The sequence below is a fragment of the Kocuria sp. CPCC 205261 genome, from assembly GCF_040981025.1.
GTDB lineage: Bacteria > Actinomycetota > Actinomycetes > Actinomycetales > Micrococcaceae > Kocuria > Kocuria marina.
This window is the reverse complement of record NZ_JAVKPU010000003.1, coordinates 115,344-171,772: the sequence shown is the minus strand read 5'-3', so window position 1 is coordinate 171,772 and position 56,429 is coordinate 115,344. Positions and strand designations below refer to the sequence as shown.

Sequence of the window (56,429 nt, the reverse complement as noted above, 5' to 3'; positions counted from 1 at the left end):
AGGTAGGCACACACCATGGCACACAAGAAGGGTGCGAGCTCCACTCGCAACGGCCGTGACTCCAACGCCCAGTACTTGGGTGTGAAGCGCTTCGGCGGCCAGTCCGTTAACGCCGGCGAGATCATCGTCCGCCAGCGCGGCACGCACTTCCACCCGGGCGTGAACGTGGGCCGCGGCAAGGACGACACCTTGTTCGCCCTGGCCGCTGGCGCCGTCGAATTCGGCACCCGCCGCGGTCGCCGCGTGGTCAACATTCAGACCGCCGAGTAATTCTCATTCGGACCCCTGGGTCCACCCGCCGCCACGACCCCGTGGCGGCGACCACTAGAGGGTGGGCGCTTCACGCGCTCACCCTCTAGTCTTTTCAGAAAACCCCGGTCGACCCGCTCGCAGCAGGTGACCCCTACCACCGAGGAGCCGCGTGGCTAGTTTTGTAGATCGAGTGATCGTGCACGCCACGGGCGGTAACGGCGGCCACGGCTGCGTGTCCGTCAAGCGCGAGAAGTTCAAGCCCCTGGGCGGCCCGGACGGCGGCAACGGCGGCGACGGTGGTTCGGTGATCCTGCGTGTGGACGGTCAGTCCACCACGCTGTTGGGTTTCCACCACGCACCCCACCAGAAGGCCCCCAACGGTGAGCCCGGCAAGGGGGACATGCGCCACGGTTTCAAGGGCCAGGACCTCGTGCTGTCCGTCCCGGACGGCACCGTGGTCAAGGACCGGCAGGGCAACGTGCTCGCGGACCTGCTCGGTGAGGGCAGTGAGTTCGTGCTGGCCGGTGGCGGCCAGGGCGGACTGGGCAATGCCGCACTGTCCTCGCCTAAGCGCAAGGCCCCGGGCTTCGCTCTGCTCGGTGTGCCCGGTGAGGAACACCAGGTCGAGCTCGAACTGAAGTCCATCGCGGACATCGCCCTGGTGGGCTTCCCCTCCGCGGGCAAGTCGAGCCTGATCGCGGCCATGAGTGCCGCGCGCCCCAAGATCGCGGACTACCCGTTCACCACCCTGGTGCCCAACCTGGGTGTGGTCCAGGCGGGTGACACCCGCTTCACCGTGGCGGACGTGCCGGGGTTGATCCCGGGTGCTTCGGAGGGCAAGGGGTTGGGACTCGAGTTCCTGCGGCACGTGGAGCGCTGCGCCGCACTCGTGCACGTGATCGACTGCGCCACGCTCGAACCCGGACGGGATCCGCTGAGCGACCTGGACGCCCTCGAACAGGAACTGTCCCACTACGCCGAGGCCATCCGCGACGACGACCCCACCACGATCCCGCTGACCGAGCGTCCCCGACTCGTGGCCCTGAACAAGGTGGACGTGCCCGAGGCGCGGGAACTGGCCGAGTTCATCCGCCCCGAACTCGAGGAACGCGGCTACCCGGTCTTCGAGATCTCCACGGCCTCGCACGCCGGACTGCGGGAACTGGGCTTCGCGATGGCCGAGCTCGTCTCCCGTGCCCGCGAGCAGGAGGAACAGCGGGAGGAGCAGCGCCGCGCGGAGACCGTGCTGCGCCCGGAACCCGTGCGACGTCGTCGAGGGAAGGACCGCAAGGAGTTCGAGATCACCCGCGAGGACCGGGCGGGGGAGCCGCTGTACCACGTGCGCGGCGTGAAGCCCGAACGGTGGGTGCAGCAGACCGATTTCAACAACGACGAGGCCGTGGGATACCTCGCGGACCGCTTCGCGAAACTCGGGATCGAGGACGAACTGTTCCGCATCGGCGCCCGCCCGGGCAACGCGGTGCTGATCGGCCCCGAGGACAACGGTGTGGTCTTCGACTGGGAGCCCACCATGGTGGGCGGCGCCGAACTGCTCGGCGGCCCGCGCGGTTCCGACCTGCGCCTCGAGGACACGTCCCGGCCCACGCGCCGCGAGAAGCGGGAACAGTTTTACGACCGCATGGACGCCAAGGCCGAGGCCCGCGCGGAGCTCGAGGAGCAGCGCCGCGCCGGGATCTGGACCGAGTCCGTGGACGACGCGCGAGATCGACGCCGTACTTCCGAGCCGAAGGAGACGCACGACAGTGAGTGACACGCCCCACGCGGAGAAGACCCCCACCGAGACGATCGACGTCCCGGCCATGGAGCAGCAAGCGGCCAAGTCCGCGATCCAGCTGAGCACCGAGAGCCGGGGGAAGAACCGCCGCTCTCCCATCACCCGCCGTGCGGACCTGCCCATGGCCCGGCGCGTGGTGGTCAAGGTGGGGTCCTCGTCCCTGACCTCGATCGAGAACTCGATCGACGAGAACGCGCTGCGCAGCATCGTGGACGCGCTCGGCCGGGTCAAGGCGCAGGGCGTGGAGGTCGTGTTCGTCTCCTCGGGTGCGATCACCGCGGGGCTGCAGCCGCTCGGACTGTCCCGCCGGCCCAAGGACCTCGCCACCAAACAGGCCGCGGCCTCCGTGGGACAGGGTCTGTTGATCTCGCGCTACACCGACTACTTCACGCGCTACGACGTCACGGTGGGTCAGGTGCTGCTCACGGCCGAGGACCTCATGCGCCACTCGCAGTACAAGAACGCGCATCGCCAGATCGAACGGTTGCTGGACCTGGGGATCCTGCCGATCGTCAACGAGAACGACGCCGTGGCCACCCACGAGATCAAGTTCGGCGACAACGACCGCATCGCTGCGCTCGTGGCGCACCTGATCAAGGCGGACGCGCTGTTGCTGCTCTCGGACGTGGACGCGCTCTACACCCGGCCACCCAAGGACGGCGGGGAGCGCATCCCCACCGTCGAGGATCCCATCACGGATCTCGAAGGCGTGGAGATCGGCACGATCGGCCGCGCGGGCGTGGGCTCGGGCGGGATGGTGACCAAGGTGCAGGCGGCGCGCATCGCGGCGTCGTCTGGCATCCCGGCGCTCGTGACCTCCGCCGCGAACATCGAGAGTGCGCTGGCCGGCGACGACGTGGGCACGTGGTTCGCCACGACCGGCGGGCGGCGCAACGTGCGGTTGCTGTGGCTCGCGCACCTCGCGGACATCAAGGGCACCCTGACCCTGGACGACGGCGCGGTGGAGGCCATTCGCGGTCGTCGCTCGCTGCTCGCGGCCGGTGTCACCGAGGTGTCCGGGAAGTTCACCGCGGGCGATCCCGTGGCCATGGTGGATTCCCAGGGAAAGGAAGTGGCCCACGGGCTGATCAACTACGCCTCGGACGAGGTCCCCGGGATGCTCGGTAAACGCACTCACGAACTGGGGGAGGAGTTCGGTGAGGACTACGCCCGCGAGCTCGTGCACGTGGACAATCTCGTGACCATGCGGCCCCGTTCGGCGAGGACCAAACTGAAACGAACCGTCTGACCGCACGTCCAACCCCCAAACTGAACCGTGGGCGCCGCGCGCCCGCACCACGATCCGCAGGAGGAACAGTGGCCGAGAACACGTCCGTACTGACCGCGCAGGAGACCTTCGGGGACGATCCCGTGGCCGGGGTCGGCCTGATGGCCGACGACGCCCGGGTGGCCGCCCGCACGCTCGCCCGCGCCCCGCGCGCGTGGAAGGACCGCGCGCTGAACATCATGGCCGATCGGATCGAGGCCCGCGCCGACACCGTTCTCGAGGCCAATTCGCGGGACCTGGAACGCGGGCGCGAGTCAGGGATCTCCACCGCGCTGCTGGACCGGCTCAAGCTGGACCGTACCCGCATCACGGGTCTTGCGGACGCGCTGCGGGAACTCGCGGCCCTGCCCGATCCCGTGGGCTCCGTGGTGCGCGGGCAGACGCTCGCGAACGGGCTGCGCATGCGCCAGGTGCGCGTGCCCATGGGAGTGGTGGGCGTGATCTACGAGGCCCGCCCGAACGTGACCGTGGACATCGCCGGGATCGCCGTGAAGTCCGGTAACGCGGTGCTGCTGCGCGGTGGTTCGGCGGCCTTCGACTCCAACCGGGCGCTCGTGGGCATCCTTCGGGACGCCCTCGCGGACGCCAAGCTGCCCGTGGACTGCGTGCAGACCGTGGACGACTACGGTCGCGACGGCGCCAACGCCCTCATGGGTGCGCGCGGGAAGGTGGACGTGCTCATTCCGCGCGGCGGCCGTGGACTCATCCAGTCCGTGGTGACCAGCGCGACCGTCCCGGTCATCGAGACGGGCGAGGGCAACGTGCACGTGTTCATCGACGAGTCCGCGCCCGCGCAGATGGCCGCCAAGCTCACCGTGAACTCCAAGACGCACCGCACCTCCACGTGCAACTCCGCCGAGACCCTGCTGCTGCACAGCGGGGCGCCGGAGACATCCCGCGAGGTGCTCGCCGCACTCGACAAGGCCGGTGTGACCCTGCACGTGGACGACCGCGCCGCAGCGCTGCTGCCCCCGGGATCGGACCACCTGCAGGCCACGGACGAGGACTGGGCCACCGAGTACCTGGACATGGACATGGCCGTGAAGGTCGTGGACGGCATCGACGAGGCGATCGAGCACATCCGCACGTACTCCACGGGCCACACCGAGGCGATCGTGACCAACGACCTGGCTAACGCGGAACGTTTCACCGCGGAGATCGACTCCGCGGCGGTCATGGTCAACGCGTCCACCCGCTTCACGGACGGCGGCCAGTTGGGGCTGGGTGCGGAGATCGGGATCTCCACGCAGAAGATGCACGCGCGCGGTCCCATGGGGCTGGAGGAGCTGACCACCACCAAGTGGGTCGTCCAAGGTGACGGCCACGTGCGTCCGTGAGACGTACCATGGAACGGACGTCACCCGGGACGTTCGTCGCATTCACCGACCGGCGCCGCCGGCCACAGAAGGGAACCGCATGAGCTCGCTGTACCTGTTGTCCAACGTCACCGTCCTGGCGGCCGAGGAGGGGCACTCCATCAACGAGGAGCTGCACGCCATGGCGCCGGTCTTCGGCATCGTCGCGTTCATCCTGTTCCTGATCATGCTCTTCATCTCCATGTCCTTCGCGCCCCGCGGCAAGGCCCCGGCCGTCGGTGAGTACGAGGACCCCGCGCAGCTGCCCGCGGAAGAGCAGGCCATGCTCGACCGGGTGCACGCCACCCCGCGCCACTGACCGACAGATCGGCACGAGTGAATCCCCTCAGCGCGTCAGTGACCGCGGCCGAGACGGAACTGGACATCCCCCCGCGCAGGCCGGGTGTGATCCGGCTGGGAGTCATGGGCGGGACCTTCGACCCCATCCACCACGGGCACCTCGTGGCGGCGTCGGAGGTCGCCGCGGTCTTCGACCTGGACGAGGTCGTCTTCGTCCCCACGGGTGAACCGTGGCAGAAGGCCGGGCAGGACGTCTCCGACGCCGAGCACCGCTACCTCATGACCGTGGTGGCCACGGCGTCCAATCCGCGGTTCACGGTGTCCCGCGTGGACATCGACCGTTCCGGACCCACGTACACGATCGACACCCTGCGGGACCTGCGCACCCTGCGTCCCCACGCCGAGCTGTTCTTCATCACCGGCGCGGATGCCATGGCGGAGATCCTCACGTGGAAGGGCACCGATGAGCTGTGGTCCTTGGCCACGTTCGTGGGTGTGACCCGCCCGGGCCACGTGCTCTCCGCGCCCGTGGGCTCGGAGAGCGTGTCGCTGCTCAACGTCCCCGCCATGACCATCTCCTCCACGGACTGCCGCGCCCGCGTGGCGGCGGGCAAACCCGTGTGGTATCTGGTCCCGGACGGGGTCGTGCAGTACATCAACAAGTACGGCCTCTACCGCGGTTCCACCGATCCCGATGTGGACCCGGAGACCGCATCCGGCACCCCTGTGGCACAGGATGCCGGCACCCCCTCATCCGCCCCCACGGATTCGCCCGGGGTCCCCGCCCCGGGTCACAGGAGCACCGCGTGAGCACACCCCCCGAGAAGAACCGAGCCGCGAACCCCCAGGAATGCCCGTGGGCCGTCCACCCGGCCACGGGACAGCAGGAGTGGGTGGCCCCGCCGGCTCCCGTGATCGAGTTGGACACCCCCCAGCACACGGGTACCGTCAAGCCCTTGGGGCCCCGGCGACTCGCGCGGCTGCAGCGTGAGATGGTCGAGCACGCCCGGCAGATCCAGGAATCGGAGCGCACGGGCGGGGGAGAGGTCGACGACGCCCTGCTCGCCACCCAGCGTCGTCTCGCGGATCTCGCGATGCGCGCCGCGGCGGCTAATGAACAGGACCGGCAGGCCGCCGAGCGGGCCACCGCTGAAGAGCCCACCGCTTTGGGGAACGGACCCGCAGCAAGTGGCCCCGCCGGGGAGGCACTGGCTCGTCCGGCATCCGAGGGCTCCGTGCCAGGGGACACCGTGTCGTCGGGTCACGCTCCCGCCGCACCCGGGATCGGCCAGGCGCCGGTCACCCCGCCGCAACCCGTGCACGACGAGCCGGAGCCGGAGTACTTCACCATCACCTTCCCGCCGGCCCTGATGACCCAGGCGACGGGGGTGAGCCTGGGGAAGAGTCTCGCGGACCCCGCGTCTCTCCCGGCCTCACCCGTGCGCTACGGACCGGTCACCGAGACTTCCCGGATCCCCGTGATCCAGGCCCCGCACCGGGACCGCACACCCGAGGGGACGCACGAGGCCGCGGCGGGAGCGGCGTCGTCGACCCCCGAAACGCGGTCCGAGACCGTGGCTCCTCCCGCCGAGCCGGTGCGCGCGGTGGACGCCGAGGGACTGACCCTGCTGGAACCCGGGGCGTATTCCCGCGGGGCGTCCACGACCCGAGTGGTGCTCGCGCTACTCGTGGCCGTGATCGTGGCGCTCGTGGTGGCCTTCGTGATCTTCGTTCTGTGAAACCGACCCATGTGAAAGGACAGCACACTTCAGTGACTGCAACCACCGAATCCATCGACCTCGTGCGCAGCGCCGCGCGCGCCGCGGACCAGAAGAAGGCCGAGAACGTCGTCGCGTTCGACGTCAGCGAGAGCCTCGCCATCACGGACGTCTTCATGGTGACCTCCGCGTCCAACGAACGTCTGGTCTCCGCCGTGGTGGACGCCGTGGAGGAAGCGCTCATCGAGCAGCACGACCGTCGGCCCCTGCGCCGCGAGGGCAAGGGGGAGGGCCGCTGGGTGCTCCTGGACTACGGGGACGCCGTGATCCACGTGCTCCACGACGAGGACCGTGCCTTCTACGCCCTCGAACGGCTGTGGGGCGACTGCCCGGCGATCGACGTCCAGTTGCCATCGGCCGGCTCCGCGAACATCGACGACGACGCCGCTCCCCGCGCGGTCTGACCTCGCGCCGCCGGGCAATTTGCGCGAGTTCGCGCGAGCTGTCTAGGATGGTCGAGTCGTTCCGGGGAACTGGAAACGTGGCGGTCCCACGAAGTTGTTAGGGAGTCAATCCCGGGTAAACGTGGCAGGCCGAAGCGTGGTAAGGTTTCGGAGTCGTACGGGGCTATGGCGCAGCTGGTAGCGCACCTGCATGGCATGCAGGGGGTCAGGGGTTCGAGTCCCCTTAGCTCCACCGAATGGCCCGTCGGATGGGCGGAGAAACCCGGATCCTCGAAAGAGGATCCGGGTTTTTCGCTGTCCGGGTGGGTTTGTCGTGCCGGGTGTGATTGTCGGTCGAGGGTCCAGGAGGGGCCTCCGCGTCCGTGGCGTGCGCGCCCCACACGCCGGGTACACATATGTGCCGAAAAGACATGGATCCGGGTCCCGGGCGTGCGTATCGCACCACAGATGCACTCCGTGGCCTTTCTCACGCTCGACACGGGGGAAATTGTGTCCGGGCGGTCGTCACATCATGGGCAAGAAGATATGCCCCTCTCTACTCTGGGGGTGGCCCATCGTCGGGTCCCCGGAATGCGACCCGAGAACACCGTGTCAACGGATTTCCCCGCCCTTCCCACCTTCCACGGTTCCCTCCCGATGATCGATCCCGAGGACGTCGCTCTACTGCTGGTGGACCACCAGGGCGGCCTGTTCCAGGTCGTCGGGGTCTGAGCGTCCCGGACCTGCGCCGTAATGCGACCGTCCTGGCCAAGGTGGCCGGTAGGACGGGGATGCCCGTGGTCGCCACCGCCTCCGTGCGCGACTGACCGAACCACGCCCACGCCGTCAGATCGCGGACCAGGTCGCCGGGTTGGCAACCGGTGACGACGCCGACGTGGACCTCATTGACCTGACCGAGGTCGCCCTGCCGTTCCTCGACGAGCCGGACATGCCGGCCAGGGGCAATGACGTGGAGGACACCACCAAGGAGTGGGCCCGCGGGGTCGTGGAGCCGCACCGCTCCGAGATCAAAGCGGGTTTCGCGGCCCTGCACGCCGCACTTCGCTCCGGGCGCGACTGAACGAACGCGCCTCGTGGCGCATCGGCCTGTTTCACGGGCCGCGGCGTGATGGGAGCGAGGGTGGGTGGGGTCCACCGTGGACCCCACCCACCCTCCCCATCTATTTGTGGGTGTTCACCCGGAGCAGGTGGAACACCGTGTCCTGGGTGGCCAGGTTGAAGTTGTCGTCCGCCGCGAGCACGAGGGATGCGTCACCGTCCGCGAAATCCGGACCGAAACTCACGGCCTCCACGTTTCGGGGGACATCCCCGATACGGCCAGGTCGATGACCAGTTCCTTCTTCATCGGGATTTCCGTACCCGTGAGGGCCGCCGAACGGGACACATCGGTGGCGCCCTTGGTGCTGGCCCGGTAGACCTGGATCTGGTTCTCACCCTCGACGTACTGACGCTCGATCACCAGATAATCGGTCTTGCTCAATTGCAGCATCTCGGAAGCGCCGCGGTCGCCGCCACTCGAACTCCGCGGGACGGACACCGGCTCGGTCTTGTAGACGTACTGGGCCAGGTTGTGACCGGTCCGCCGGTCGAGCTGGGCCAGGCGCCGCGGCCGCGGCCGGTCCCGCGGTGAATAGGCCGAACCCCACGGTGATCGCGGCCGCAGGGACGAGTCATCGGTGCATGGCGGTACTCCTCGGTCTGACCCGCGCGGGTCGGCGGCGGGTGTGCCGCAGACCCTACGAGCGTCCGGAAACCGCGAGGTGACCGACCGGTGAACGTCTCTGCGTGACGTCGGGCCCCGGTATGTCCGGGATGGCCGGGCGCCGCGTGGCACGGCCGTCAACAGCGAACGTCGATCGAACCCGTCCGGGCTGGCCAGAAACCGGGCAGGGACAGGCCTGAGATGGACCCGAGGATGTCAAGGGGCGTCGCGGTCCCCGGCGGGCATCCCGAAGACGAGCGTGTCCGTCCACTCGCCCTTGTTCCACCAGTCCTGACGCATGTGGGCTTCGGGGCGCATCCCCACGGCGGTCGCGAGCCGGGCGGAGGCGGTGTTGCGGGCATCCAACTGCGTGACCACGCGGCGCAGGCCGTAGTGCTCGAACGCCCCCGCAGCACCTCGGCCACGGCTTCCCCGGCGAATCCCCGTCCCGCATGAGCAGGGTCCAGTGCCCAGCCGACGTCCGCGATCCGGGGGTGCGTGTCGGTGCGCCACAGCAGAACGTCCCCGATCGGGATGCGCTCCCGCTCGATCACGAGGGCGAGGGTGTGGGTGCCACCGTCCAGATCGGATGTCGGTTCGTGTGTGACGGCCTCCCGGGCGGCGCGGGCTGCGTCCCACGGGTCGTCCAGCAAATAGCGGGCCACGTCCGGCTGGGCGTAGACCCGATGCAACCACGAGGCGTCGCCGGGGGTATGAGCGCGTAGCCGGAGCCGTTCGGTGACGAGGGGCAGGGACAGCCCAGAACCGTCGGGCATGTCCTTAAACCAACTTAGTTCGCATGCCGGGTGAACAGTGTTCGTTTACGCTGACCCCGTGAATTACTGGGACCATCGCAAACCCGTGCACCGCACCCGCGCCGTGGATACGGACGAGATCGGCCGAACCGCCGCCGCTCTCCTGGACGAGCTCGGTGCGCCCGATCCCCTCAGTGCTGCGTACACACTCGCCAACTTCACGCTCGGCAGCGCTCTGACACAGCCGATGGCCCCTTCCGAGCGCGCCGCCCCGGTCGATGCGGAGATCGCGCCGCGCTATGCCCGCCTGCACACCGAGCACCCCGTGGACACCGACGCCGTCTTCCGGTCGGGACTCACGGCCCTGACCCGAACCGCGCTGACACGGGACGACACCGACGGCGCCGGACATGGTGGCGCGCGGCAGGGGCCCCGATGACCCGGTTCATGGAGCGGTTCCAGATACCCCTCTACCTCGCGGCGCTCGCGGTGGGCGCGCTCGCCGGCTGGTGGGCCCCGGGCCTCGGCGGCCTCGCCGCCCCCGCGGTGACCCCGGTGCTCGCGGCCCTGCTGTACGTGACGTTCCTGGGTATCCCGCTGCGCCGCGTGGGCGAAGGTCTGCGCGACCTGCGCTTCATGGCGTGCCTGGTGATCGTCAACTTCGCGGTCGTCCCGGTCATCGTGTTCGCGCTCGTCCGCGCATTCTCCATCGAGGGCCCGATGCTGATCGGGGTGCTACTGGTCCTGCTCACCCCGTGCATCGACTACGTGATCGTGTTCTCGGGCCTCGCGGGCGCCGCGAACGACCGGTTGCTCGCGGCGTCCCCCGTGCTGCTCGTCCTGCAGATGCTGACCCTGCCCCTGTATTTGTGGTCGTTCCTGGCGCCCGACGTCGCCATGGCCGTGCATTGGGGGACATTCGCCCAGGCCCTCGCGGTGGTGATCGTCATCCCTCTGGTGGCTGCGGCAGTGACCCAGTGGGCCGCAGCGCGGTCCCCGGTGGCCCGGCGGTGGGGCCGGCTCGCCGGTGGTGCCATGGTCCCGCTCATGATGCTCACCCTCGCGACCGTGGTCGCGTCCCAGATCGCCCTCGTGGGTTCACGCGCGCAAGCGCTGCTGCCGCTCGTACCCGTCTACGTGAGCTTCGCAGCGCTCATGACGGCGCTCGGCTGGGCGGCCGGTCGCCTTGCCGGCCTGCGCGTCCGCGAGCGCCGCGCGGTGCTCTTCAGCGGGGTCACGCGCAACTCCCTGGTGGTGCTGCCGCTCGCCCTCGCGGCGCCGGACGGCACGGTCCTCGCGCCGCTCGCCGTACTCACGCAGACCCTCGTGGAGCTGCTCGTCATGCTCGCACTCGTCGGCCTCGTGCCCCGTCTGGTGCGCTGAAGCGGACGACGACGCCGCGGCGCCGGGGCGTCGCGCGGACCCGGCCGAGCGACGTCGTCTCACGCCACAGGGGTGTCGCGGGGTGGAAGACCGAGAACTCCCAGCCCGCGGGGGTACGATTCCGGCCATGCCTACCAGTCCCACGAGGACGGGCGCGAGACATGCCTCGTGGCGTGTCGTTCTGGTGCTGGTCCTGCTGCTGGTGCTGGTGGCGGCCGTGGTCCTCATCAGTGTGAACCCGTTCAAGTCCGCGGAGCCGCCCACGACCGACTGCACCCAGTACGGGCTGCGCGCGGACGACTCCCGAGCCTTCCCCCACACGGTGACCCTGGCCACGCAGCCGACCACCCAGGACCAGACCCAAGCCGGGGCGCTCGGCCACCTGGAGCAGACCTACACGTACCGCGGGACCACGAGTTCCTACCACGTGATCGACGGCGGGGTGGACGTCTCCAAGCCCGTGGGGCTCGTGATCGACCTGCACGGGGACGGCGGGGCGGAGTACTTCGAACCGGGTGGGCGCACCACGTGCCTGTCCGCGATCGCGGCCTCCCACAACGACCTGTTGGCCGTGCCCCTCACACCCGACTGCCAGGGCGAGTGCACGTGGTGGCAGGGGATGAGTGCCAACATGCGCTGGTTGCGCGCTTTGACCGAGAACCGGCTGCTCGCGGACCTCCCGGTGCAACGGGACCGGGTGTCGTGGTTCGGGTACTCGGGTGGCGCGGAGATGCTCAGCTACGGGGTGCTCAGCGGTGCCCGGGACCTCGTGACCGGCGGTGCGGCCATGGTGGGCGGTGGTGGCGCGCCGGACGGGCTGTCGAAGGTCCCGACCCGCCAGGAGAAGGCCGAGGTGCGCATGTGGTGGTTCACGGGTCTGCTGGACAACGGCTCAGATCCCGCGTCCGATTTCGACGCCGTCACGGCGGCCACGGAGGGTCAGCGCTTCTACGAGAAGCGCGGCTTCACACGCACCCGCCTGGAACTGATGCCGCACCGCGACCACTTCAACATGCCGGACGCCGAGATCCTGGACGAACTGCTCGCGGCGGACGAACCCACGCATTCCACGTGATCTACGGAACACGATTCACGGGCACACGGGGGGAAGTCCGTGGGGTGGGTCACGTTGAGTAATTCTTTAGCATGACATCCCCACCTGGGTGATGCCGGGACCGACACCGTACATTGCATCCAAGTTCATGCTTGTCGTATTCTGGCGACGTAATCTGGGCCAGCAGGGGGATATTTTCGCTGGACACCATTGCGCATCTTCCGGATGTCACGCTGCCGTATCGGTCGGGGGACCCATCGGCATGATCCATACGTTTGCAGCACCGCGCCTCGACCGAGGACGACGTCCGCATCTCCCTGCATCACTGGTCCTTAGCAAGGGGGAGAGTACTAGCAGTGGACAGCCAAGATCTTAGGAACGGAGTCCGAGCGCTCGCGCCGGACAGGGCCGTGTACCCGGTGGAGGAACCACCGGCACCGCGCACCCTCGTCGACATCGTCCTCGAGACGGTCGCGCAGTACCCGGACGCCATCGCCTTGGAAGACGAGAACGAGAGCGTTCCCTACGGGGAACTCGAGGACCGGATCGAGACCCACGTCCAGCGGTTGTGGGACATGGGCATCGGACGCGGGGACCGTGTGGGCGTGCGTGTGCCCTCCGGCGGCGTGGACCTGTACGTTGCCATCCTGGCCACCCTGTTCGCCGGCGCGGCCTACGTGCCCGTGGACTGGGACGACCCCGATGAACGCGCGCGCACCGTGTGGGAGGAAGCCGGCGTGGCCGCCGTGTTCGGTCAGGGGCTCGAACTGACCCGCAACCCGGCCGTGACCACGGGTGAGCAGACCGCCACCCCGCGTACCCGCGACGACGCCTGGATCATCTTCACCTCCGGGTCCACCGGTAAGCCCAAGGGCGTGGCGATCTCCCACCGCTCCGCCGCGGCACTCGTGGACGCCGAGGCCCTCATGTACCTGCAACGCCGCCCGCTCGGCCCCGGTGACCGCGTGATGGCGGGACTGTCCGTGGCTTTCGACGCGTCCTGCGAGGAGATGTGGCTCGCGTGGCGCCACGGTGCCACCCTGGTGCCCGCACCGCGCAAGATCGTGCGCTCCGGCCCGGACCTGGGCCAGTGGATCGTGGACAAGGAGATCACCGCGGTCTCCACCGTGCCCACGCTCGCATCCCTGTGGCCCAATGCCGCACTGGACCGGGTGCGCCTGCTGATCTTCGGCGGCGAGGCCTGCCCCCTGGAACTGACCAAGCACCTGGTGCGCCCGGGCCGTGAGGTGTGGAACACCTACGGACCCACCGAGGCCACCGTCATCGCCACGGGCGCCCTGCTCAACGGGGAGGCCCCAGTGCGCATCGGTCTGGCCGTGCCCGGGTGGGAACTCGCCGTCGTGGACGCCGACGGCCAGCCCGTGGGCTGGGGTGAGACCGGCGAGCTGATCATCGGCGGCGTGGGTCTGGGCCGCTACCTGGACCCCGCAAAGGACGCCGAGAAGTACGCGCCGCTGGAATCCCTGGGCTGGGACCGCGCGTACCGCTCGGGTGACGTCGTGCGCGCGGACCCCGAGGGCATCGTCTTCGCTGGCCGTGCCGACGACCAGGTCAAGGTCTCGGGGCGGCGCATCGAACTCGGTGAGATCGACACGCAGATGAGCGCCGTGCCCGGCGTGAAGCTCGGCGCGTGCGCCGTGCACTCCACCCCGGGCGGTGGCAGCGTGATCGCGGGTTACCTGGTCCCCGAGTTCGAGGGCTCCGTGGATCTCTCCGAGGCGCGGCGTTGGCTCGTGGAACGACTCCCGGGGCAGATGGTCCCCGCGCTGTGCATCATGGACGAACTGCCCATGAAAACCTCCGGCAAGGTGGACCGCAAGGCCCTTCCCTGGCCGCTGCCCACGTCCAATGACGACGGCTCCGAGTCCCTGACCGGGGACCTCGCGTGGCTCGCGGAACTGTGGGCGGACCAGCTCGGACCGCTGCCGTTCGGCCCGGACAGCGATTTCTTCGCAATGGGTGGCAGCTCAGTGGCGCTCGCCCGGTTGGTCTCCGCGCTGCGCAAGACCCACCCGGACACCGAGATCGCCAAGATTTACGCCCACCCCACCCTCGAGGGCATGGCCGGTTACCTGGCCACGCTGGGGGAGTCCCACGACGTCAAGCGGGACCCCGAGCCCACCCCCGCGAGCACCGGCTGGCTGCAGGGGCTGTTCATCCTGGCCCTGAACTTCCTGAACGGGTTCCGCTACGTGGTGGGCGCGCTCATCGTGGTGTGGCTGCTGGCCGTGGTCGCGGATGCCGGGTGGGTCCCCACGCCGCCGTTGTGGCCGCTCGTCCTGGGGTGGCTCGTGATGTTCTCCCTGCCGGGGCGCGTGTTCATCGGCGCTGCCGCGGTACGCGCGCTGACCGCGGGGTTGAAACCCGGGCACTATCCGCGGGGGAGCTGGAACCACCTGCGCGTGTGGGCCGCCGAGCGCATCGTGGTCTACAACAAGTACGACGTCCTCACCGGCACCCCCATGGCCCGCGGCCTGCACCGGTTGTTCGGCAACAAGATCGGTAAGGGCGCACACCTCTACAACACCCCGCCCGTCACGGGTCTCGTGAGCGTGGGGGAGCACTCCACCCTGGAGTTCGAATCGGATCTGTCCGGCTACTGGCTGGACGGGGACGTCTTCCACGTGGGCGCCATCGAGATCGGTGACAACGCCCGCGTGGGCACCCGCACCCTCGTGGATCCCGGGATGCGCGTGGGCCACGGCGCCGAGGTGCTGCCCGGCTCGCACGTCAGCCGCAACGTCCCGGACGGCGAGCTGTGGGGCGGTTCCCCTCTGCGCCACCACGGCTCGGCCGGCCTCACGTGGCCCGAGGAGTCCCCGGAAGCCACGGGCGGCATGAAGACCTGGGGTTCGGCGACGTCGCACCTCGCATTCTCCGCGGGCGCCGTGCTCGTGGGGTTGTTGCCCTTCCTCGCCCTGATCCCCGGGGCGCTGATCGTGCTGTCCCAGGTGATCACCATCCAGCAGTACGAGCTCGTCTTCCCGATCGTGGCGGTGTGGGTCCCCGTGTTCACCATCGTGACCGCGGTGGTGTGGTTGTTGCTCGTGGTCGCGCTCGTGCGCCTCGTGGCCGGGATGATCGTGCCGGGGTACTTCCCCCAGAACGGTCCCGTGGGGTGGGCCATGTGGCTCACCGAGACGCTTATGCAGCGCACCCTGATCTCCACCTACCCCGTGTACGCGTCCTGCATCACTCCGTGGTTCATGCGCCTGCTTGGGGCCAAGGTGGGGCGCAACGTGGAGATCTCCACCGCGGAGACCATCCCGCACCTGACCACGCTCAAGGACGGGTCCTTCCTGGCCGACCACGCCCTGGTCACGTCCCACCGCGCCGGGTTCGGATGGCTGCACGTGGGTACCTCCGTGATCGGTGAGCGCACCTTCGTGGGCAACTCCGGGATCGTGGGACCGGACCGGGACCTGCCCGCGGACGCCCTCGTGGCCGTGCTCAGCTCCGCCCCGCACCACGCACCCGCCGGTTCGTCCTGGCTGGGTCGCACAGCCGAGCCGATCGCCCGCGCCAAGACCGAGGCCGACGCCGAGTCCACGTTCCGCCCGCAACGGCGGCTCAAGGCGGCGCGTGCGTTCGTGGAGTTCTTCCGCTTCGTGCCCGCCATGGTCTCGGCCTGGTTGGACCTCATCATCGTGTACGTCCTCACCGAGATCTACATGTCCCACGGGATGGGTGTCACGGGTGTGGTGGCCGCGTTCGCGTGGTCCGGTGTGGTGCTCACGGTCGCCAGTACCGTGGCCTGCCTGGTGCCGGTGCTCGTCAAGTGGGCCCTCGTGGGCCGCTTCCGACCGAGCGAACGGCCGCTGTTCAGCTCATTCGTGTGGCGCAACGAACTCACGGACGTGTTCGCCGAGTCCCTCGCGGTCCCGTCCATGATCCGCCTGAGCGTGGGTTCGCCCATGTTCAACCTGTGGGCGCGCCTGATGGGTGCGCACATCGGTCGCGGCGTGTGGTGCGAGTCGTGGTGGCTGCCCGAGTTCGACCTCGTGCGCCTCGAGGACAACGTGTCCGTCAACCGCGGCACGGTCCTGCAGACCCACTTGTTCCACGACCGGGTCATGCGGATGGAGCCCGTGACCATGCGGCGGGGATCCACGCTGGGCCCCAACAGCTTCGTGCTGCCGGGTGCGACGATCGAGGAGCGCACCACCGTGGGCCCCGGGTCCCTGGTCATGCGGCAAGAGACGGTGCCCCCGGACGGCAACTGGGGCGGTAACCCCATCCGTCACCTCGCACCGGGGGACCAGGCGATCAGCGCCGAGGTCGTGCCCGCGATCGAGTCGGACCACGTGTCCACCGCACCGTTGCTCGGAGCTGCACCGGCGCCGCAGTTGAGCGCGGGATCGTCCGCGATGGCCACGGTCCGCACGGACGTCGTCCCCGCGGGGAAGACCTCCGGCAAGCATGAGGGAGTCACCGAATGACGCAGCAGAGCACGCAAGAAGTCGTCCTGGAGGGTGACCTGCCCGTGGGACAGCGCCCGCAACCGGGGCGCCGTCCACCGCGAGAGGTGTGGTTGGGCGACCGCGGGGACGAGGGTTGCACCGCGGCGGAGAGCGGTCTGTGGACCGCCGCGACCCCGGTGGTCACCGCACCGCCGCGTTCCACGTCCGCACCGCGTCAGGGTGCGGCCACCCGCAACGTGACGAGCGCGGACGGCCGCCGCACCAAGCGCCGCATCATGGGCGTGGACGTGGCGCGTGGATTCGCGCTCATCGGGATGATCGCGGTGCACGTGCTCTCCGCGACGAACGCCGCGGGGGAACCGTCCCTCGAATGGACCCTGTTCGCCGGGCACTCGGCCGCGCTGTTCGCCACGCTCGCCGGTGTGAGCCTCGCGTTCATGACCGGGGGGCGCACCCCGCGCCACGGTCGTGACGGCTCCCGGGCGCGGTTCTCCATCCTGGTGCGTGCCCTGCTGCTGTTCGCGATCGGTCTCACGGTGAACCTGCTCGAATTGCCCGTATACAACATCCTGATCTACTACGGTCTGATGTTCCTGCTGGCCATCCCGTTCACGCTCATGAGTGTGCGGTGGCTGCTGGCCTCGGCCGCGTTCTTCGCGGTGGTCATGCCGTTCGTGATGCAGTGGTCGCTGTCGGTGCTGCCCGCCCACGTGTACGGCAACCCCAGCTTCTTGGAGATCTTCTCGGACCCGGGATCCGTGTTCGCGGAGCTGTTCCTCACGGGCACCTACCCGGCGCTGCCCTGGATGACGTTCATCTGCCTGGGCCTGGCGCTGGGCCGGTTGCCCCTGTCCCGCGACCGGGTGCAGGTGCTGCTCGTGATCGTGGGCGCCGTGGTCGCGGCCCTGTCTCGCGGTATCTCCATGCTCATGTTGCTGCGGTTCGACCTCGAGGACGCGTTGATCAATGCGACCCCGTGGATGACGTCCGAGGACGTGTGGAACATCCAGTACTACGGCCCGGACCCCCAGCTGCCGGACACCACGAACCTGTGGTTGCTGCTCACGGGCCCGCACACCAACACCCCGCTCGCCCTGTTCGAGAGCGCGGGCATGGCTATGATCGCACTGGGCGCGTTCCTGCTGCTGTGCCGCGTGATCGGCAAGTGGCTCACGTGGCTGGGTGCCATGGGCTCCATGACGCTGACGCTCTACGTGTCGCACCTGATCTTCATGGCGTTCGTGTGGACGGACGGCACCCCGTGGTTCTGGTACATCGTCCAGATTGTGGTGGCCGCCCTGTTCGCGGTGGCGTGGCAGCACGCCGTGGGGGCGGGTCCGCTCGAGCGGTTCGTGACCCGGGCGTCCAAGGGCGCGGCGGCCGCGGTGATCCGGCCCAAGAAGGCGCTCCCGCGGCGTCGTGCGGAGACCCCGCGGCGTCGCCACTGAGTGATGCCGCTGCCCCGCGGGGCGGATGACGAATGAACGGACCTCAGCCCTGCGGGGCGGGGTCCGTTCGCCATGCCACGGCCAGGCGCGCGTTCTCCCGCGCCGTGGTGCGCACGTCGCTCACGCTCCACCCGTGGCCGTAGTCCGCGCGTGCGGCCGATCCCACGTGGATGCTTGCGGGGTCGCGGGACAGTCCCGTCTGCCAGCCCTTCACCAGCGCTTCCACCCGCACCCATGTGCGCGTCACGGCCACGGCACGACGCCGCCCGCGCACGCGGGAAAGCCGGGCGCGGTCCGCGGGGTGCAGGATGTCGAGCAGCACGTTCGCCTCCACCTCGGACTGCAGACGCTCCACGTCCACGCCCACGGCACGCTGGGCCGTGACGAGAGCGATGACCCCGGCCGTGCGCGAGACCGAGAACCGGACGGGGCGAACGTGACCCAGCGCGGAGGACGCCGCGAGCTCGGGACCGGCGTCGCCGCGGGACCCGGTCACCGCCGCCGCGCGACCGTGCACCTCGTGGGGTGCCCCGGTGCGTGGGTCGTGGCTGATCGGGACCTCGTGGGCGGCGCACCCGAGTCGGTGGGCCAGAACGTGGCGCAGAGCGACGCGTGAGACCACGAACAGTTCACGGGTGTGGGAGTCCTGCAGCGCACACGCCCGGGACAGTTCGTCCTCCGTGAGGCAGTCCACGGCGGAGAACGCCCATGACGAGACATCCTCGAGGTGCAGGACGTGCAGCGTGAGATCCGCCGGCGCACCGGGCACGCGGCGTCGTTGTGCTGCCCACACGGGCTGGCGGTGCGCGACCGCGTGCGCGCTCATCGGGCGCCACCCGTCGTGCCGTCGACAGCGGACCGCAACGCGTCGTGCAGCTCGCGTGCGTGATCGAACAGCCCGTGATGGCCTCCGGGGATCGTGAGTGTGGCAGTGCCCCCGGTGCTCGTCCACCCCGCCATGGACCCCGCCGACGCCGTGCGGTCCTCCTGTGCGTGGACGAGCAGCAGGGGCGTGGCGAGGTCCGGCGGGGCGGCGTCGTAGCTCAACGACGCCCGAAGATCCGCGCGCAACGGGGCCAGGACGAGCTCACGCAGACCAGGGTCCGTGAGCAGCTCCTCGGGGGTGCCCCCGAGCTCGAGCAACCAAGCGGCCAGAGCGGCGTCGTCCTCGAGGATCGACGCGAGGTGCGGATCGCGATCCGGGGGCGCGGCCTTGGCGGAGAGTACCGTGCGCTCGAGCCGACCCGGGCGCTCGCGGTCCAGGGCCGCGGTGAACTCGGCGGCGAGCAGCGCACCGAAGGAGTGACCGAGCGCGACCGTGGGCCGCTCGTCCGCGTCGAGGATCGGCAGCAGCGCCGCAAGCGCTTCCGCGACGAGCTCCGGGACGTCCACGACAGCGGGTTCGGCCATACGTGATTCCCGGCCTGGACGGCGGTGGGTGAGCACCTCGGTGTCCGCGGCCTGCAGATCGCGGCCGGACAGTGCCCCGGCGCCGGCATGGGGGAAGACGAAGAGGCGCCGTTGCGGGGTGAACGGGCCGGAGAACCACTGGGCGAGGGCCGTGGCGGGGGGTGGGGTCGTAGCCAACTTCCCGGACCTCCTGAATCCTGAGTGTGCCGACTGCCGCCGGTGCCGCGCGTGGGCGACGCTCGCTCGGTACGGTGCCGGACTGTTCCACCGGGCGGCCCTGTGGGGCGTTGCGGCGGGTGCTCCGGTGCGGGTCCGGGGTGCTGCGAGTGGGCGTCTTACTGCGAGGCGTCCGGGGGAGAGGCTGTGGTGGGGGGACTTCTCGTCCGCGCTGCGGGAGGACCTAGACTCGAGGTAGGGGGCGCCGGCCCTTCCGTGGTGTGGACGTGGTCCCACAGTACCGAACCCGGCTGGGTGTGCTCCCCCGCAATCCGGGAAGTGACCCGGGTACATGACGGACGCGGCATGGGAGGAACCCGTGGGGAAGAAGACACAACGAGCATCGGCCACGCCCGCCACACTCGCCCTCGAGCGCGCTGGCGTGCAATTCGAAGCCATGGGTTACGAGCACGATCCCCGCGTCACGGCCTACGGGCGCGAAGCGGCCGAGGCGCTGGGGCTGCCGCCGCAGTGCGTGTTCAAGACCCTGGTGGTGCAGACGGATCACGATGGCTTCGGGGTGTGCGTGGTGCCTGTGGCGCAGAGTGCGGACCTGAAAGCGGTGGCCGTAGCGCTGGGTGCCAAGAAGGCCCGGTTGGCGGATCCCGGGGAGGTCCAGCGACTGACTGGCTACGTGCTCGGCGGAGTGAGCCCTCTGGGTCAGCGCACCCGCTTGCCCACGGTGATCGACGACGGCGCTCGGCGGTTGGACCGGATGTACGTCTCCGGTGGCCGACGCGGGCAGGACGTGGGTCTAGCCCCGCGGGATCTGGCCGAGCTCACCGGGGCGGTGTTTGCGGCGATCGCCCGCTGAGGTGGTCGCCGCGATCGCTCGGTGACCGGGCACGGTTTCATTTTCCGACCCTTGACGCGCCATGAAGTGGATCCAGATTTATTCGTGATGAATACTGATTCACTTACCGACACCTCGGCCCTCGCCCCGGAGGGAGCGGCCCGTCGCGCCCGCAAGGAGGCCCGCCGGAACCAGCTGCTGCGTGCGGCCGGTGCGGTGCTGGACGAACTCACCGAACGGGTCCCGGCCGCTGTGGCCGCGGCGGACGAGGACCCGGTGGAGCGGGCGAGCGCCGTCGCGCCCGAGGACCGGCCTCAGGGGAGGCCCGGAAGTCCGCTCGGAGGGCCGTCCCAGAATCCGTCCAGGAGCCCGCTCCTGGACCCAGCCGAGAATCCGCCCCGGAATCCACCAGAGATGAGGAGACGCGTCATGACCGCTGAGCACGAGTTCGAGGACATCCTGTACGAGATCCGCGGCGCCGCGGCCGTGACCACCATGATGACCCCAGCGCTACAACGCGTTCCGGTCGCAGACGGTGTACGAGCTCATCACCGCACTCCGGCTCGCCGGGGCGGACCGGGCTGTGCAATCCGTCATCCTGACCGGTGCGGGCGAGAAGGCCTTCTGCACGGGCGGGGACGTGAAGCAGCGCGCCGAGATCGGCGACTATGGTCCGTCGCCGTCGGGGATGGTCGAGATCGGGAACCTGCACAAGGTCATCCGTGACATCCCCAAGCCGGTGATCGCGGCGGTCAACGGACTCGCGATCGGTGGCGGGCACGTGCTGCACGTGCCGTGCGATCTCACGATCGCCTCGAGCACCGCGCGCTTCGGTCAGTCCGGGCCCAAGGTGGGTTCGTACTGATCGTGGAGGAGATCGCCCGCGGTGACTTCAACGCGGGCTACGTCCAGGTGGTGGGCTCGCTCGTAGGACAGATCCTGGCGTCGTCGGCGTCGCCCAAGACGGCGGAGAAGTACGTGCCGCTCATCACGAGCGGGCGCGGCATCGTGGGCATCGCCCGCTCCGAATCGCACGCGGGCTCGGACGCCGGCAACCCGAGGATGACGGCCCGGCGCACTGACGACGGTTGGGTCATCAACGGCACCAAGGCGGTGGGCCGCGGCCTGATGCGCTGCGAGGACGTCCTGGTCCCGCGCGAGCACCTGATCGGCCCCGGGGGCGCGGGATTCACCCAGGTCATGGAGCTCATCATTTCCCGCGAATCGGCCGGACGCGGGTACGCACCCTGACCGGGATCGACAGCACGACCAGGAGGATTGCCCATGAACGAGCACAACACCGGCACCACCGCACGGGTGGCGATCGTGACCGGCATCGGACAGGGCATCGGGGCGGCCATCGCCGAGCCGCTGCACGAGACCACTGAGGAATGGACCCGCGAGATCGTGACCGTGGAGCGGCTCGGGGTGCTCACCGTGGCTCGCCATGTCCTGCCGCATCTGCGTGCGGGGGGAGCCGCGGGTCGGCGGGCGAGCTTGGTCGTGGTGTCGTCGGACAGTGCCAAGGCGGGCTCGTTCGGGGACGCGGTGTCGTCGGCCGCGCGGGCGGGTGTGCTGGGCATGGTGCGCTCCGTGGCGCGCGAGAACGCCGTGGTACCCATGACGGTCAACACCGTGTGCCCGGGTCCCACGGACACCGCGATGTACCGCGAGCTCGCGGACGCCCAGGGCCTCACGGGGAAGGTCTTCTCCGGGATGACGCGGGGCATCCCCGCGCGCAGGCTCGGCACCCCCGAGGAGGTCGCGGCCACGATCCACTTCCTGCTCTGCCCGGGGACGGCCTACATCACGGGCCAGGCGATCTCGGTGAGTGGTGGGTTGACGATGTGATGGTGGCGCCGGGTCAGCGCGGGATGCCCGCCACGGCTTGCAGCCGGTGGCTGGTCATGCCCTCACGGTCGATGATCGGTAAGGCCCGCTGGATCCGTTCCTGGACGGCCGGGATCTGCAGGGACGCCTGATGGTCCTCCTCGGTGTCCCAGACCTCGGTGACCCACACGGCATCAGGATCCTCGGGATCGGTGGCCACGAGGTAGAGGCGGCAACCGGGCATGGGCTCGGCGGCGTCGTTCTCGGCCAGGATGCCCGCGAGCGCGTGTCCGTTCCCGGGGGTGGAGCGGAGGCATCCGTGGAGCATGAACAGGGCGGTGGTGTCGGCTGTGCCGACGGATGTCGTCATGGAGCCAATCTAACCGCTGTGTGTCGTGGAACACAGGGGTGCTGGCGGACAATGCCGGCGCTCCCGAAAGGGGCACGGACACCATGCCCCGGAACTGCTCCAGGGCATCATCTCCGGGCGCTTCGTCCGGGTGTGCAACGTCCGAACGGTGCCCGAGCGGCGTCGTAGTGTGAGCTCATGCGCCAGCGGACGACGACGGACACGGCAGCGCGCCCCGGCGCTGGCAGGGTGCTTTTCGCGGCGATCGCGGGAACGGTTATCGAGTGGTACGACTACGCGTTGTACGGCACCGCGGCCGGGCTCAGCATCGGCCGCTGTTCTTCGCGGGGATGGACTCCGGGGCGTCGCCCAAACGCCGCGGGCTCTACACCTCGTTCGGGCTCTCCGCGCCGCCCGCCGGCATCGTGCTCGCGTGCGTCGCCTTCCTGTGGGCCGCATCCCTGGGCGACGACGCTCTGCTCGCGTGGGCCTGGCGCGTCCCCTTCCTGGTGTCGGTGGTGCTCTTCGCGCTCGCGGTGTTCATCCGGGCCAAGCTCGAGGAGAGCCCCGAGTACGAACAGGCCCTGGCGCGTGCACCTCCGGCTCCCAGGGCGCGCTCCTGGCCGGCCTGTTCCCCACGGCGGAGCGCTTCAGCGGTATCGCGTTGGCGCGCGAGACCAACGGTGCGATCGTGGCGGGTTTCAGCCCGCTGATCTCGGCGGTACTGATCTCCGCGGCCGGCGGCAGCACGGGGGGAGCGGCCTTGTTCCTGGCGGCGTGCTGCCTCAGCCCCGTGCTCGCGGTGCTGCTGATGCGCTCGCGGCAGTATGCATGAGACGCCGGTGACATGGTCGGCGGGTCCGGGGCGTCGCCCAGGGCGGCGGGCCCGCGGTATTTCCCCGGTCACGGCGCAGAGAATCACCGACCGGGAGGGCCGATAATCGCCTCACGCGTGTTCTGTCATCGCAGCGTGAGGGTTTCCACCGGCTGGCCTGTGACCGCGGCAATCAAGTCGAAGTCCTTGTCCATGGCCAGCACCGTCAGCCCAGCCTTCTCTGCACATGCTGCGATCAGCAGATCCGGAATGGACGGCGCACGATGCTGACCTCTATCGGCGAGCAACATCTGCACCTGGAAGGCACGGTCCTCCATCGCGGGCGTCAGATGTTCGATGGGCATCAGCGACAGCGGCGGCAGCCCGAACGCCTGACGCCCGCCTTCGCCGGAACGGGATGAGAATCCCAGTTCAAGTCGCGTGACCGTCGAGAGTCGAACCAGTCCTCGTGCGATGCGGGCATTCCAGTCCTCAAGGTGCGCGGCCTTCCCCGCCTGCATTCGTGCATACGCAGACTTGTCGATTAACCAGCCGGTCAGTGCCACGCGGCAGCCATGATGTCGTCATCCATGAGGTCGCCGAACGCGCGGGAGGAGCGCTCCCAGTCCTCAGTGGTCACCGTGGCCTTGTCGTTCGTCATGGCTGCCGCTGTCTCAAACTTCCGGCGCAGGAACTCGTTGCGGGATAGCCCCAGCGCGGATGCCTCCGCATCGATGCTTTCAACCGCCCTGTCACTGAGTCCCCGGATGAGGACATTTTTCATCGTCAGCACCTCCTCGAAGAATGCTATCGCGATATCGTTTAACGGAAAAGATCTCACCCACGCCCGTGTGCGGGCATCTCTCCGGTGACCGACACCGCTGTGGCGTCGGTCGCTTATGCGTGTCGGACGATCTTGGCACCGTCTCAGTAGTCGAATAAAGTTTCGAATAATCGGGGAGGGTGAGCCACCATGACGGTGCTGGAGATGACGGAGACCGGGCAGTACGAGGACCCGTGGGACACGGTTCCGGTGATCGGTGCGGGCATGCCGGTGGAGCGTCCCACGGGGCTGGTGGGCGGCTCCACGGACCCCGCCCTCGATGATCTCGCGGTGGTGTGTGACATCACCGGGACGCCGTGTGTGGTGACGTACCGCGGTGAGGAGCATCGCGTCCTGCAGCCCGTCGTTCGCTGGTACGAACGCCGGAATTGGTGGGATGTGGAGGTCCGCGTGCCGCGTGAGAGCCGCACGAGCGCGGTGGATCAGGAGCGGTGGCGGGTGCAGGTCGTCCGGCCCGGGGTGGTTGTCGCACGCACCTTCGAGCTGGTCCGGAACCAGTTCACCGATCAGTGGCGGGTGCTCCGTGTCAGCGCCGCATGAGACCGCCCGTGGTCGCTGTGCGGAGTCCTTCCGTGTCACTTCATGTCGCCCGCGGAGCCGTCCGCGATTGACAGAAGTTCGAATAAAGTTTCGAATATGGGCATGTGGTTCCCCCATCTTCACGTGGCCTCGGCCTTCAGTGCGCACTACGGTGTGGCGCGTCCGGAAGAACTCGCCCGGGCGGCCGCGTCCCAGGGAGCACAGGTCCTCGCGTGCACGGACCGGGACGGCCTCTACGGTGCCGTCAAACACGTGCTGGCATGCCGCGCGCACGGTCTCGCTCCCGTCCTGGGTGTGGACATCGCCCTGCTGCGGACCCCGCGCGCCGGCGCGGGAGGCGCGCAGGGCCGGGTGGCCGGGCAGAATCGGGCGGCCGGACAGCGACGTCGTCCGGCGGCACCCGTGGTGATCGGCCGGGCGGTGGTCCTGGCCACGGGACGCAACGGGGGAGCCGGGTACGCGGCCCTGTGCCGGGTGGTCTCCGCCGCCCACCGGGCTCATGACCGGCACGCGGCCCACCCCATCGGACTCAGCGCGGAGCAGTTGGAGCGGCACGTGCATCGTGCGGCGCGCCACGGTGATCCCGGGCTCGTGGTGCTGCTCGGCCCGGACTCGGACGTGGGTCGGCTGCTCGTGGGACGGCACTACCACGCGGCGCGCACCGCGCTGAACCGATGGCGTCACGCGCTGCCCGCGGGGACCCTCGTGGTGGAGACGGTGACCCACCTGGCGCCCCAGGGTGCGCCCCTGAGCATGGGGCACGCGGTGCGGATGTTCCAGATCGGGCGGCAGGCGCAGCTGCCCGTGGTGCTCAGCAACGCCGTGCGCTACGCCCACCCGGGGCAGGCCGTGACCGCGGACGTCCTGGACGCCGCCCGGACCTTGATGTCCCTCGACGAACTGGCCGGGGCGGATCGCGGTGTGCTGCAACCCAACGGGCAGGGCTGGCTCAAGGACGGTGACGAGATGAGTCTGCTGGCCCGGGAGATCGCCCTCGCCGCGGACCACGGTCAGGCGGGACACGGCGCGCTGCTCGCGGACACCCACCACCTGGCCCAGCGCTGCCGTCTGGATCCGGAGGGGGATCTCGGGGTGGACCGTCCGGTGATCCCGGAGGCCTCGGTGATCGGGGTGAGCGGTGACCCGGACCGGGAACTGGCCCAGCGTTGCTACGCGGGACTCGCCCGGTTGCATGCCGGCGAGGACTGGGACCGCACCGTGCCCGGACTCAACCGGGAGTCCCTGCGCGGACGGTTGGAACGGGAACTCGCGGTGATCGCCCAGCTCGGCTTCGCCGGGTACTTCCTGACCGTGGGGGAGGTCTCGGAACTGATGAGCGGCATGGGTGTGCGTCACGCCGCCCGCGGTTCCGGGGTCTCGTCCCTGGTGGTCCACCTGTTGGGGATCTCACCGGCGGATCCGCTCGAGTACGACCTCGTCTTCGAGCGCTTCCTCTCCCCGCTGCGCCCCAGCCTGCCGGACATCGACATCGACATGGAGAGCGCGCAACGCCACGCCGTCTACCACCGGATCTTCGAACGCTTCGGCCCCCGCCGCGTCACGCTCATGAGCATGCAGAACGCCTACCGCTCCCGCGGGGCCGTGCGGGACGCCGGACTGGCACTGGGGCTCGAGGCCCAGGAGGTGGACCACGTGGCCACCCAGTTGTGGCGCGTGCCCGGGGGCACCCTGCGGGAGGAGATCGCACGCCGGCCCGAACTCGCCCCGCTCGCGCAGCGGCTGCGCAACAACCGGCAGTTGGACCTGCTCGTGGACCTCACCGAACGTCTCGACCGACTACCCCGGCACATCTCCATGCATCCGTGCGGGGTGATCCTCTCCGACACCACCCTGTTGCAGCGCACCCCCGTGCAGGCCAGCGGGATCGGGCTGCCCATGTCCCAGTACGACAAGCACGACATGGACCCCATGGGGCTGATCAAACTCGACATCCTGGGCGTGCGCATGCAGTCCACCCTGGCCCACGCCGTGGAGGAGATCACCCGGTTGCGACCCCACGAACCCCCGCCCAGCCTCGACACCATGCCCCGGGACGACCCCGACACCTTCCGGCTGATCAGCTCCACCCACACCCTGGGGTGCTTCCAGATCGAGTCCCCCGGGCAGCGGGAACTGATCGGGACCATGGGACCGGAGGAGTTCAACGACCTCGTCGTGGACATCTCCCTGTTCCGCCCCGGGCCCATGCAGGCCGCCATGGTCCGGCCCTACCTCAACGCCCGCCACGGCTGGTCCACGCCCACCTACCCCCACCCGGACCTCCAGGAGATCCTCGCCGAGACCCGCGGGGTGGCCGTCTACCACGAACAGATCATGCGCATCATGGACCGGATGACCGGGTGTGGTCTGGCCCGCGCGGACATCTGGCGGCGACTGCTCGGCTCTGCCTCGGAGGAGCCCGTGGAAACCGCTTTCCGCGACGGCGCCCGCGCTCAAGGCTACGCCCCGGACGTGATCGACACGGTGTGGGGGATCCTGCACGCGTTCGGCAGTTTCGGTTTCTGCAAGGCCCACGCGGTGGCCTTCGCGGTGCCCACCTATCAGTCGGCGTGGTTGAAGACCCATCACCCGGAGGCGTTCATGGCCGGGGTGTGGGAACATGACCCCGGGATGTACCCCGCCCGCCTGCTCGTGGGGGAGGCCCGCCGCATGGGGATCCCCGTGCTGGGCCCGGACGTCAACCTCAGCACGGACCACCACCGGGTGGAGTCGGTCACGCCGCGGCCAGGGACCGTGGTCTCGGGGGACCTGGACCGGGGGATCCCCCACACCCAGGACGGTGCGTGGGGGATCCGCATGTCCCTGGGTTCCATCACGGGGATCAGCGCCGCGGAGATCGAACGTCTCGTGGCCGCCCAGCCCTACAGCACCCTCGCCGAACTGCGGGTGCGCGCCCGGCCCACCCGGCGCACGCTGCAACGGCTCGCGGAGGCGGGCGCCCTGGACTCCCTGTTGCACCGCGCCGAGACGCGGGCCTCCCACACGGACATGGTCCACTTCCTGCGGGAACAGGCGGATCGGCCCGCGACCGGGCGCGGGACCTCGGCCCGTGCGCAGCCCGGGGAGGGGCAGCTGGCCCTGCCCCTCGGGGACGTGGACCTGGCCGCCCTTCCGGCGCGGCTGCCTGAACCGAGCACGGGGGAGCGGGTCAAAGCGGAGATGGACACCATGCGCATCGAGGTCAGCGCCCACCTCATGGACTCGCACGGTGAGCTCATGCGTTCCTACGGGGCCACCCGGGCCGAGGACCTGTTGGGGTTGCGCAACGGCACCGAGGTGATCGTAGCTGGCGTGCGGGTCTCCACCATGACCCCGCCCATGCGCAGCGGCAAACGCGTGGTCTTCATCTCCTTGGACGACGGCTCCGGGGCCGTGGACTGCACGTTCTTCGACGAGGCCCAGGCCGCCTCCGGTGAGGTACTGTTCGCCCCCACGCTGCTGTTGGTCCACGGCCACACGCGCCGCACGGGCCCGCGGGGGATCGGGATCCAGGCGGCCCAGGCGTGGGACCTCTCCCGCCCGGAGACCCTCCCGGATCCCCGGTCCCTGCTGGGTTCGCGGCCCACACCGTCCCGTCCGCCGCGACCGGAGTCCGCTGAGGGCCCCGGACGACGCCGCAGCCACGGCCCCGAACGGCCCGGTGCCTCCCGGGGCCGCGCTCCCCAGGGGGACAGCGCCGCCGCCGGTGCGCACCCCCGCACCAGAACGGAGGTGGAACCCCAGGTCAGAAGGTGAATAACCGGCGCGCGGCTCGTGCCCCATGGGACACCGGGGCGCCACGTGGCCGTAACGCGGTGACCCTAGCGTGTGACTCACCCACCGCCCGTCGCGGTCGGATGCTCACCGCCCGTAGTAGCCGGACCCCCTCCGCCCGCAGCGGTCGGAACCCTTCGCACCAGGAGCACCACATGACCGAAAACACCTCACGTCCCTCGCGCCGGAACCTGATCACCGGAGGCAGCGCCATCGCGGCCGCCGGTGTGCTCGCCGCCGCGCCGTCGACCGCCCACGCGGCACCGGCGCTTGTGACCCAGCACGGCCACGGTCACAGTCGGATGCCCCTCTCCTTCGGGCGCAACGGCAGGTTCAAGATCGTCCAGTTCAACGACACCCAGGACGGCCCGCGCGCCGACCGGCGCACCATCGAGCTCATGAACAAGGTGCTGGACCGGGAGAAGCCCCAGTTCGTGCTGATCAACGGGGACGTGATCGACGGTTCCCCGCGCACCGACCGCGAGGTCAAGCAGGCCGTGAACAACGTGGTGCTGCCCATGGAGTCCCGGGGCATCAAGTGGGCGGTGACATTCGGCAACCACGACGAGGACTCCGCCGAGGAGCACGGCACCGGGATGCGTGAACCGCAGTTGGTCGAGTTCGTGCGCCAGTACAAGCACAACCTCAACCCCGGGGACGACCAGAAGGTCTTCGGCTCGTCCAACGCCCAGCTGTTGATCCGCGGGTCCCGCGGCCACGCCCCCGCGTTTGCCGTGTGGTTGCTGGACTCCGGCCGGTACGCGGAGGAACGCCCCGGCGGGCAGGACCGTGAGGGTCTCATGGGCTACGACTGGATCCGTCCCCAGCAGATCCGCTGGTACAACGACCTCTCGGTGGAGACCGAGCGCCGTTACGGGAAGAAGATCCCGGGGCTCATGTACTTCCACATCCCCACGTGGGAGCACCACCACATGTGGTTCGGTCAGCAGTTCACTTCGGACGAGTCCGGGCACGCGGCCGCCGTGAAGCGTCACGGGATCGTGGGGGAGAAGCACGAGAACGTCTACACGGGCATGGTCAACTCGGGGATCTACGCCGCGGTCCTGGAACGCGGGGACGTCCTGGGCCTGTACTGCGGCCACGACCACATCAACACCTACATGGGCAACTACTTCGGGGTCGAACTGGGCTACGGCCCCGGCACGGGTTTCGGGACCTACGGGTTCAACGACGGCACCCGTGACGAGCACACCCTGCGCGGTGCCCGCGTGTTCGAGCTCGACGAGCGCACCAAGCGCGTCTACACCCGCACACGCCTGGTCTTCGCCAAGGACCTCGGGATCGACATGAGCCCCGAGACCCAGCCCATCGACCACCCCGAGCGCTTCCCGCGCTACGTGCGCGGCTGAGCCGCGGGCACCGGGGCCGGGCCCCGGGTCCGTCCTCGCGCCCGGGGCCCGACGCCCTGCCCGCAGCCCTGCCAGGGGTTCGACGGCACGGCCCCGCTCCACGACGCCGCGCGCCGTCGTCCGCGGCACGGTACGCCGCGACGTCGTGGGCCGGGAGTGCTGTGCAAAACTGTGAGGCATGGCGAAAAACAGTGGCGGAGGAGATCTGCTGCAGACCGTGGACCAGGTCACGGAAGAGGCGATCAACATCGCGTACCGCTTCGACCAGAAGCTGCAGCGATGGCGTCAGGGACGGGCCGTGCAGCGCGGGGACATCCCCACCATGCTCGCCTTCGACGGCTACGGCAGCCCCCGCTACGTGCGGGCCCTGGGGCGCGTGCTCCTCAAGACGCGCTTGCTGATCGAGGACGCCGACGACGCCGCGGAGTCGATCCGCGGGTGGCGTTCCTTCACGTCCGTGCCCTTCGCGTTCGCCCACGTCAACGTGTGGTTGGGCGAGCACGAGTTCCACCTCGTGGCGGACAAGGGCGGCGTGATCGACGTGGACCTCAAGGTCTCCATGACCCCCGGGGTGCACACCATTTACATGCAGGCCGAGGGCTCGGAGGTCACGGAGGCCAAGGTCACCGTGGTCTCGGACGAGCAGCACGTGGGGGTCGTGTGCGACGTGGACGACACCGTGATGGTCACCGCCCTGCCCCGCCCCATGCTCGCGGCCTGGAACTCGTTCGTGGCCAACGAGCACGCGCGCATCCCCACGCCGGGGATGTCCACCATGATGGACCGGCTGCGCCGCAGCCATCCGCACGCACCCTTCCTCTATCTCTCCACGGGGGCGTGGAACGTGGCGCCCACCCTGCGTCGGTTCCTCACGCGCAACGCGTACCCCGCCGGAGCGCTGCTGCTCACCGATTGGGGGCCCACCACGGAGCGCTGGTTCCGGTCTGGTTCCCAGCACAAGGTGCAGAACCTGCAGCGGCTGGCGCGCAACTTCCCCCACGTGCGGTGGATCCTGATCGGCGACGACGGTCAGCACGATCCGCAGATCTACTCGGGCTTCGCGCAGCGTCACCCGGACTCGGTGGCCGCCATCGTGATCCGCAACCTCTCACCCACCGAGGCCGTCCTGGCCGCGGGCACCCGCGCCTCGGAGGGCCATCACGTGACCGTTCCGGAGGGCACGCTGTGGATCGAGGCCAACGACGGCGCCTCCATCTCGGATCAGCTGAAGGACGCCGGGTTGCTCTGAACCCGCGCGGGCCACGGGGGCGCCCCGATCCTGGCACCCGTCGACCCGCCCCGAGCACATTGTCGGATGCACCCCCGAACGGAGGAACCATGGCACACACGACCCTCGGTATCACCGGCGCCACGGGACGCATCGGCGGGGCCGTCTCGCGCCGGCTCGAAGAACGCGGCGTCGCCCACCGGCTGCTCGTGCGTTCCCCGCACCGGGTCGCGTCCCACGTGGCCGCAGCGAACGGCCTGCTCGACGCCGCCACCATGGACTTCGCCGACCCGGACGGGGCCGCGGAGTCGATGGCGGGACTGGACACTGTGTTCCTGGTGTCCGCGTCCGAATCGGCGGATCGCAAGCAACAGCAACTGGCCATGGTCGAGGCGCTGTCCCGCGCGGGCGTGCGCCGGGTGGTCTACACGTCCTTCGCTGCACCCGCACCGGACGCGACCTTCACGTTCGCCCGCACCCACTACGCCACAGAGCAGGCCATCGAGCGCGCCGGTCTCGAGTACACCTTCCTACGGGACAACTTCTACCTGGACGTCTTCCCGGACTTCGTCAGTGCCGACCGCGTCCTGCGCGGGCCCGCCGGGGACGGGCGGGTCGCGGCGGTGGCCCGCGCCGACGTCGTCGACGCCGCGCTCGCGGTGCTGCTGGATCCGCGAGGGCACGAGCGCGCGGCCTACACCCTGACCGGTCCCAGTGCGCTCACCCTGGACGAAATGGCGCGGATCATGACCCGTGTGACGGGGCAGGACCACCGCTACGAGCCCGAGACCCCCGAGCAGGCCCGGGCGTCCCGCGCTGGCTACGACCCGAGCCGTGGCAGATGGAGGGCTGGCTCTCCACGTACACGGCGATCGCCTCGGGGGAGCTCTCGCGCGTCACGAACGACGTCCAGATGCTCACCGGGCACGCGCCCCGCTCTCTCGAGGACGTGCTGCGCGGCGCGTGAGACACGCTGTGCAAAAAAAATTTTCGTGACTTCCCCCGCCCGTCTTGTCCACATGGGCCCCGCGAGAACCGCGTGTTCTCAGGGCTCCCGGGCGCGGTCCCTGTGGACAACCCGGGGAAAAGACGACATCCCCCTGTGGATCACACGACCACATCATGTTGGGTCCTGTTCCGGCACACGACACTAGATGTAGTATTGACGTAGATCTTCAACCACCTGGCGCACCACCCGGATCCAGAGCCGAACGGCCCCGGAAGCGCCCGAAAATTGGTACTTCCCGCAAGGAGAATGGGCTATGTCTGTCACCGTGTATTCCAAGCCGTCGTGCGTCCAGTGCAACGCCACCTACCGTGCTCTCACCAAGAAGGGCATCGACTACACCGTCGTGGACGTCACCGAGGACACCGCCGCCTACGAGCACGTGGTGGGCCTGGGATACCAGCAGGTCCCCGTCGTGGAGACCGCCACCGAGCACTGGTCCGGCTTCCGCCCGGACAAGATCAACTCGCTGGCCCTGCTGCGCTCCGCCTGAGTCGGAAACGGACGGGCCGCCGCGGGCGGCCCGGCACCACCCGGGCGAGTGGCCCCGAACCCCACCGCCAGCCCGCCCCCGGAATCACACGAATTGGTACGACCCCCCAGAATCGAAGTGACCCGGCATGAGTGCTCTCGCCACGGTTCTCGCCCAGGCGAAGGAGCGGGAACTCCATCGCACACCCGTCGTCGCGGGGGATGATGCACCCCTAGTGGTGTACTTCTCCTCCGTGACGCGCAACACGGACAGGTTCGTCACCAAACTCCCGGTGCGGTCCGTCCGGTTGCCCCTGAAGACCACCGAAACCGCTCCCCGCATTGACGAACCCTACGTGCTGGCAGTGCCCAGTTACGGGCGTCCCGGGGGAGCGGGATCGGTCCCACCGCAAGTCGTGAAGTTTCTCAACGATCCCGTCTCGCGCGCGCACCTGTTGGGGGTGCTCGGCGCGGGCAACACCAACTTCGGCCCCCTGTTCTGCGTCGCCGCGGAGAAGGTCGCAGCCAAGTGTCAGGTTCCCCTGCTCTACAAGTTCGAGCTCATGGGAACCGACGAGGACGTCGAGAAGGTTACCCAAGGATTGGACAAGTTTTGGCAAGCATCCATGCAACCCCGGGCGTGAGCGTCGAACCCGGTCACGAGGATCCCACCTGCCCCGAGAAGTACCGCGGGCTGGGCTACCACGAGCTCAACGCGCTGTTGAACCTCTACGACGCGGACGGCAAGATCCAGTTCGAGGCCGACCGCCAGGCCGCGCGACAGTACTTCCTGCAGCACGTGAACAAGAACACCGTGTTCTTCCACGACCTCGAGGAGAAGCTCAAGTACCTCGTGGACCACCAGTACTACGAGGCCGAGGTGCTCGAGAAGTACAGCTTCGAGTTCGTGAAGGCGCTGTCCAAGCAGGCCTACGGCTACAAGTTCCGGTTCCAGACCTTCCTGGGCGCGTTCAAGTTCTACACGTCATACACGCTCAAGACCTTCGATGGTCAGCGTTACCTGGAACGGTTCGAGGACCGCGTGGTCATGGTGTCCCTGTACCTCGCGGACGGGAACGAGGCCCTCGCGCAGCGGCTCGTGGCGGAGATCATCTCCGGGCGGTTCCAGCCGGCCACGCCCACGTTCCTCAACGCGGGCAAGAAGCAGCGCGGCGAGCTCGTCTCGTGCTTCCTGGTGCGCTTCGAGGACAACATGGAGTCGATCGGGCGCAACATCAACTCCGCGCTGCAGCTGTCCAAGCGCGGCGGTGGCGTGGCGTTCGCGCTGACCAACCTGCGCGAGTCCGGTGCGCCCATCAAGATGATCGAGAATCAGTCCTCCGGTGTCATCCCCGTGATGAAGCTGCTCGAGGACTCCTTCTCCTACGCCAATCAGCTGGGTGCCCGCCAGGGCGCCGGCGCGGTGTACTTGAACGCCCACCACCCGGACATCCTCAACTTCCTGGACACCAAGCGCGAGAACGCGGACGAGAAGATTCGCATCAAGACCCTCTCGCTGGGTGTGGTCATCCCGGACATCACGTTCGAGCTGGCCAAGAAGGACCAGGACATGTACCTGTTCTCCCCGTACGACGTGGAGAGGATCTACGGCGTGCCGTTCGCGGACGTCAACGTGAGCGAGAAGTACCACGAGATGGTGAACGACTCCCGCATCGCCAAGAAGAAGATCAACGCCCGCGAGTTCTTCCAGACCGTGGCGGAGGTGCAGTTCGAGTCCGGGTACCCGTACATCATGTTCGAGGACACGGTGAACCGCGCCAACCCCATCGACGGCAAGATCATCATGTCCAACCTGTGCTCCGAGATCCTCCAGGTCTCCGAGCCCTCCGTGTACAACGAGGACCTCACGTACGCGCAGGTGGGCAAGGACATCTCGTGCAACCTGGGGTCCATGAACATCGCCATGGCCATGGAGTCCCAGGACTTCGGCGCGAGCATCGAAATCGCGATCCGCGGTCTCACGGCGGTCTCGGACATGTCCAACATCGACTCGGTGCCCTCCATCCGGCGCGGCAACGAGATGTCCCACGCGGTGGGCCTGGGGCAGATGAACCTGCACGGGTACCTCGCCAAGGAGCACATCCACTACGGTTCGACCGAGGGCGTGGACTTCACCAACATGTATTTCTACGCGGTGACCTACCACGCGATCCGCGCGTCCAACCTGATCGCCAAGGAGCGCGGCGACTCCTTCGTGGGCTTCGAGAAGTCGGCCTACGCGAGCGGCACGTTCTTCGACAAGTACGTTGACGGCGTGTGGGAGCCCGCCACGCCGCGCGTCGCCGAGCTGTTCGAGCGGGCGGGCATCGCCCTGCCCACCGCGAACGACTGGCGTGAGCTGCGCGAGAAGGTCATGGCGGACGGGATGTACAACCAGAACCTGCAAGCGGTCCCGCCCACGGGGTCCATCTCGTACATCAACAACTCCACGTCCTCGATCCACCCGATCGCCTCGCGGATCGAGATCCGCAAGGAGGGCAAGCTCGGGCGTGTGTACTACCCGGCGCCGTTCATGGACAACGAGAACCTGGAGTACTTCCAGGACGCGTACGAGATCGGCTACGAGAAAATCATCGACACGTACGCCGCCGCGACCCAGCATGTGGACCAGGGCCTGTCCCTCACGCTGTTCTTCAAGGACACCGCCACCACGCGCGACATCAACCGCGCGCAGATCTACGCGTGGCGGAAGGGCATCAAGACCATGTACTACTCGCGCATCCGCCAGCTGGCGCTCGAGGGTACCGAGGTCGAGGGCTGCGTCTCCTGCATGTTGTGATCCCCGCCGTCTCCTGACGGCACCGCGTCGGCGACGACGCCGCTCCCGCCCCGCCCGGGTCTCTTACCCGGGTGGGGCGGGAGTTTTTCCCTGAAGTCCGGTCCTGGTCGGGGATATGCTGACGGAACAGTCGAGACAGTGAATCGGCCAATGCCGGAGCACCGCATCCCTGGGAGGAACCGCATCATGACCACCGAGGGATCGACCCCCCAGGAGCAGTGCTCGACAGGAATCCAGGGTGCACCCGCGTGGTACACCGAGGAACAGATCGTGCGGGCGGTTCCCGCCGAGCGTGCACGTCGGCTTCTCGAAGCCACGCTGCGTTCCGGATTCCGCCCGGAAGATGACCCCGCGCGCAGCAATGTCCCCGCCGGCGAGGGCCATCTGCTGTTGATGCCGTCGGTCATTGGTGACTGGGCAGGCATCAAGGTCGCATCGGTCTCGCCCGGGAATCCCGAACGCGATCTGCCCCGCATCCAGGCCACCTACATGCTCATGGACTCAGCCACCCTGAGTCTTCGAGCTCTGCTGGAAGGCAACGTCCTCACCACCCTGCGGACCCCCGCGATCTCGGCCGTGGCCACCGACTACCTGGCCCCGAAGGAGGCGACCAAGCTCGTGGTGTTCGGCACGGGGCCGCAGGCGCTCGCCCACATCGCGGCATTCGCCGAGATTCGCTCGTTCACGGAGGTGGTGGTGTGCGGCCGGACGCCGCGCAAGGTGGACGCCGCCGTCGACTATGCCCGCACGCTAAGTCTCGCGGCCCGATCGGGGGACGCGAGCGAGGTGCGCGACGCGGACGTGGTGGTGTGCACGACGTCGGCGGCGGAGCCCCTCTTCGACGGTGCCCTGGTGCCGGACACCGCGTGCGTCGTGGCCATGGGATCCCACGAGCCACAGTTCCGCGAGCTTGATTCCGCGCTCATGGGTCGCGCCCAGGTGGTCGTGGAGGACCGGGCCACCGCCATGCGTGAAGCCGGGGACGTGATCCAGGCCGTGGCCGACAGTTCATTACACGAGGATTCACTCGTGGACCTCGCGGACGTCGTCACGGGCGCGGTGGCCCCTGATGAGACGCGGCCCCGCGTGTTCAAGTGTGTGGGCATGAGCTGGCAGGACCTGGTCGTGGCCGTGGGGGTGGTCGATCCGAACGCGTGACAAGAGAGCGGGCGTCGTGGCCATGGGATCCCACGAGCATGTTCCGCCGGTGCATTCGGACGTCGCCGTGCAGGATCCCCCACATGGCCAACCCCACCGACAAGAGCGTGAACGCGGCGAGTCCGTGCAGCCACGTCAGGCCGTGGGGGTGGATGAAGGTTGTGGTATCCAGCGCGCCGTCAGGACTGTTGACGCGTCGACGACTATCCGAGGGGGTTGCGTCATGCATGCTCCATGCTCTGGCCGAGGTCAGCAACACCACCACGGCCAGCATCAAGTTCTACCGTCGGGAGGGACTGTTGCCCGCCGGTACCAGGCTCACCGCCACGCGGCAGGACTACGATCACGGTCACGTGGAATGCCTGCAGCTCATCCGGGTACTGCGGGAGGAGGCCGGTGCCACGATCCCCGACATCCGTGCGCTGGTCACCGTGATCGACGATCCGCGGCGGCCCCTCGTGGACGCCCTCGAAATCGCCCAGGCGCTCGGTGAGCTGTTGGAGGGCATGCGGGCCACTGGGTCACCCGTGGACCGGGGGAGACGCCGTCCTGGGACGTCATCGTGGCCCGCGCGGTGCGGGGAATGGTCTCTTACAATCGGCTGACCCGGGTGCTGCGGGTTCTGGGCCATGTCTCCCACTCGGTGCGCGCCGCCGGGTCGTAGGTCAGCGGTGGCACGCGAAAGGCCCCGGAAAGTAGTGTTCCGGGGCCTTGTCTGGTGCGCGATACTGGGATCGAACCAGTGACCTCTTCCGTGTCAGGGAAGCGCGCTACCGCTGCGCCAATCGCGCTCAATGTTCATCATATTGAACGAGGTGGTTGCACCGAGGTGGAGACGGGATTCGAACCCGCGTAGACGGCTTTGCAGGCCGCTGCCTAACCACTCGGCCACCCCACCGGGGACCAGATCCTTGAAAGGACAAGGTCTCAGGTCTCGACCAGGGTCGAAAACTGCGAGCGGACGACGGGAGTCGAACCCGCGACCCTCACCATGGCAAGGTGATGCTCTACCAGCTGAGCTACGTCCGCATTGTCGGTCGATCGAGGTCCTGGAAATCAGTACTCCGTTCTTCCGAGCGGAAACTTTATCACAAGACTTCATGCCCTTCAGTGTTTGTCCATCCGGGGTGTTGCCACCGAATGACTCCGCTTTCGGGGCGTTGCCAACGAGCAAGAACATTACCCACCGGAACGGGTCCGGGCAAATCGATCGCGGAGGCCGAGGAATTTGCCGTTCCCGGACGAAGTGTTCTAGAGTCTTCAACGTTGCAAGCGCGATTGGCGCAGCGGTAGCGCGCTTCGTTCACACCGAAGAGGTCACTGGTTCGATCCCAGTATCGCGCACGGTAACGAGGAACCCGGTCCCGGGAGGGGCCGGGTTCTTTCGCGTCCAAGGCCGATCGGACCGGTCGGTCCGGCCCCGGCCGCGTGAGGTCCGGCTCCTGGACGGACGTCCGAGCCCGCTCCGCCCGGGTGAGTCGGTGATCGTTGTCCGTGTCTGGACCCCTTCCTACGCTGAGCCCATGACTCAACCCCGCTTGGCCCAGCAGACCGCCACCGGCCGGATGTACGCCCGGAGTGAGGGCGGGGACCTCGAGGTCCCCTCCATCACCACGGTCATCGGGTGCGAGGCCAACGACCTCGGGGGCTGGTACGCCTACACCGCAGCGCAGGCCCTGGCCACGGATCCCCAGTTGCCGGACGCGCTCCGGGACACGCGGCGTCGTCGTTCGCTCGTGAACCACGCGGCCAAGGCGGCGGAGCGACACCGGGACCACGCGGCGCAGCGCGGTGACCGCGTACACGACTACTGCGAGCAGCTCGCGCTGCGGGCCATGGGCCGCGACCACGAGGTGGACCGGGCCCGGGACACGCTCGCAGAACACCATGAGACCCGATTCGCGGACAGTGCGGACCAATGGTGGCAGTTGTTCCGCCCCGAACCGCTGGCCGCGGAGATCACGGTATGGAACTCCACGGTGGGCTACGCCGGCACTTTGGATCTCGTGGCACGCATCGGCGGCAAGGTGTGTCTGATCGATTACAAGACCCGCGGGACCGACCGCGCCGGGCGGGTCAAGGCCCCGGACCCCAAGGTGGTGACCCAGTTGGTGGCCGGGCTCAAGGCCGAGGAATCCCTCGTGGACGCTACGGCGGGGGAGTGGGAACCGTGGCGCTACCGGGACGCGGATGTCTTGATGGCCGTGGCGATCGGTGAGACCGAGGCGCTCACCGTGCAGGCCGCGCCCGAGCACCTCCCCGTGCACTGGTACAAGTTCTGCGCCCTGGCCAAGGTGTGGGCGCGCAATTCCCAATTGGCCACCGCCGGGGCGCAACTGCGTAGCATCGCGCCCCCGCCCCTGGATTCCTCCCCCACGGGTCGCGTGGCGGGCGGCACGCAGGTCGTGACGGCCGAGACGGTCGCGGGCCCCGCCGTAGACTGACAGGCACACCCCGTCCCACGACCCCCATGAGGAGTGCACTCCGCGGTGAGTATTTTGCGCATTCGTACCATCGGTGACCCCGTCCTGCGCACCCCGGCCCAGGAGGTCACGCAGTTCGACGACGCCCTGGCTGCCCTCGTCCGGGACATGCTTGAGACCATGTACGCCGTGGGCGGTGTGGGTCTGGCCGCACCGCAGGTGGGCGTGGGATTGCGCGTCTTCACGTGGGGCATCGACGGGGACGAAGGGCACGTGATCAACCCCCAGCTGAGCATGGGGGAGGAGCCGCAGGAAGGCGGCGAGGGCTGCCTGTCGGTCCCGGGCCTGTCCTACGAGACCCCCCGCGCCGAGCACGCCGTCCTCACCGGGGTGGATTGCCACGGCGAGCCCGTGCACCGTGAGGCCACCGGCCTGTTGGCCCGCTGCTTCCAGCACGAGAACGATCACCTGGGCGGCATGCTCTACGTCGACCGTCTCGTGGGTGACGAGCGCAAGGACGCCATGCGGCAGTTGCGCGCGCAGTCGTTCACGGACACGACCACCCGTGTCACGCGCGAACGCGAGGCGCAGCGCGCGAGTCACTCAACACCGGACGCACACGACGCCGCTGGGTCGGCTTTCGGTGCGGCCCGCACCTCGGGAGCCGCACCCGGCGCCGCACACACAGCCGGTTCCGCATTCGGCGCGGCGGGTGATGCCCGATGAGCCCCGACACGAACCAGCAGCCCCTCAAGATCCTGTACGCGGGAACCCCGGAGACCGCCGTCCCCCCGCTCGAGGCACTGCACCAGGATCCCCGGATCGAGATCACCGCGGTGCTGACCCGTGAGGACGCCCCCGTGGGCCGCAAGAAGGTCATGGCCCCGTCCGCGGTGGGTCGTCGGGCCGATGAGCTCGGGCTGCCCGTGATCAAGGCCAATCGGGTCCGGGGTGAACTCCTGGACACCCTGCGTGACACCGGCGCGAGCATCGCGGCGGTCGTGGCCTACGGCGCCCTGCTGCCGCGACCGGCCCTGGAGGTCTTCGAGGACGGGTGGATCAACCTGCATTTCTCCCTCTTGCCCCAGTGGCGCGGCGCCGCCCCGGTGCAGCGGGCCCTCATGGCCGGGGACTCCGTGGTCGGGGCCACCACCTTCGTCCTGGACGACGGCATGGACACCGGCCCCGTGGTAGGCACCCTCACGGACGAGGTGCGTCCGGAGGACACGTCCGGTTCGGTCCTGGATCGGCTCGCACATGAAGGTTCGCCCCTGCTTGCGGAATCCTTGCTCGGTGTGGCCTCGGGCCGCGTGCACCCCACGCCGCAACGCGGTGAATCCACCGCTGCCCCTAAACTCACGGCCCAGGACGGGCGCGTCGATTGGTCACATCCCGCCGTGGCCGTGGCTCACCGGGTGCGCGGTGTGACCCCCGAACCCGGTGCGTGGACCGAACTCGACGGCCAACGCTTCAAGCTCGACCGCGTGATCCCCGCCCCAGAGATCACCGGGATCGCCCCGGGCCACGTGGAGCTGCGGGAGAAGCGGGTCTTCGTGGGCACCGGGTCCTACGCCGTGGAGCTGACCCGCGTGCAACCCAATGGCAAGAAACCCATGGCGGCCCTCGACTGGGCGCGCGGCAAGCAGAACACGGAACAGGTGGCCTTCGGATGAGTCGGGACCAGCAGCACCGCGGCCACGCCGGTAGCGGCAACGACCGGTCTCGGGGGAACAACCGCCGTCGTGACGATCGTTCGTTCCGTGATGCCAGCGGCCGGGGCGGCGACGACCGCTCGCCCAGCGGCTCCGGTGGGCGCCGTGGTGACGACCGCTCGCCCCGGGAGGCCGGCGGGAGGGATCGGCGAGCGGGGGACGGCTCGCGTCGCGACGCCCAGGGCCACGAGCGCAACCGCCGGGCCCAGCACGAGCGCTCTTACTCCGCGCAGGCGCCCTCGCAGCGTCGCAAGCGCTCCGATCCCGCACGGCTGACCGCATATCAGGCCCTGCGCGCGGTCAACTCGGAGGACGCCTACGGGAACCTCGTGCTGCCACGCCTGGTCCGTGAAAACCGCCTCGACAAGCGGGACGCGGCGTTCGCGACCGAGCTCGCCTACGGGACCATGCGGTGGAGTGGCACGTGGGACGCCGTGCTCGAGAAGTGCGTGGACCGCCCGCTGGACCAGTTGGACCCCGCGGTGCTGGACGCCCTGCGCCTGGGCGTGCACCAGTTGCTCGCGATGCGCGTCCCCGATCACGCCGCGCTGGACGCGACCGTAGGTCTGGTGCGCGGGGAGATCGGGCAGGGACCCTCGGGACTCGTCAACGCCGTCCTGCGCAAGGTGACCCGGCGCAGCCACGACGAATGGCTGGACGCGCTCGCCGCCGAGCACACCGACGAGCTGCGGCAGCTCGGTGTCCGCCACGCCCACCCGGTGTGGGAGGTTCGCGCGTTGCGCCGGTCCCTGCGTGCCAACGGCCGAGACACCGCGGAGATCGAGGCCCTGTTGGAAGCGGACAACGAGGCGCCCCGTGTGCACCTCGTGGCCCTGCCCGGTATCGGCTCGCTCGAGCCCGCACTCGCAGCAGGCGCCGAACCCGGTGACCTGGTCCCGAACAGCGCGGTCAGCGCCGGGGGAGACGTCCACCGCGTCCCGGGCACGCGGGAGGGAACGGTGCGTGTCCAGGACGCCGGTTCCCAGCTCGTGGCCCGCGTGCTCGCACAGGCGCCCGTGGCCGATGACGCCGGCGCGTGGGCCGACTTCTGCGCCGGACCCGGCGGCAAGGCGGCGCTGCTCGCGGCATTGGCCCACGAGCGCGGTGCCACGTTGCTGGCCAACGAGGTCAGCGAGCACCGTAGCGACCTCGTGCGCCAGGCACTGTCGGCCGTGGACCACGAGGCGTGGCACGTCCGCACCGGCGACGCCCGGCAGATCCCGTCCGGCCAGGACGCACGTTTCGATCGCGTGCTCGTGGACGTGCCGTGCACCGGACTGGGCGCGCTGCGGCGTCGTCCCGAAGCGCGATGGCGGCGCACGCCGTCGGACGTCGCGAACCTGGCCCCGCTGCAGCGCGAGCTGCTCGACGCCGCGCTGGACGCCACCCGCCCCGGCGGGGTGGTGCTCTACGCCACGTGCTCACCGCACACCGCCGAGACGCACCACGTGCTCCAGGACGTCGTGGAACGGCGCGGCGACGTGTCGGTCCTGGACACCGCGCAGCTCGCCGTGGATGCCGCCCTGCCCGGCGCGCTCGACGACGCTCGGGCGGCGGGGCACGACGTCCCCGGCGGGGGCACGAGTGTGCAGTTGTGGCCGCACGTCCACGGAACCGACGCCATGTTCATGGTCGCGCTGCGCAAGAGCGCGTGAGCCGCGGCTCGGTCATTGATCCGGAACTATTCCCAGGAGGAACCATGTCCCGCTGTGACATCCACCCGTCAATCCTCTCCGCGGACTTCTCCCGGCTCGCGGAGGAACTCCAGCGCATCTCGAACGCGGATGCGGCGCACGTGGACGTGATGGACAACCACTTCGTCCCCAATCTGACCCTGGGGTTGCCGGTCGTGGAACGGTTGCAGGCCGTCTCCCCGATCCCCCTGGACCTGCACCTGATGATCGAGGACCCGGACCGGTGGGCCCCGGCGTACGCAGAGGCCGGGTGCGCATCCGTGACGTTCCACGCGGAAGCCGCCACGGCGCCGATCAAGCTCGCGCGTGAACTGCGCGCGGCGGGTGCCCGAGCGGGACTCGCGGTGCGTCCGGCCACGCCGATCGAGCCGTACCTGGACCTACTGCCGGAGCTGGACATGTTGCTCATCATGACTGTGGAACCCGGCTTCGGCGGCCAGAAGTTCCTGGACGTGACCCTGCCCAAGCTGCGCCGCGCCGCGGCGGCGGTCAAGGCCCACGGGGGCACGATCGCGCTGCAGGTGGACGGCGGGATCACGGAGGAGACCATCGTGCGCGCCGCGGAGGCCGGGGCGGACACGTTCGTCGCCGGTTCCGCGGTCTACGGCCAGGACGACCCCGCCGCCGCGATCGAGACACTCCGCAGGACCGCGCGGGAGCACCGGGCCTGAATTTATGCGGGCCCCGATGACGGGTCCACAGAGAACGCCCTGCCTGTCAGCGCAGGTCCAGGAGTTCACGCAGTTCCGTGAAGGCGCCGCGCACCACGGTGTAGTGCGCCCACTTGCCGCGCTGCTCGCGTGTGAGCAGTCCGGCGTCCACCAGCTTCTTGAGGTGATGACTCACGGTGGGCTGGCTGATGTCGAGGACGTCCAGCAGGTCGCAGGCGCACACTGCGTCGCAGCCCTGCGCGGCGATGTGGGAGAGCAACCGCAGGCGCGTCGGGTCGGAGAGCGCCTTGAGCTTCGCGGTCATGCGCTCGGCCTCGCCGGCCCCGAGCGGCGAGGAGGCGAGCGAGCAGCACTCGGTTGCTTTCTCATCGATCAGCTTGGGTCGTTGCGCGGGTGCTTTCATACCGAGATTTTACATTGACGGACATCTATATGACCTCGTAGCGTGTGTCCCATAGATGACCGTCGATACGAGGAGCTCGCCGCCCGTGAGTACCACCATCGCCTCCGCACCGGTGAGGCAGAGCATGTCGTTCCTGGACCGGTGGCTGCCGGCCTGGATCCTGCTGGCCATGGGCGTGGGCCTGCTGCTGGGCCGGCTGGTGCCGGGGCTGAACACGGCCTTGGAAGCCATGACGATCGGACAGGTGTCGCTGCCGATCGCAGTCGGTCTGCTGGTGATGATGTATCCCGTCCTGGCGAAGGTGCGCTACGACGAGACCCGCCGCGTGACCGGCGACAAGCGATTGCTGGGCCTGTCGCTCGTGCTCAACTGGGTCGTGGGACCGGCGGTGATGTTCGTGCTCGCCTGGGTGTTCCTGCCCGATCTGCCCGAGTACCGCACCGGGTTGATCATCGTGGGCCTGGCCCGGTGCATCGCCATGGTCCTGATCTGGAACGACCTCGCATGCGGCGACCGGGAGAGTGCGGCCGTGCTTGTGGCCATCAACTCCGTCTTCCAGGTCGTAGCCTTCGGCGCTCTGGGGTGGTTCTACCTCCAGGTCCTGCCGTCGTGGCTGGGGCTGCCCACCACCACGGCCGAATTCTCCGTGGGGGCGATCGTGGGATCCGTCCTGGTGTTCCTCGGCATCCCGCTGCTCGCAGGCTTCCTCACCCGCGTCCTGGGTGAACGGGCGAAGGGCCGGGACTGGTACGAGGAGAAGTTCCTCCCCGCGATCGGCCCGTGGGCCCTGTACGGCCTCCTGTTCACCATCGTGATGCTCTTCGCGCTCCAGGGGGACGCCATCACCTCACAGCCCCTCGACGTGGTCAGGATCGCGCTGCCGTTGCTCGTGTACTTCGCTCTGATGTTCGCCATCGGCCTCTTCGCCTCGAAAGCGGTGGGGCTCGACTACGGCAAGTCGGCCACGGTGGCTTTCACCGCGTCGGGCAACAACTTCGAACTGGCGATCGCCGTGGCCATCAGCACCTTCGGCGTCACCTCCGGGCAGGCACTGGCCGGCGTCGTGGGGCCGTTGATCGAAGTGCCCGTCCTGATCGGCCTGGTCTACGTGGCCCTGTGGGCCGGCCCGCGCGTGTTCCCGAACGATCCCTCCGTCCCCACCCACCGAACCCGGGAGACCGCATCATGAGCGCACCATCACCCACGAAACCGACCGTGCTCTTCGTCTGCGTCCACAACGCGGGCCGCTCCCAGATGGCGGCGGGCTACCTGGCCGCGATGTCAGGCGGGAGCATCGATGTCCGTTCGGCCGGGTCCGAACCGGCAGAGAGCCTGAACCCGGTGGCCGTGGAGGCAATGGCTGAGGAGGGCATCGATATCACCGCAGCCGTGCCCACGATCCTGCGGACGGAGCAGGTCAGGGCCTCCGACGTCGTCATCACCATGGGCTGTGGGGACACCTGCCCCGTGTTTCCGGGCAAGCGCTACGAGGACTGGGACCTCGACGACCCGGCCGGTCAGCCCCTCGCGGACGTGCGCAGGATCCGCGACGACATCAAGGCCCGCGTCACCGGACTGCTCTCGGATCTGCAGGGCCGTGAGAACGGCCAGAAAACCAGGACGTGACCGCCCGGTGCCCCCGATCACGGGCATGGTGAGGCCGCGTGGCATAATGAGCGCAGCAACGTGTTCCGGGGTCGGTGCAATTCCGAACCGGCGGTGACAGTCCGCGAACCGTGAACACCGTGCACAGCACCGAGCAGGTTCCCGTGGGAACCACCGGGGATGCGCACGGAGGGATCGGCCGAACCGGTGGAAATCCGGTACCGACAGTACAGTCTGGATGGTAGGCACACGTGAGCGTCACGGCGTCCTGACCGTGCGCGGTCGCACGCGATCGCGGTCCGTCGGGTGGTGCTGTGACGTGCTCCGCCACGCGATCGTGTTCGACGCGTGTGCGCATTCCTCCCCGGAACCACCGACAGTGGCGGGTGAGAGGAGACACCGTGGACGTCCTGCGTTGGTTGTTCGACGCGCAGTTGCGGGTGGGCGACGGTTTCATCCTGTGGCGCGAGGTGCTCGGCAACGTGTTCGGGCTGCTGTCCGCGCTGGGCGGAATGCGCCGCAAAGTGTGGGCGTGGCCCGTGGGGATCGTGGGCAACGCGATCCTGCTGACCGTCTTCCTGGGCGCGGTGTTCGACACCCCCAACCCCGTGAACCTGTTGGGCCAGGCCGGCCGTCAGGTCATGTTCATCGCGGTGTCCGTGTACGGCTGGGTGCAGTGGCGCCGGTCCCGCGGGGCGTCCGAGGAGGCCGTGTCCCCGCGTTGGGCCACCGCCCGCGAACGCGTGTTCCTCGTGGTCGCCCTCGTGTTCGGGACGGCACTTCTCACACCCATCTTCCGCGCCCTGGGCTCGTACGAACCCGTGTGGGCGGACGCCTGGATCTTCATGGGCTCGCTGCTCGCAACGCTCGGGATGGCCAAGGGCTGGGTCGAGTTCTGGCTGTTGTGGGTCGCCGTGGACATCGTGGGCGTGCCCCTCCTGTTCTCCGCCGGCTACTACGCCTCGGGCTTGATGTACGTGTTCTACGGCGCCTTCACGCTCGCCGGGTTCTTCGTGTGGTGGCGCGTGAACACGCGCCAGCGCCGTCGCGCAACGATCGAGACGGGCTTCCCGGACCTGCGCCTGTCCGTGGGTGAGGACGAGAAGTGACGGCGTACGACGACGCCGCTGCGCCGGGGCCCGCGCCCCGCTCCCGGCCGGGGGCGGAGCCGTCCCACGACTTCTCGGCCGCGGAACACGAGGCGATGCGCGCGGCTCTGGAAGCGGCTCGGCGGGGGATCCGCGGGGCCAATCCCGTGGTGGGCGCCGTGATCCTCTCCGCCGCGGGGGAGATCCTGCACGTGGGTCATCACCGCGGGGCGGGCACCCCGCATGCGGAGGCGGACGCCCTGCATCTGGCCCGTGAGGCGGGGACACCTCTCGAGGACACCACCATGGTCGTGTCCCTCGAACCCTGCAACCACACCGGACGCACCGGCCCGTGCTCGCGCGCGATCCTCGACGCGGGGATCCCCCGGGTCATTTACGCGGTGGCCGACGGCACGGACACCGCCCGCGGGGGCGGCGCGTTCCTCGCCGCACACGGGGTGGACGTGCGTCAGGGGCTGCTCGCGAGGGAAGCCCACGATCTCAATGACCGCTGGTTCATTGCCCAGCATGATGCGCGACCGTTCGTGACGCTGAAACTCGCTCAAACGATCGACGGCCGCGTGGCCGCCGCGGACGGGACGAGCCAGTGGATCACGGGTGCACCCGCTCGGGATCAGGGCCACGCCCTGCGCACCCGGGTGGACGCGATCCTGGTGGGCGGCGGGACCCTGCGCGCGGACGACCCGACCCTGACCGCGCGGGATGCCGCGGGTGAACCCCTCGCGCGGCAACCCCTGCGGGCAGTCATGAGCACCCGCCCCGTGCCCGCGGATGCCAAGGTCCGGCGCGGCGTCGTCGACCGCGCGCCCCGGGAAGACACCGAACGTGGAGCCCCGGGAGACACCGGAACGGATCACGGAGAGGTCGCATGCGCCGACCGCGGGCACGACGGGCGGTTCATCCACCTCACCACGCACGATCCCGCCGAGGCGTTACAACACCTCCGTGAACGCGGGGTTTCCCACGTGCTCGTGGAAGGCGGGCCCACGGTGTCCGCCGCGTTCCTCGCCGCCGATCTCGTGGACGAGCTGTGGTTGTACCAGGCCCCGCTGATCCTCGGGGACGGCGCGGCGTCGGTCGCGTCGCTCGGGATCGGGACGCTTGCCGCGGCGTCGTCATGGCGCGGTGACCCCGTGCGGCACCCGGCGGACCTCGCGCGCCCCGGCCACGAAGAGGCTACGGACCAGATGGAGGCGATCAGCCGCGTGGGCGTCGATGGACGGTGGCACTTGCGGCCCGCGGGTCCCGTACCCGACGCCCCATGACACGCCCCTGAACTGACGCAGCACACCAAGACCTCGCGCCGGGAAGTTCCCGAGAACCCCGCGCACCCCGGATCCCCAAGGAGAATCAGTGTTCACCGGAATTGTCGAAGCCCAGGCCACCGTGGAACGTGTGGAACGGTTGGCGCAGGACGCCGCCCGGCTGCACGTGTCCGCGGGGCCACTCGTCGCGGACCTGCCCCACGGCGGCTCACTCGCGGTCAACGGGGTGTGCCTGACCGCGGTCCCCTCGGGCGCGGCGGGGGACTTCACCGCGGACGTCATGGGCGAGACACTGCGCCTGACCAGCCTGGGGGCGCTCGGACACGGTGACCTGGTGAACGTGGAACGCTGCACCGCAGCCGGGCAGCGCCTGGACGGGCACGTGGTCCAGGGGCACGTGGACGGCGTGGGCACCGTGGTGCGGCGCACGTCCCACACCGGATGGGAGACCGTGCGGATCAGAGTCCCCGTGGCACTTGCGCGCTACATCGCGGTCAAGGGTTCGATCGCCGTGGACGGCGTGTCCCTCACGGTCACTGCGGTGAACTCCACGGACGAGCCCGAGGCGTGGTTCGAGGTGGGGCTGATCCCGGAGACCCTGCGCGCGACCACGCTCGGCGCTCGCACGCCGGGTTCCACCGTCAACCTCGAGGTGGACGTGCTCGCCAAGTACGCCGAGCGCCTGGCCTCGTACGCGGCACCCGCGACACCGCGCGGCGTCGCCCTCGATCCGGTCGCGGACGCCGTGGCCGCGATGGCCTCGGGCGCCGCGGTCGTTGTCGTGGACGACGAGGACCGGGAGAACGAGGGCGACCTGGTGTTCGCGGCCCAGCACGCGACCCAGCCCCTCATGGGCTTCACGATCCGGCACAGCTCCGGGGTGGTGTGCGTGCCCATGACCGACGAGCGCGCGGACCGGCTTGCCCTGCCGCCCATGACCGAGCACAACGAGGACGCCAAGGCCACGGCGTACACCGTGACGTGCGACGCCCGCACCGGGATCACCACCGGGATCAGCGCGCGGGACCGGGCGCTGACCACGCGACTGCTCGCGCTGCCCGGCACCACCGCGGCCGAGCTCACGCGGCCCGGCCACATCCTGCCGCTGCGCGCGGTCCCTGGCGGGGTGCGCGAACGCGCGGGGCACACCGAGGCCGCCGTGGAGCTCGCGCGGCTCGCGGGGTGCGAGCCCGTGGGTGCGATCGCGGAGATCGTCGACGACGCCGGGCAGCCCCTGCGCGCCCCCGCCCTGCGGCGGTTCGCGGACGAGCACGGGCTCGTGATGATCAGCATCGCCGATCTGATCGCCCACCTGGACGCGACGGATGCCGCTGAGGACGCCGTCCCGCGGGCGGCCGCGAACGACGCCGGCGCCGCGGCTCAGGACGCGAAGGGCACAACTCGACCGAGCGCCGTCGACGTCGCCGGGGGCGCCACCGCGCCGTCGGTGGACACCACGGGGGAGGGAGACCGCATCGCATGAGCGTTTTCGACCACGGTGAGATCCCCGAACACGCGTCACCGGCCGACAATCACGCGGCTCCGGGAGCGGAGCCCCTGCACCACAGCGACCCCGTGACCGTGCCCTCCGAGTACGGCACGTTCTCGGTGACCGGTTGGCGCGTTCCGGAGCCGTCGGGGATCCCCGCCGCCGAGCACGTCTCGCTCACGGCACCCCCGCCCGCCGACGAAGCCGCTCTGCCACCGTTGCTGCGGCTGCATTCCGAGTGCCTCACCGGGGACGTCTTCGGCTCGTGGCGCTGTGACTGCGGACCGCAACTGCACCTTGCGCTGGAACGGATCTCCCGCCACGGGGGCACGGTGCTGTACCTGCGCAACCACGAGGGCCGCGGGATCGGGCTGATCAACAAGCTGCGCGCCTACAAGCTCCAGGACGGCGGAGCGGACACCGTGGACGCCAACACCATGCTCGGGCTGCCCGCGGAGGCCCGGGACTACACCGCCGCCGCCCGGATCCTCGCGGCCATGGGCCTGACCACGGTGCGGCTGCTGACCAACAACCCGGACAAGGTCGCCAAGCTCGAGGCGCTCGGGATCACCGTGGCGGACGTGATCCCCCACGAGGTCCACGCGCGCACCGAGAACCTGGACTACCTGCGCACCAAGCGCGACCGCATGCACCACCACCTGACCCACCTCAACCCAGGAGAAACATCATGAGCGGACACGGCGCCCCGACCACCCTCGCCTCGGACCTCGACGCCTCGGACCTGACCGTGGCCGTGGTCGCCGCGAGCTGGCACACGACGATCATGGACGGGCTGCTCGACGGCGCCCTGCGCGCCCTCACGGAAGCGAACACCGGCACGGTCGTGCGGGTGCGCGTGCCCGGGAGCTTCGAGCTGCCCGTGGCCGCCCGCCGCCTGGCGGAGACGGCGGACGCGGTGGTCGCGCTCGGCGTCGTGATCCGCGGCGGCACCCCGCACTTCGACTACGTGTGCCACGCCGCGACCTCCGGACTCACGGACGTGTCCGTGGCCACCGGGACCCCGGTGGGCTTCGGCGTACTCACGTGTGACACGGAGGAACAAGGTCTGGACCGCGCCGGCCTCGAGGGCTCGCACGAGGACAAGGGGTACGAGGCCGCCCACGCCGCCCTGAGCACCGCCCTGACCCTGCGCGAGCACGGGGTCTGAACGGAGCAGACGCTCGCGGCCGGTCCGCCACGCTCGATCCGCGGAGGCCGGCCGCGAGCGGCGTGCATGTGCCACGCGTTCGGGACGGGCACGCGCACCCATTACCCTGAAGGGGTGAAAACCTTCGAAGACCTCTTCACCGAACTGCGCACCAAGGCCGAGCAACGCCCCGAGGGATCCAGGACCGTCACGGAACTGGACTCCGGGATCCACGGCATCGGGAAGAAGGTCGTCGAGGAGGCCGCCGAGGTCTGGATGGCGTGCGAGTACGAGTCCGACGCCGAGGCCGCGGAGGAGATCTCCCAGTTGCTCTACCACGTGCAGGTCATGATGATCGCCAAGGGTATGAGCCTCGAGGACGTCTACAAGTACCTCTGAGCCCCGCGCGTCACCCGCTCCGGGCACCGCCCCGATCCCCGTCATCTGCGCCCCGCGGAAAGGAATCTCATGCTGCGAGTAGCCGTGCCCAACAAGGGCGCGCTGTCCGAAGCCGCCATCACCATGCTCACCGAGGCCGGTTACCGGCAGCGGCGCAGCACCCGGGAACTCGTGCTCGTGGACAACGACAACCACGTGGAGTTCTTCTACCTGCGCCCGCGGGACATCGCGATCTACGTGGGTGGCGGCACCCTGGACCTGGGGATCACCGGACGGGACCTGCTGCTCGATTCCGGCGCGGAGGCCGAGGAAGAGCTGGGCCTGGACTTCGCCCGTTCCACCTTCCGATTGGCCGGCCCGCGCGGCCAGTTCGAGTCCGTGCAGGAACTCGAGGGCAAGCGGATCGCCACGAGCTACCAGTTGCTGCTGGAGCGTTACCTCGCGGACCGCGGCGTGGATGCCGAGGTCGTGCGCCTGGACGGCGCCGTAGAATCCTCCATCCGGTTGGGTGTCGCGGACGCGATCGCGGACGTCGTGGAGACCGGCAACACCCTGCGCGCGGCGGGTCTCGAGATCTTCGACGAACCGATCATGACCTCCGAGGCGCTGCTCATCCGCCGCGGCGACGAACCGGAACCCGAGGGACTGCGCGTGCTGCGACGTCGTCTGCAGGGTGTGCTGGTCGCGCGGCAGTACGTGATGATGGACTACGACATCACCGAGGACCTGCTGGCCGCCGCCACCGAGATCACCCCGGGTATGCAGGGCCCCACGATCTCCCCGCTCGGTCACGACGGCGCGGTGGCCGTTCGCGCGATGGTGCGCAAGAGCGACACCAACAAGGTCATGGACGCGCTCTACGAGGTGGGGGCCCGGGCCATCCTGGTCTCACCCATCCAGGCTGCGCGGATCTGACGCGGGCGCGGGCGAAGAGAAGTCGAGAGCAGTGAGGACGGTGGCGTAATGGGTGTGGCCGTACGAGTCATTCCGTGTCTGGATGTCGACGCCGGGCGCGTGGTCAAGGGCGTGAACTTCGAGAACCTGCGGGACGCGGGGGATCCTGTGGAACTCGCGGCGCGCTACAACCTGGCCGGCGCGGACGAGCTCACGTTCCTGGACGTGACCGCGTCCTCGAGCGAGCGGGACACCATGTTCGACGTCGTGGCCCGCACCGCAGAGAAGGTGTTCATCCCCCTGACCGTGGGCGGCGGCGTGCGCACGGCGCAGGACGTGGACCGGTTGCTGCGCTGCGGCGCGGACAAGGCCTCGATCAACACCGCGGCGGTCACGCGCCCGGAGGTCATCGACGAGATCACGAACCGCTTCGGCAACCAGGTGCTCGTGCTGTCCCTGGACGCGAAACGCACGGGCAACACCCCGTCCGGTTTCGAGGTCACCACGCGCGGTGGGCGCACGCTCACGGGCCTGGACGCGCTCGAGTGGGCCCGGGAGGCCGAGGAACGCGGGGTCGGGGAGATCCTGCTCAACTCGATGGACGCGGACGGGACCCGCGAGGGCTTCGACCTGGAGATGATCTCCGCCGTGCGGGGTCGGGTAAACGTTCCGCTCATCGCGTCGGGCGGGGCCGGGGCACCCGAGCACTTCCCGCCCGCGGTCGCCGCCGGCGCGGACGCGGTGCTGGCGGCCTCGGTGTTCCACTTCGGCCCGGACGACGCGATCACGGACGTCAAGAACGCCCTGCGTGCCGCAGGTTACGAGGTGCGCTGATGCCCCAGAACCAGGAGACCCGGATGAGTACAGCTACGGACGAGTTCACGACCCACAACCTGGACCCCCGCATCGCCGAGCAGCTCTCGCACAACGAGGCGGGACTCGTGGCGGCGATCATCCAGCAGTACGACACCAAGGAGGTGCTCATGCTGGGCTGGATGAACGACGAGGCCCTGCACCGCACCCTGACCGAGGGTCGCGTGACCTTCTGGTCGCGGTCCCGCCAGGAGTACTGGCGCAAGGGGGACACCTCCGGGCACTACCAGAGCGTGCACTCCGTGAGCCTGGACTGTGACGGGGACGCCCTGCTCGTGCAGGTGGACCAGCACGGCGCGGCATGCCACACGGGCTCGCGCACGTGTTTCGACGATCGAGACCTCCACGCGGAACAGGCGGTTTAAATGCACGAACTCGGCAGCATCACCCCCACCCTTGAGGAGTTCCGGCAGTATGCCGCGACCCGCCGCGTGATCCCGGTGCGCACCACGGTGCTCGCGGACTCACTGACCCCCGTGGGTCTGTACCGCGCGCTCGTGACCCGCGAGGGCGAACCCCGCCCGGGCACGTTCCTGCTCGAGTCCGCCGCGGAGGGCGGGGTGTGGTCCCGCTACTCGTTCGTGGGTGCCGGTTCCGTGGCCACGCTGACCTCCCGGGACGGGCAGGCGCACTGGATCGGTGACGCACCGGCCGGGGCACCGGTGGACGGCGATCCCCTCGACGCCCTGCGCGCGACCATGCAGTTGCTGCACACCGCACCCTTCGACGGCGTCCCGCCGCTCACGAGCGGGATGGTGGGTTTCGTGGGCTGGGAGGCCGTGCGCCGCTGGGAGACCCTGCCCAACCCGCCCGAGGATGACCTGCACATGCCCGAGCTGGCCATGAACCTGGTCGCGGACATGGCCGTGCACGACAGCAAGGACGGCTCCGTGCTGCTCGTGGCCAATGCCGTGAACGTCAACGGCACGGACGAGAACGTGGATGCCGCCTACCACGACGCCGTGTCCCGGTTGCGCTCCATGGTGACCCGCCTGGCCACCCCGCTCGAGCGCACTACGGTGTCCATCGCGGAGCAGGGAGCACCGGAGCTCACGGACGTGGAGTCCGTCGCGCGCCAGTCGTGGGACCGGGAGCTGTTCATGTCCGCGATCGACCGCGGCAAGCAGGCGATCGTGGACGGCGACATCTTCCAGGTGGTGGTCTCGCGCCGCTTCGAGGCTGAGTGCCACGCGAGCTCGCTGGACGTCTACCGCACGCTGCGCCGGATCAACCCGAGCCCGTACATGTACCTGTACTCGTTCGAGGACGCCCAAGGTCGGCCGTACTCGATCGTGGGTTCCTCACCCGAGGCGCTCGTGACGGTCACGGGCCGCCAGGCCATGACCCACCCGATCGCGGGCTCCCGCCCGCGCGGTGCCACGGTGGACGAGGACGTGGCCCTGGGCCAGGACCTGCTCGCGGACGAGAAGGAACGCGCGGAGCACCTCATGCTCGTGGACCTGGCCCGCAACGATCTTTCCAAGGTCGCCGAGCCCGGCAGCGTGGACGTGAGCGAGTTCATGGAGATCGAGCGTTTCAGCCACATCATGCACCTGTGCTCCACGGTGGTCGCGCGCATGCGCGAGGACGTCACCGCCTACGACGTCCTCGCCGCCACGTTCCCCGCGGGCACGCTCTCGGGCGCGCCCAAGCCTCGCGCGTTGCGCCTGCTCGACGAGTACGAGCCGCTGCGCCGGGCCGTCTACGGCGGCGTCGTGGGCTACATGGACTTCGCGGGGAACATGGACATGGCGATCGCGATCCGCACGGCGCTGCTGCTCGAGGGTATGGCGTACGTCCAGGCGGGCGGCGGTATCGTGGCTGATTCGGATCCCGAGTCCGAGGCCCAGGAATCCCTCAACAAGGCCACCGCGCCGTTGCGCGCCGCGCTGATCGCCCAGACCCTGCGCGAGCCGGGCACGGACACCCGGGCCTCCCGTCCCCCGAGGAGCTGACGTTGCTGCGCCGCACCGCACCCGCCGTCCTGGTCACGCTGTTGTGTGCCCTGGCGTTGTTCGCCACGACCACCGCCACCTGGATCCACGCGGACGTCCCCACGTCCCTGCAGTCGGTCACGGTGGACGTCCCCGGGGCCGACGCCGCTCCGGCCGTCACCGCCCTGGGTCTTGTCGCCGCCGTGGCCGCGGTGGCCTCCACGCTGGGAGGCCGGGTGCTGCGCATGATCGTGGGCGCCGTCGTCGCGCTGGCGGGCGTGGGCGCGGTGCTCGCGGTGCTGGCCGTCACGGGGGACTCGCGTGCGGCCGCGCAACCCACGGTCGGCGCGCAGACGGGTGTGATCAACGACGGCGGGGACTACGCCCTTACCGGGTGGCCGTGGGCCGCCGTGACCGCCGCGATGCTGCTCGCACTGTGCGGCGTGTGGCTCGCGGTGGTCGCCCGGCACGCGCGACGGCGCAATGCGCAACGCTATGATCGCGCTGCGGTCGCCGGCAGCGTGGGAACCGCCGCGACGACGGCCGCGATGCACCCGCGGGGTGGCGAGGCCTCGGCCGGGGAGACCCAGGCCGCGGAGCACGCGGACGACATCGACACGTGGGACGCGCTGACTCGCGGCGACGACCCTACACAAACCGACTGAACCGCGTGGGCTGCGGCGCGCACGCGCCGGGAAGTGGCACAATGGGGTCAGAGAATCCTCGGTCCCACGGCTCACGCGGGACCGGCAATCCAAGAGCCGAGCGGCTCAACCGGCACGGGAGAGTGGACACGCATGTCGAACACCGATCAGATCATCCTGGACCACACCGCCGCGGTGGGCCACGGCAACACCGTGGCCGCGTGGGCCTGTGTGGGCGTGATGACCGTGGGTGTCATCGTGGGCTGCGTGGGTTTCGTGATGGCTTCGGTCCCTGTGACGGTCGTGGGCATCGGTCTGATCATCGTGGGCGTGATCGTGGGCGGCGTGCTCAAGTCCATGGGGTACGGCAAGGGCGGGTCCAAGACCAAGTCCCACTGATCGCCGCAGGGGATCGGTACCGCATTCATCCGTCGATGACCAGTTCCGCGCTGTCGGGGAACTGGTCATCGTCGTCCGTGCGCCGGGTGCACCGCACGCCGGCGTGCACCGAGAACTAAGTGAGGAATCGCATGACGCAGCAGCACACCGGTACGGTGCTGGACCGGATCATCGAGGGGGTGCGCGAGGACCTTGAGACCCGGAAGGCATCGGTGTCCCTGCAGGACGTGCGCCATGCCGCCGCGGAACAGACTCCCGCGCTGGACGCCGAGTCCGCCCTGCGTGGTGCGGATCCCGCGTCCGTGCAGGTGATCGCCGAGGTCAAGCGCTCGAGCCCGTCCAAGGGTGCGCTCGCAGCGATCGAGGACCCGGCGCAGCTGGCCGCCGCGTACGAGCGCGGTGGGGCCTCCGTGATCTCGGTGCTCACCGAGCAGCGCCGCTTCGGGGGCTCGCTCGCGGACCTCGACGCCGTGCGCCGCGCCGTGGGCATCCCCGTGTTGCGCAAGGACTTCGTGGTCGAGGAGTACCAGGTGTGGGAGGCCCGCGCGCACGGTGCGGACATCGTGCTGCTCATCGTGGCAGCCCTCGACGACGCCACCCTGCGGGAGCTGCTCGAACTGACCCACCACCTCGGCATGCATGCGCTCGTGGAGACGCACACCGAGGAGGAGATCGATCGCGCCGTCGCCGTGGGTGCGCGGATCATCGGGGTGAACACCCGCAACCTCAAGACCCTGGACGTGGACGTGGACACGTTCGGTCGGCTCGCCGAGCGGTTGCCACGCGAGGCCGTGATCGTGGCGGAGTCCGGTGTCCTGGGGGAGGAGCAGATCCGGTTGTACGCGGGCCACGGCGCCAACGCGGTGCTGACCGGTGAGGTGCTCGTGCGCGCCGAGGACCCCGCGCAGACCATCGGTCGCTTCCGGGAGGTCGGCGCAATGTCCCGGGCCGAGTACTTGGCTGGGGCCACCCCGACCGCCGCGCAGGAGGAACTCGCCGCGGCCCAGGTCTCGGGGGAGGCTTCCGCACGGGACGCCGAGTCCCTCCGGCACGCCCCGGGCCCTTACTTCGGGGACTTCGGTGGCCGGTGGATGCCCGAGTCCCTCGTGGCGGCCCTGGACGAACTGACCGAGACGTTCGACAAGGCTCGTACGGATGAGACCTTCCAGGACGAGTTCCAGCGGCTCTCCCGCGAGTACTCCGGCCGAC

The 56,429-nt window shown here is 69.3% G+C and carries 60 protein-coding genes, 5 tRNA genes, 1 pseudogene and 1 riboswitch (1 of these 67 only partly in view); of the genes and pseudogenes, 53 read left to right on the top strand and 13 right to left on the bottom strand.

All coding sequences use genetic code 11. The annotated features are described in order from the left end of the window. The first annotated feature begins 15 nt into the window (after positions 1-15). The 11 genes from rpmA to RF646_RS05095 all read left to right on the top strand — a co-directional run bounded on the left by rpmA (position 16) and on the right by RF646_RS05095 (position 8,232). A complete protein-coding gene (rpmA, locus tag RF646_RS05145) occupies positions 16-270 on the top strand; it encodes a 50S ribosomal protein L27 (RefSeq protein ID WP_035962177.1) in 255 nt (84 codons plus the stop codon). Between the two features lie 151 nt (positions 271-421). Continuing rightward, positions 422-2,023: a GTPase ObgE gene (gene obgE / locus RF646_RS05140; RefSeq protein WP_035962175.1), complete on the top strand. Its 1,602-nt coding sequence runs from the start codon at positions 422-424 to the stop codon at positions 2,021-2,023. Positions 2,024-2,072: 49 nt separating this feature from the next. Continuing rightward, entirely contained in the window at positions 2,073-3,296 is a 1,224-nt protein-coding gene (gene proB, locus RF646_RS05135) for a glutamate 5-kinase (protein WP_064846164.1), read from the top strand. A gap of 68 nt (positions 3,297-3,364) precedes the next feature. Next, entirely contained in the window at positions 3,365-4,672 is a 1,308-nt protein-coding gene (locus tag RF646_RS05130; protein ID WP_368835382.1) for a glutamate-5-semialdehyde dehydrogenase, read from the top strand. Positions 4,673-4,751: 79 nt separating this feature from the next. After that, entirely contained in the window at positions 4,752-5,009 is a 258-nt protein-coding gene (locus tag RF646_RS05125) for a hypothetical protein (protein WP_035962170.1), read from the top strand. Between the two features lie 65 nt (positions 5,010-5,074). Further along, a complete protein-coding gene (gene nadD, locus RF646_RS05120; RefSeq protein WP_331253935.1) occupies positions 5,075-5,800 on the top strand; it encodes a nicotinate-nucleotide adenylyltransferase in 726 nt (241 codons plus the stop codon). Beyond that, positions 5,797-6,729: a hypothetical protein gene (locus RF646_RS05115; protein WP_368835381.1), complete on the top strand. Its 933-nt coding sequence runs from the start codon at positions 5,797-5,799 to the stop codon at positions 6,727-6,729. Before nadD ends, RF646_RS05115 begins: the two co-directional genes overlap by 4 nt. A gap of 32 nt (positions 6,730-6,761) precedes the next feature. Then, on the top strand, positions 6,762-7,172 hold the full coding sequence (gene rsfS, locus RF646_RS05110) for a ribosome silencing factor (protein WP_085107812.1): 411 nt from the start codon (positions 6,762-6,764) through the stop codon (positions 7,170-7,172). Positions 7,173-7,331: 159 nt separating this feature from the next. After that, positions 7,332-7,404 (top strand) — tRNA-Ala (locus RF646_RS05105). Positions 7,405-7,760: 356 nt separating this feature from the next. Beyond that, entirely contained in the window at positions 7,761-7,883 is a 123-nt protein-coding gene (locus RF646_RS05100; protein ID WP_368835380.1) for a hypothetical protein, read from the top strand. Positions 7,884-8,022: 139 nt separating this feature from the next. After that, the gene (locus RF646_RS05095; protein WP_368835379.1) at positions 8,023-8,232 is read left to right on the top strand and encodes a hypothetical protein; all 210 of its coding nucleotides are present in this window, start codon (positions 8,023-8,025) and stop codon (positions 8,230-8,232) included. A gap of 100 nt (positions 8,233-8,332) precedes the next feature. Here RF646_RS05095 and RF646_RS05090 read toward each other — a convergent pair whose 3' ends face one another. The 4 genes and pseudogenes from RF646_RS05090 to RF646_RS05075 form a co-directional block, all read right to left on the bottom strand. Beyond that, positions 8,333-8,455, bottom strand: coding sequence for a hypothetical protein (locus tag RF646_RS05090; protein ID WP_368835378.1), 123 nt, complete (start codon positions 8,453-8,455; stop codon positions 8,333-8,335). Continuing rightward, positions 8,452-9,006 carry an esterase-like activity of phytase family protein gene (locus RF646_RS05085; protein WP_368835407.1) on the bottom strand — a complete coding sequence of 185 codons (555 nt, stop codon included), beginning with the start codon at positions 9,004-9,006 and terminating at the stop codon, positions 8,452-8,454. Before RF646_RS05085 ends, RF646_RS05090 begins: the two co-directional genes overlap by 4 nt. Before the next feature lie 84 nt (positions 9,007-9,090). Further along, entirely contained in the window at positions 9,091-9,252 is a 162-nt protein-coding gene (locus tag RF646_RS05080; RefSeq protein ID WP_368835409.1) for a GNAT family N-acetyltransferase, read from the bottom strand. An 89-nt stretch (positions 9,253-9,341) separates the two neighbouring features. Beyond that, positions 9,342-9,650: pseudogene (locus tag RF646_RS05075) on the bottom strand (GNAT family N-acetyltransferase); the annotation flags it as partial. 58 nt (positions 9,651-9,708) lie between these two features. Here RF646_RS05075 and RF646_RS05070 point away from each other — a divergent pair. The 5 genes from RF646_RS05070 to RF646_RS05050 all read left to right on the top strand — a co-directional run bounded on the left by RF646_RS05070 (position 9,709) and on the right by RF646_RS05050 (position 17,956). Then, positions 9,709-10,068 carry a hypothetical protein gene (locus RF646_RS05070; RefSeq protein WP_368835377.1) on the top strand — a complete coding sequence of 120 codons (360 nt, stop codon included), beginning with the start codon at positions 9,709-9,711 and terminating at the stop codon, positions 10,066-10,068. Further along, positions 10,065-11,012, top strand: a complete 948-nt coding sequence (locus RF646_RS05065) for an arsenic resistance protein (RefSeq protein WP_085108683.1) — start codon at positions 10,065-10,067, stop codon at positions 11,010-11,012. The genes RF646_RS05070 and RF646_RS05065 overlap by 4 nt, the downstream gene beginning before the upstream one ends. 127 nt (positions 11,013-11,139) lie before the next feature. Further along, a complete protein-coding gene (locus RF646_RS05060) occupies positions 11,140-12,087 on the top strand; it encodes a hypothetical protein (RefSeq protein ID WP_240505781.1) in 948 nt (315 codons plus the stop codon). A 335-nt stretch (positions 12,088-12,422) separates the two neighbouring features. Further along, positions 12,423-16,526, top strand: a complete 4,104-nt coding sequence (locus tag RF646_RS05055; RefSeq protein ID WP_368835376.1) for a Pls/PosA family non-ribosomal peptide synthetase — start codon at positions 12,423-12,425, stop codon at positions 16,524-16,526. Further along, on the top strand, positions 16,523-17,956 hold the full coding sequence (locus RF646_RS05050) for a DUF418 domain-containing protein (RefSeq protein ID WP_368835375.1): 1,434 nt from the start codon (positions 16,523-16,525) through the stop codon (positions 17,954-17,956). Before RF646_RS05055 ends, RF646_RS05050 begins: the two co-directional genes overlap by 4 nt. 43 nt (positions 17,957-17,999) lie before the next feature. Here the strand turns inward: RF646_RS05050 and RF646_RS05045 are convergent, their stop codons facing one another. After that, the gene (locus RF646_RS05045; protein ID WP_131332826.1) at positions 18,000-18,782 is read right to left on the bottom strand and encodes a 4'-phosphopantetheinyl transferase superfamily protein; all 783 of its coding nucleotides are present in this window, start codon (positions 18,780-18,782) and stop codon (positions 18,000-18,002) included. Beyond that, entirely contained in the window at positions 18,779-19,543 is a 765-nt protein-coding gene (locus RF646_RS05040; RefSeq protein WP_368835374.1) for a thioesterase II family protein, read from the bottom strand. Before RF646_RS05040 ends, RF646_RS05045 begins: the two co-directional genes overlap by 4 nt. A 331-nt stretch (positions 19,544-19,874) precedes the next feature. Here RF646_RS05040 and ybaK point away from each other — a divergent pair, with 331 nt between their 5' ends. From ybaK to RF646_RS05020, 4 genes are all read left to right on the top strand, one after another. Continuing rightward, on the top strand, positions 19,875-20,396 hold the full coding sequence (ybaK, locus tag RF646_RS05035; protein WP_052160699.1) for a Cys-tRNA(Pro) deacylase: 522 nt from the start codon (positions 19,875-19,877) through the stop codon (positions 20,394-20,396). Between the two features lie 514 nt (positions 20,397-20,910). Beyond that, positions 20,911-21,240 (top strand): enoyl-CoA hydratase-related protein, encoded by a 330-nt coding sequence (locus RF646_RS05030; protein ID WP_260850420.1) that lies wholly within the window; start codon positions 20,911-20,913, stop codon positions 21,238-21,240. A gap of 2 nt (positions 21,241-21,242) precedes the next feature. Beyond that, the gene (locus tag RF646_RS05025; protein ID WP_144996549.1) at positions 21,243-21,626 is read left to right on the top strand and encodes a hypothetical protein; all 384 of its coding nucleotides are present in this window, start codon (positions 21,243-21,245) and stop codon (positions 21,624-21,626) included. Between the two features lie 33 nt (positions 21,627-21,659). Beyond that, positions 21,660-22,226, top strand: a complete 567-nt coding sequence (locus tag RF646_RS05020) for an SDR family NAD(P)-dependent oxidoreductase (RefSeq protein WP_368835373.1) — start codon at positions 21,660-21,662, stop codon at positions 22,224-22,226. Between the two features lie 13 nt (positions 22,227-22,239). On the opposite strand, the gene RF646_RS05015 is transcribed toward RF646_RS05020, so the two are convergent. Then, positions 22,240-22,575, bottom strand: coding sequence for a putative quinol monooxygenase (locus RF646_RS05015; protein ID WP_206051984.1), 336 nt, complete (start codon positions 22,573-22,575; stop codon positions 22,240-22,242). Positions 22,576-22,838: 263 nt separating this feature from the next. Between RF646_RS05015 and RF646_RS05010 the strand changes: the two genes are divergently transcribed. Next, complete coding sequence (locus RF646_RS05010) at positions 22,839-23,267, top strand: hypothetical protein (RefSeq protein ID WP_368835372.1); 429 nt, start codon at positions 22,839-22,841, stop codon at positions 23,265-23,267. Beyond that, positions 23,246-23,389 carry a hypothetical protein gene (locus RF646_RS05005; RefSeq protein WP_368835371.1) on the top strand — a complete coding sequence of 48 codons (144 nt, stop codon included), beginning with the start codon at positions 23,246-23,248 and terminating at the stop codon, positions 23,387-23,389. The genes RF646_RS05010 and RF646_RS05005 overlap by 22 nt, the downstream gene beginning before the upstream one ends. A 125-nt stretch (positions 23,390-23,514) precedes the next feature. On the opposite strand, the gene RF646_RS05000 is transcribed toward RF646_RS05005, so the two are convergent. Together RF646_RS05000 and RF646_RS04995 are read right to left on the bottom strand one after the other, a co-directional pair. Further along, positions 23,515-23,934, bottom strand: a complete 420-nt coding sequence (locus RF646_RS05000) for a PIN domain nuclease (protein ID WP_312797172.1) — start codon at positions 23,932-23,934, stop codon at positions 23,515-23,517. Continuing rightward, complete coding sequence (locus tag RF646_RS04995; RefSeq protein ID WP_270259255.1) at positions 23,925-24,152, bottom strand: hypothetical protein; 228 nt, start codon at positions 24,150-24,152, stop codon at positions 23,925-23,927. The genes RF646_RS05000 and RF646_RS04995 overlap by 10 nt, the downstream gene beginning before the upstream one ends. A 189-nt stretch (positions 24,153-24,341) precedes the next feature. On the opposite strand from RF646_RS04995, the gene RF646_RS04990 reads away from it, so the two are divergent. The 10 genes from RF646_RS04990 (at position 24,342) to RF646_RS04945 (ending at position 37,164) form a co-directional block, all read left to right on the top strand. Beyond that, positions 24,342-24,752: a hypothetical protein gene (locus RF646_RS04990; RefSeq protein WP_085108706.1), complete on the top strand. Its 411-nt coding sequence runs from the start codon at positions 24,342-24,344 to the stop codon at positions 24,750-24,752. 96 nt (positions 24,753-24,848) lie between these two features. Next, positions 24,849-28,508 carry a DNA polymerase III subunit alpha gene (locus RF646_RS04985; RefSeq protein WP_368835370.1) on the top strand — a complete coding sequence of 1,220 codons (3,660 nt, stop codon included), beginning with the start codon at positions 24,849-24,851 and terminating at the stop codon, positions 28,506-28,508. 173 nt (positions 28,509-28,681) lie between these two features. Then, the gene (locus tag RF646_RS04980) at positions 28,682-29,896 is read left to right on the top strand and encodes a metallophosphoesterase family protein (protein WP_368835369.1); all 1,215 of its coding nucleotides are present in this window, start codon (positions 28,682-28,684) and stop codon (positions 29,894-29,896) included. Positions 29,897-30,074: 178 nt separating this feature from the next. Further along, positions 30,075-31,145 carry an App1 family protein gene (locus RF646_RS04975; protein ID WP_368835368.1) on the top strand — a complete coding sequence of 357 codons (1,071 nt, stop codon included), beginning with the start codon at positions 30,075-30,077 and terminating at the stop codon, positions 31,143-31,145. Between the two features lie 89 nt (positions 31,146-31,234). After that, positions 31,235-32,278, top strand: a complete 1,044-nt coding sequence (locus RF646_RS04970; RefSeq protein WP_368835367.1) for an NAD(P)H-binding protein — start codon at positions 31,235-31,237, stop codon at positions 32,276-32,278. 108 nt (positions 32,279-32,386) lie between these two features. Beyond that, positions 32,387-32,623, top strand: a complete 237-nt coding sequence (nrdH, locus tag RF646_RS04965) for a glutaredoxin-like protein NrdH (RefSeq protein WP_035962144.1) — start codon at positions 32,387-32,389, stop codon at positions 32,621-32,623. A gap of 127 nt (positions 32,624-32,750) precedes the next feature. Next, positions 32,751-33,245 carry a class Ib ribonucleoside-diphosphate reductase assembly flavoprotein NrdI gene (gene nrdI, locus RF646_RS04960; protein ID WP_064846809.1) on the top strand — a complete coding sequence of 165 codons (495 nt, stop codon included), beginning with the start codon at positions 32,751-32,753 and terminating at the stop codon, positions 33,243-33,245. Beyond that, positions 33,242-35,401, top strand: coding sequence for a class 1b ribonucleoside-diphosphate reductase subunit alpha (gene nrdE / locus RF646_RS04955; protein ID WP_368835366.1), 2,160 nt, complete (start codon positions 33,242-33,244; stop codon positions 35,399-35,401). The genes nrdI and nrdE overlap by 4 nt, the downstream gene beginning before the upstream one ends. Before the next feature lie 186 nt (positions 35,402-35,587). Then, positions 35,588-36,559: an ornithine cyclodeaminase family protein gene (locus RF646_RS04950; RefSeq protein ID WP_368835365.1), complete on the top strand. Its 972-nt coding sequence runs from the start codon at positions 35,588-35,590 to the stop codon at positions 36,557-36,559. Between the two features lie 227 nt (positions 36,560-36,786). Continuing rightward, positions 36,787-37,164, top strand: a complete 378-nt coding sequence (locus RF646_RS04945) for a MerR family transcriptional regulator (RefSeq protein WP_368835364.1) — start codon at positions 36,787-36,789, stop codon at positions 37,162-37,164. A 111-nt stretch (positions 37,165-37,275) separates the two neighbouring features. Here RF646_RS04945 and RF646_RS04940 read toward each other — a convergent pair. From RF646_RS04940 to RF646_RS04930, 3 genes are all read right to left on the bottom strand, one after another. After that, positions 37,276-37,350 (bottom strand) — tRNA-Val (locus RF646_RS04940). Between the two features lie 36 nt (positions 37,351-37,386). Continuing rightward, positions 37,387-37,457 (bottom strand) — tRNA-Cys (locus tag RF646_RS04935). Positions 37,458-37,515: 58 nt separating this feature from the next. Beyond that, positions 37,516-37,588: transfer RNA gene (locus RF646_RS04930), tRNA-Gly, on the bottom strand. A gap of 243 nt (positions 37,589-37,831) precedes the next feature. On the opposite strand from RF646_RS04930, the gene RF646_RS04925 reads away from it, so the two are divergent. The 6 genes from RF646_RS04925 to rpe all read left to right on the top strand — a co-directional run bounded on the left by RF646_RS04925 (position 37,832) and on the right by rpe (position 43,059). Then, a tRNA-Val gene (locus RF646_RS04925) sits at positions 37,832-37,903 on the top strand. 179 nt (positions 37,904-38,082) lie between these two features. Next, the gene (locus RF646_RS04920) at positions 38,083-39,003 is read left to right on the top strand and encodes a cytochrome (protein ID WP_368835363.1); all 921 of its coding nucleotides are present in this window, start codon (positions 38,083-38,085) and stop codon (positions 39,001-39,003) included. Positions 39,004-39,048: 45 nt separating this feature from the next. Then, positions 39,049-39,708 carry a peptide deformylase gene (gene def / locus RF646_RS04915; protein ID WP_368835362.1) on the top strand — a complete coding sequence of 220 codons (660 nt, stop codon included), beginning with the start codon at positions 39,049-39,051 and terminating at the stop codon, positions 39,706-39,708. Beyond that, a complete protein-coding gene (locus RF646_RS04910) occupies positions 39,705-40,655 on the top strand; it encodes a methionyl-tRNA formyltransferase (protein WP_085108520.1) in 951 nt (316 codons plus the stop codon). The genes def and RF646_RS04910 overlap by 4 nt, the downstream gene beginning before the upstream one ends. Beyond that, positions 40,652-42,349: an RsmB/NOP family class I SAM-dependent RNA methyltransferase gene (locus tag RF646_RS04905; RefSeq protein WP_368835361.1), complete on the top strand. Its 1,698-nt coding sequence runs from the start codon at positions 40,652-40,654 to the stop codon at positions 42,347-42,349. Before RF646_RS04910 ends, RF646_RS04905 begins: the two co-directional genes overlap by 4 nt. Before the next feature lie 44 nt (positions 42,350-42,393). After that, on the top strand, positions 42,394-43,059 hold the full coding sequence (gene rpe / locus RF646_RS04900; protein WP_368835360.1) for a ribulose-phosphate 3-epimerase: 666 nt from the start codon (positions 42,394-42,396) through the stop codon (positions 43,057-43,059). A 46-nt stretch (positions 43,060-43,105) separates the two neighbouring features. On the opposite strand, the gene RF646_RS04895 is transcribed toward rpe, so the two are convergent. After that, positions 43,106-43,462 (bottom strand): ArsR/SmtB family transcription factor, encoded by a 357-nt coding sequence (locus RF646_RS04895; RefSeq protein WP_368835359.1) that lies wholly within the window; start codon positions 43,460-43,462, stop codon positions 43,106-43,108. Positions 43,463-43,586: 124 nt separating this feature from the next. Between RF646_RS04895 and arsB the strand changes: the two genes are divergently transcribed. From arsB to RF646_RS04820, 15 genes are all read left to right on the top strand, one after another. Continuing rightward, a complete protein-coding gene (arsB, locus tag RF646_RS04890) occupies positions 43,587-44,651 on the top strand; it encodes an ACR3 family arsenite efflux transporter (RefSeq protein ID WP_368835406.1) in 1,065 nt (354 codons plus the stop codon). Next, complete coding sequence (locus RF646_RS04885; RefSeq protein WP_085108526.1) at positions 44,648-45,088, top strand: arsenate reductase ArsC; 441 nt, start codon at positions 44,648-44,650, stop codon at positions 45,086-45,088. Before arsB ends, RF646_RS04885 begins: the two co-directional genes overlap by 4 nt. A 57-nt stretch (positions 45,089-45,145) precedes the next feature. Beyond that, a riboswitch (FMN riboswitch) is annotated at positions 45,146-45,321 on the top strand. Between the two features lie 147 nt (positions 45,322-45,468). Further along, the gene (gene pnuC, locus RF646_RS04880; protein WP_131332861.1) at positions 45,469-46,176 is read left to right on the top strand and encodes a nicotinamide riboside transporter PnuC; all 708 of its coding nucleotides are present in this window, start codon (positions 45,469-45,471) and stop codon (positions 46,174-46,176) included. Continuing rightward, positions 46,173-47,441, top strand: coding sequence for a bifunctional diaminohydroxyphosphoribosylaminopyrimidine deaminase/5-amino-6-(5-phosphoribosylamino)uracil reductase RibD (gene ribD / locus RF646_RS04875; protein WP_368835358.1), 1,269 nt, complete (start codon positions 46,173-46,175; stop codon positions 47,439-47,441). Before pnuC ends, ribD begins: the two co-directional genes overlap by 4 nt. A gap of 88 nt (positions 47,442-47,529) precedes the next feature. After that, on the top strand, positions 47,530-48,924 hold the full coding sequence (gene ribB / locus RF646_RS04870; protein ID WP_368835357.1) for a 3,4-dihydroxy-2-butanone-4-phosphate synthase: 1,395 nt from the start codon (positions 47,530-47,532) through the stop codon (positions 48,922-48,924). Beyond that, positions 48,921-49,622 (top strand): GTP cyclohydrolase II, encoded by a 702-nt coding sequence (locus tag RF646_RS04865; RefSeq protein ID WP_085108532.1) that lies wholly within the window; start codon positions 48,921-48,923, stop codon positions 49,620-49,622. The genes ribB and RF646_RS04865 overlap by 4 nt, the downstream gene beginning before the upstream one ends. Beyond that, entirely contained in the window at positions 49,619-50,098 is a 480-nt protein-coding gene (gene ribH, locus RF646_RS04860; protein ID WP_064846821.1) for a 6,7-dimethyl-8-ribityllumazine synthase, read from the top strand. Before RF646_RS04865 ends, ribH begins: the two co-directional genes overlap by 4 nt. Before the next feature lie 114 nt (positions 50,099-50,212). Further along, complete coding sequence (locus RF646_RS04855; protein WP_035962118.1) at positions 50,213-50,476, top strand: phosphoribosyl-ATP diphosphatase; 264 nt, start codon at positions 50,213-50,215, stop codon at positions 50,474-50,476. A 69-nt stretch (positions 50,477-50,545) separates the two neighbouring features. Continuing rightward, entirely contained in the window at positions 50,546-51,391 is an 846-nt protein-coding gene (hisG, locus tag RF646_RS04850; RefSeq protein ID WP_035962116.1) for an ATP phosphoribosyltransferase, read from the top strand. A 48-nt stretch (positions 51,392-51,439) separates the two neighbouring features. Further along, positions 51,440-52,204, top strand: a complete 765-nt coding sequence (gene hisF / locus RF646_RS04845) for an imidazole glycerol phosphate synthase subunit HisF (protein ID WP_368835356.1) — start codon at positions 51,440-51,442, stop codon at positions 52,202-52,204. 23 nt (positions 52,205-52,227) lie between these two features. After that, entirely contained in the window at positions 52,228-52,608 is a 381-nt protein-coding gene (hisI, locus tag RF646_RS04840; RefSeq protein WP_064846841.1) for a phosphoribosyl-AMP cyclohydrolase, read from the top strand. Next, entirely contained in the window at positions 52,609-54,198 is a 1,590-nt protein-coding gene (locus tag RF646_RS04835) for an anthranilate synthase component I (RefSeq protein WP_368835355.1), read from the top strand. Positions 54,199-54,200: 2 nt separating this feature from the next. After that, positions 54,201-54,842, top strand: coding sequence for a Trp biosynthesis-associated membrane protein (locus RF646_RS04830; RefSeq protein ID WP_368835354.1), 642 nt, complete (start codon positions 54,201-54,203; stop codon positions 54,840-54,842). A gap of 132 nt (positions 54,843-54,974) precedes the next feature. Then, entirely contained in the window at positions 54,975-55,220 is a 246-nt protein-coding gene (locus RF646_RS04825; protein WP_098054460.1) for an HGxxPAAW family protein, read from the top strand. A gap of 131 nt (positions 55,221-55,351) precedes the next feature. Beyond that, on the top strand, positions 55,352-56,429 hold the 5' end (the start) of the coding sequence (locus RF646_RS04820) for a bifunctional phosphoribosylanthranilate isomerase/tryptophan synthase subunit beta (protein WP_368835353.1). Its footprint extends 1,088 nt past the window's final position; the window shows 1,078 of its 2,166 coding nt (coding positions 1-1,078); the start codon lies at positions 55,352-55,354; its stop codon lies off the right edge, out of view.

Bases quoted from the DNA above. Each gene is read 5' to 3' on its own strand.
- RF646_RS05125 (WP_035962170.1), top strand. From the start codon at position 4,752: ATGAGCTCGCTGTACCTGTTGTCCAACGTCACCGTCCTGGCGGCCGAG.
- RF646_RS04885 (WP_085108526.1), top strand. From the start codon at position 44,648: ATGAGCGCACCATCACCCACGAAACCGACCGTGCTCTTCGTCTGCGTC.
- ribH (WP_064846821.1), top strand. From the start codon at position 49,619: ATGAGCGGACACGGCGCCCCGACCACCCTCGCCTCGGACCTCGACGCC.
- RF646_RS04835 (WP_368835355.1), top strand. From the start codon at position 52,609: ATGCACGAACTCGGCAGCATCACCCCCACCCTTGAGGAGTTCCGGCAG.
- hisI (WP_064846841.1), top strand. From the start codon at position 52,228: ATGAGTACAGCTACGGACGAGTTCACGACCCACAACCTGGACCCCCGC.
- RF646_RS05020 (WP_368835373.1), top strand. From the start codon at position 21,660: ATGAACGAGCACAACACCGGCACCACCGCACGGGTGGCGATCGTGACC.
- RF646_RS04865 (WP_085108532.1), top strand. From the start codon at position 48,921: ATGAGCGTTTTCGACCACGGTGAGATCCCCGAACACGCGTCACCGGCC.
- RF646_RS04895 (WP_368835359.1), bottom strand. From the start codon at position 43,462: ATGAAAGCACCCGCGCAACGACCCAAGCTGATCGATGAGAAAGCAACC.
- RF646_RS05065 (WP_085108683.1), top strand. From the start codon at position 10,065: ATGACCCGGTTCATGGAGCGGTTCCAGATACCCCTCTACCTCGCGGCG.
- RF646_RS04950 (WP_368835365.1), top strand. From the start codon at position 35,588: ATGACCACCGAGGGATCGACCCCCCAGGAGCAGTGCTCGACAGGAATC.
- RF646_RS05015 (WP_206051984.1), bottom strand. From the start codon at position 22,575: ATGACGACATCCGTCGGCACAGCCGACACCACCGCCCTGTTCATGCTC.
- nrdH (WP_035962144.1), top strand. From the start codon at position 32,387: ATGTCTGTCACCGTGTATTCCAAGCCGTCGTGCGTCCAGTGCAACGCC.
- rpmA (WP_035962177.1), top strand. From the start codon at position 16: ATGGCACACAAGAAGGGTGCGAGCTCCACTCGCAACGGCCGTGACTCC.
- RF646_RS04910 (WP_085108520.1), top strand. From the start codon at position 39,705: ATGAGCCCCGACACGAACCAGCAGCCCCTCAAGATCCTGTACGCGGGA.
- hisG (WP_035962116.1), top strand. From the start codon at position 50,546: ATGCTGCGAGTAGCCGTGCCCAACAAGGGCGCGCTGTCCGAAGCCGCC.
- RF646_RS04945 (WP_368835364.1), top strand. From the start codon at position 36,787: ATGCTCCATGCTCTGGCCGAGGTCAGCAACACCACCACGGCCAGCATC.
- RF646_RS04905 (WP_368835361.1), top strand. From the start codon at position 40,652: ATGAGTCGGGACCAGCAGCACCGCGGCCACGCCGGTAGCGGCAACGAC.
- RF646_RS05060 (WP_240505781.1), top strand. From the start codon at position 11,140: ATGCCTACCAGTCCCACGAGGACGGGCGCGAGACATGCCTCGTGGCGT.
- arsB (WP_368835406.1), top strand. From the start codon at position 43,587: ATGTCGTTCCTGGACCGGTGGCTGCCGGCCTGGATCCTGCTGGCCATG.
- RF646_RS04825 (WP_098054460.1), top strand. From the start codon at position 54,975: ATGTCGAACACCGATCAGATCATCCTGGACCACACCGCCGCGGTGGGC.
- RF646_RS04970 (WP_368835367.1), top strand. From the start codon at position 31,235: ATGGCACACACGACCCTCGGTATCACCGGCGCCACGGGACGCATCGGC.
- RF646_RS04975 (WP_368835368.1), top strand. From the start codon at position 30,075: ATGGCGAAAAACAGTGGCGGAGGAGATCTGCTGCAGACCGTGGACCAG.
- nrdI (WP_064846809.1), top strand. From the start codon at position 32,751: ATGAGTGCTCTCGCCACGGTTCTCGCCCAGGCGAAGGAGCGGGAACTC.
- RF646_RS04990 (WP_085108706.1), top strand. From the start codon at position 24,342: ATGACGGTGCTGGAGATGACGGAGACCGGGCAGTACGAGGACCCGTGG.
- RF646_RS04995 (WP_270259255.1), bottom strand. From the start codon at position 24,152: ATGAAAAATGTCCTCATCCGGGGACTCAGTGACAGGGCGGTTGAAAGC.
- ybaK (WP_052160699.1), top strand. From the start codon at position 19,875: ATGACGGACGCGGCATGGGAGGAACCCGTGGGGAAGAAGACACAACGA.
- RF646_RS04985 (WP_368835370.1), top strand. From the start codon at position 24,849: ATGGGCATGTGGTTCCCCCATCTTCACGTGGCCTCGGCCTTCAGTGCG.
- RF646_RS05045 (WP_131332826.1), bottom strand. From the start codon at position 18,782: ATGAGCGCGCACGCGGTCGCGCACCGCCAGCCCGTGTGGGCAGCACAA.
- RF646_RS05050 (WP_368835375.1), top strand. From the start codon at position 16,523: ATGACGCAGCAGAGCACGCAAGAAGTCGTCCTGGAGGGTGACCTGCCC.
- hisF (WP_368835356.1), top strand. From the start codon at position 51,440: ATGGGTGTGGCCGTACGAGTCATTCCGTGTCTGGATGTCGACGCCGGG.
- RF646_RS04980 (WP_368835369.1), top strand. From the start codon at position 28,682: ATGACCGAAAACACCTCACGTCCCTCGCGCCGGAACCTGATCACCGGA.
- RF646_RS04920 (WP_368835363.1), top strand. From the start codon at position 38,083: ATGACTCAACCCCGCTTGGCCCAGCAGACCGCCACCGGCCGGATGTAC.
- rpe (WP_368835360.1), top strand. From the start codon at position 42,394: ATGTCCCGCTGTGACATCCACCCGTCAATCCTCTCCGCGGACTTCTCC.
- proB (WP_064846164.1), top strand. From the start codon at position 2,073: ATGGAGCAGCAAGCGGCCAAGTCCGCGATCCAGCTGAGCACCGAGAGC.